Source organism: Sphingobium sp. SA916, assembly GCF_002894065.1.
Classification (GTDB): domain Bacteria; phylum Pseudomonadota; class Alphaproteobacteria; order Sphingomonadales; family Sphingomonadaceae; genus Sphingobium; species Sphingobium fuliginis.
Map to the genome: position 1 here is coordinate 1 of NZ_LXYF01000047.1, position 55617 is coordinate 55617.

Genomic DNA, 55617 nt, shown 5'->3' on the forward strand with positions numbered 1-55617 from the left:
CTCTCAAGTTTGATGTCCGATCTCGATCCAGGAGGAATAATCCCAAACCGAAACCGCTCATTCCTAGGAGCCATTCCTGCACAAATCTTACATGGTGTGTAAGGACATTGTGAGGATGGCTATTTTAACCGAGTACCCTGCGCCTAGAAGCCGCAAGAACCCGGAGCCGCCGCCCACATGTCCCTTCATCAATCAACAATGTCAAAGAGCTTCACCGAACATCAGAAGCGGACAACCAGCGATCCTCGAACTTTCATTCGAGGATTTGGCCATCCTTGATATTGGCGACCGTTCGCAGCGAAAACCGGAGGTCATCACCGCGTCGGTGGAGTGGCATCTAGGCGCGTCGAATGAGTCGGTCAACAGGAAAAATAGGATTTTGGAAAATTTCCTGCAAAACCAGAGGAGACGCGGGTTTGGGCTTGCCCGGGCCTCTCACGGACGCAAGCGCTGAACGCGGCTGTCAACCGAGATCGAGTATGACTGCCTGGTCCCTTGCGTCGCGCAGGCGGATGTAGAATTTGCCGTCCCTTGGCGCCGGGACGGACAGGCTGGAGCCGGTGAAGCCCTGCGTGACCATCGTCGGCTTTTCAAAGCCGGGCGCGCCGTCCACGGCCTCGATCAGGAACAGGTCGCGGCCCTTGATCGTGCAATCCTGCGCCTCGCAACTGACGCCATCGATATGCGGCAGGCGGGCGAGCGTCACGAGCGGCTGCCAGTCGCTGGAGCCATCGCCGCGCAACAGGCGGAAGCGCAGCGGACCCGACGCGGGCGCCAGCGCCGCCGGGTCCAGGGTCGCCACCATCACATCCGGGCCGGACAGCCGAAGTCCGCTGGCGCTTCCCAGCCTGACGGATTTCGCCCCATCCGCCGAAGCGACCTCCAGCGCATCGTCCGGTCGGAAAGCCGCCCCCTGTTCCGCCCGGACCGAGAAGACCAGCCTCCCGTCGTCGGGCAGCAGATCCTCCCCGGAAAGCTGGAGGCTGCGGCCCGCGCCCGTACCTTGCGAAACGCTCCTGCTGAGCAGGGCCAGCCGGGGGCGCGCTTCCTCGACAGTGGCGGCCAGATCGACGGAGCGGCCGTCCTTCAACCGTACCCGCGCCGTCGCCCGATCGCCGGCCTTCAGAGCAGCGCCCTCGCCCTTCGCCAAGAGGCTCAACCGGTCCACGGACCCGTCGCGCACCAGTTCACCGGGCGCCAGCACCATCCCGGACAGCTCAACCGCGGCGACCTGATCCAGCCGCTGGCCGGAAAGGACGGCGCTGTTGTCCCCGGCATGCAGGCTGAGCGCGTCCAGCCTGCTGGCCTGGGCATAGGCCTTGAGCGACAGGACGGAAGGCGTGGCGACGCCCTGATATTTGACCTCTATCCTGATGTCGCCGGGCTTGCGGTCGGCCAGTGGAAGGGTCAGGAGCAGGGCGTCCGTCCCCTGCACCTTCCACGGCAGGGACTGGGGCGCGCCGTCCCCCTGCCGCAAGGTCACGCCTTCGACACAGGCAGGCGCTTCGCCGGTCAGGGTCAGGCCATTGTCGCGACCGACCACCAGCGTCGGTTCCTCGCCCGCCACTTTCCACCGCGCGTCGCCGGGCAGTTGCAGCGAGAAGTCCGGTCCCTCGAACCGCTCGAAACCCCAATAGCCGGAAAGATGCCCCTTCACCGTACCCTTGAAGACGGCAGGAAGCGGATCATTGCCCTTGACGACATAGCCGCCCCGGTCCGCCCGCGCCTCCACGGGCAGTTCTATCGTCTCGCCGCTGGCGGCCGTCAGCTTCACCGTCAAGTTGCGCGCATAGGCGGTCGAATAGATGAGCGGCGCGCCCTCGACAGGAAGCACCACGCCGGGACGCGCCGCGCAGATCGGGCCGCTGGCCGCGCTGCGCAGGCGGGGCGGGCTGTCGGCCTCGATCGCGGGCATGCCGACGACCAGCACCGACTTGGGCTTCTGGAACGAGGGCGCCTTGTTGAGCAGCAGCGCGGCAGCATCGTCCCGCCGGACGCTGAGCGTCGGCAGATAGTCGAACTCCGGATTGCTGAACGCGCCGAAAATCTTCGCCAGATCGCGCACCACGCCGATATAGGGGCTGTAGAAGCCATAGCCCGCCTCCCGCGTGGAACTGAGTTGCAGCGCCAGATCGGTGGGCGCGCCGGTCAGAGTCTCTGCAATGGAACTGCTGTGCACGTCAGCCAGCACCAGTTGTTCGCGATTTTCCAGCAGGCAATTGGCCTGAAGCTCGACCACCTTGGACAGGCATTCGTCATTCAGCTTCATCGACAGGCTGCGCGCCAAGGCAGGGGCGACCGAACGCAGATATTCGGGATGGGTGTTTTCCTGCGCCCGGATCGCCGCCATGAAGGCATCCAGCCGCGACCGATCGAGCGAGGCCTGATTGAGTTCCTGCGTCGCGCGGATGAACTCCCCCGGCTTGCCGCGCACCGCATCTTCGATCGTGCCTTCCGCGCCGCCCGTATCCGGCACCAGGAACAGCGTCATCTGCCGCGCGCCCTTCGGCACGGTCAGGCTGAGGCTGTTGTCCTTCGCCTTCTTCTTCCAGGTTTCGGCGGACTTGATCCAATCCTTGGGCGGCGGATTGGTGGCGCCCCGCAGGAAGGTGGAGAGCAGCAGGAATCTTGCGCCCTGGTCCTCCGGCAGGTCGGCCCCGATCGACAGCCTGTCGCCTTCGGCCAGGCTGGGCACCTGCGCAATGGGCAGCACGTCCTTGCCCCGCATGACCGTGATGCGCAGGCCCGGCCCGCCAAGCTCGAACGGTGCGGGATCGGCCGCCCGCACCGATGCGGCCGACAGCGCGATGCCGGCGGCACCGCAAGCCCAGGGCAGGATCTTCCATCGGCTAGGCAGCGGCATAAGGTCCCGGTATCTTCCTGTCAGCGATCCAATTTCCGCTGTCCCACATCGGCTCCCCAATTCCAAGAGCGCGGGCGACGCAACCGGCTTTGCGACGAAGGGTCAGGATCGCGGGACGAGCAGGGTCAGCCCTTCGCTGCGGGCAGGATCATGGCGGCAAGGTCGTGCAGGCTGGGGAGCACCGCCGCGACCAATGCCCGTTCCGCGTCGGTCGGCGGGAGCAGGTCAGGCACCATCACGGTCGCGATGCCGGCCGCCGCCGCCGAACGCACCCCGGCATAGCTGTCCTCCACCGCCACCGCATCGGCAACCGCCACGCCCAGGCGCTTCGCCGCCAGCAGATAGGGTTCGGGATGCGGCTTGGGCCGTTCCACATCGTTGCGCGTCACAACCACGTCGAAATAGTCGAGCAAGCCCGCCTTTTCGAGGCGATGGCAGGCATGGGGCGCCTCGGTCGAAGTCGCGACGGCCAGGGGAATGCCTGCCGCGGCAAGCCCGGCCAAAGCCGGTTCGACGCCCGGCCGCTTCGGAATGGCGGCCTCCAACGCCGCCTCGAACAGCAGGTCGCTGTCGGCGTAGAACTGCTCCAGCGGAAAGTCCGCGCCGAAATGCTCCGCCAGCATCACCCGGTTCGCATCGCGGTGAATGCCGACCATGGCAAGCTGCAACGCCTCGGAAAAAGGCCAGCCCAGCGCGGCAGCCGCCTCCGCCATGGTGCGCCGATGCTCCGCCTCGGTATCGAGCAGCGTGCCGTCCATGTCGAAAATCACCGCCCGCACCGGATCGGGCAGGCGGCGGTTGAGGATGGCGGGTTCAGCGCTGGCGAAGGTCGACACTTTCATCGCGCCAATGTGGAGATCAAGCGGCTGTTTTGCGAGTGCATAAACCGCGCGGCCAGATGCAGATCATGCGCATGTGGCGGCGCGGCCTCACCCCCGTCCCGGTCAGGAGGGTTGCCGGGACGCCGAATGTCCACCCTGCTGGAGCGTCGAATCCGCTTTCTCGACAAGCTCGTCCTTCTTTTCGCGCAGCGTTTCGGCCAAAGCGTCCTTCTGTTCGGCCGCCATGCCGCGCGCCTTCTCGCCCAGCGGACCCAGCCTTTCCTGTTCCGTCCGGCTGAGCGGCAGCACCGATCCCAGCGCCGCGCCGACCGCAGCGGCAATCAGGCCGCCGACGAAGGGATTGTCGTCATAAAGGCTGCGGGCCCTTTCGGTGGCCTGCGTGGCCGCATGTCCGGCGGCGTCGCGCGCCTGCCCCGAACCCTGCGCCCAGGCATGGCGCTTTTCCCGGAATTTGTCGGTCAGGTCGTCGAGCCGCTGGCGGAAGCTGCTCTCATCCTCGTCGTGCCGGCGTTCGAGCATCAGATAGTTGGCGCGTGCCGCGTCGCGGCGGCGCTGATAGGCGATCGCATCTTCCCCATCGCGAATCTCAATGCCGGACATATGGGCCACATAATCGCGATGGTGCGGATCGACATGGCGGTTGCCCGTGCCGGAGCCGAAGCTGGGGAATGGGGAGTCCTTGTCGCTGATCAGCCAGATCGTGCCGGCGGCGATCAGCCCAAGCGCAATGGGGTTGCGCCGCGCGCCGTCCAGCAGCGTCCGGGCGTCGACATGATGTTCATCCGCCTTGTCCAGCAGGGCGTTGAACAGGTTGCGCGGCGTCAACCGGTCTCCGATCCTGTCGATCGTGCGGCTCATATCCTCCTGCGTGCGGCGGATGTCGCGCGCTATGGCGTCGGGATCTCGGTCAAGCGTGTCGGTCATGGTCTGTGCTCCGGATTGAGGTCGCCGCGCAGGGCGGAGGGTGTGCGTTCCAGCACGTGCTGCGTGCGTTCGGGCGCGAGTTCGGCGGCGCGAAGCTTGGCCAGCGCCCCGCGATAGAGGATGAAGGCGACGATCAGGGCGACGATGCCGACGATCAGCGTAGCAAAGCCCAGATGGTCGATGGCGTCGGCCAGCAGATAGGCAAGGCCCATCAGCAATACGCCAAGCCCGGCGATGCCGACCACGGCCGCGACCGCGACCGAGCCGACGGCCAGTTTCACGCTGGTGGCGGATTCCCGCACTTCGGCCTTCAACAAAGCGATCTGCTGTTCGGCCAGATGCGTCCCCTGCCCCATCAGCGCGCGGAGGAGCGAGGCTATGTCCTCGTCCCTGCCGCCGCCGGCTCCGGCGACGCTGGCGCGGTCCGGTTGCGGGTCGCTCATATCACCCCTCCCGTTCCGGAAGGCGGCACGGGCGTCGTGACGGTCGTATAGGGCTGCGGCTGGGGCGCCGGCGGTGCCATGGCGGCACCTGCGGCGCTGCCGTCCGCCTCCGCCCGGAAGATGCGGCTGGCGGCAAATCCCGCCGCCGCGCAGGCGGTCAGGAAGGTCACGGGATTGTCGCGGGCCAGGTGGCGGATGCTGCCCGCCAGTTCCCGGGAGTCCTTCTGCTCGATGGTTTCGGCAAGGCGCCGCATCTGCTGCGCGCCCTGTTCCAGCGTTGATCTGATCCAGGACGGCATCGCGCCCTCGCCCAGTTCGCCCGCTGCCCGGTCGAGCGCGGCGGAGACCGATTTGGCCTGATCGACCAGCGGGCTCTTGCGCGCGTCCACCTCTTCATGGAGGCGGTCGGTCGCGGCACTGGTCAGGTTTTCGGCATCGTTGCGCAGTTCGCTGCGCAAGTCGTTCCGATCATCGGATGGCGTCTGCATAAGTTCATCTCCTGGGCTGTACGGGATGAACAGTATGAAACCGGCGCGGTTCCGTGCCTTTTCCCTGATTTGCGGTGAATCGATATTTGGATGGACCGTCAAAAGATCATGAATATCGATGATCCTGCAACGAAGATTTGGACTAACCCAATTTGGTAACTTGGGTTGGTCCATCTTCGCCCGCCCGCGTTCCCTGCGCGACATGATCCGCCGCCCAGGCGTTCCTCTGCCCCAGCGGGCGTTCGTCGCCTTCGGTCGTGTCGCGCGCCGTCTGGTGCTCCAGTTCCGAATTGAGTTCCGCGCCGAAGATCAGGATGTAGCTGGACAGATAAAGCCAGGTCAGCAAAATGATGACGGTCGCCAGCGATCCATAGGTGGCCCCGTAATTGCCGAAATTCGCCACATATATTCCAAAGCCGAGCGTCAGCAGCACCCATGCCGCCGCGAAGAACAGGGAACCGGGGGTCAGCCACATCCAGCGAGCGCGGTCGCGCGACGGACCGAAGCGGTAGAGCGTCGCCGCCGCTCCCGCCGCCGCCAGCGCGAGGAGGAGGTAGGACATGAGCCTGGACAGCATGGCAAGGACCGGCGAGGACGGCAGCCAGGCCTCGACATAGGCAAGGACGGTCATGGACAGCAGGGCGAATACGGCCATCGCGACGGCCCCGGCCGTGATGAGAAGCGCCAGCAGGTTCACCTTTACCAGGCCTCGCTTCTCCTCCTCTTCATAGGCGATGTTGAGCGCCGTCACGATCGCCGCCGCGCCATTGCGCGCGCTGAACAGCGCCAGCGCCAGCGCCACCAGCACGCCCAGCCCCTTCTTCCCGCCGGAGGTCTGGACGACATACATCAATTGTTCGCCGATGAAGCGGGCGATGTCCGTGGGCATGACCCGCGTCATCGCCGCCATGTTTTGCGTCACCGTCTGCGGATCGGCAACCAGCCCATAGGTCAGCACGATGGCGCCGAGCAGGGGCAGCAACGCCAGGAAGGCATAGAATGACACGCCCGCAGCGACCAGCCCGACATTGTCCGCCGCGCTTTCCTTCCATGTGCGCATGAGCACGTCCTTCCACGCGCCTGCGGGCATCCGCCAGGGCGAGGTCGCGTCCCGTCCCCTGCTCATGATCCGGTTCCTGCCGATCCGGTCGCGGGCATGGCGGCGGCTTTGCTGATGATGTGCATGGATGTGGAATGGACCGCACCCGGCATTGGTTCCCTGTTCGGCCCGCCATCCCGCTGGGCCGGCAGACTGCGGATCGCAACGGGATGCGGCAGCGACCTCCATCCGCGCGCCGCGATCGCCATCGCCTGCAAGGCTTCGCCATCGTCGAGGCTGCCAACGATCTCCGCATGCGTCTGGCCGGGCAGAGGCTCACTGTGCCCGATGGCGGTGCGCCGCCGCTACAGGATCCGCTTGCCGCCGGTGACGGCAATCGTCGCCCGGCCCTTGCGCCACATAGGTCAGCCGCCCTTCCGGTTGCGCCGCCGGGCGATCAGGGCTGCTCCATCGCCTCGCCCGCCCGGGCGGTGACCGCCGTGCCGATGGACGCGCAGATGATGAGGCCGATCGCGAACCATTGGGACAGCGTCAGCACCTCGCCCAGCAGGATCAGCGCCATGACCGCGCCGACGGCCGGCTCCGCGCTCATCAGGATGCCGAATGTGTTGGACGGCAATCTGGGCAGGGCGACCATCTCCAGGGAATAGGGGATGGCGCTGGACACGATGCCCACCGCCACGCCAAGCAGCAGCGCCTGCGGCGTCAGCAGCGCGGCACCGGCATGGACCAATCCCACCGGCGCGATGAGCAGGGTGGCGACGATCATGCCGCCGGCGGACGCGGCCGCTCCGTGCATGCGGCCTGCATGCCGGCCGATCAGGATATAGCCCGCCCAGCACGCGCCGGCGAGGAGCGCCAGCGCAATGCCGCGCCAGTCGAGCTGGGACGCCGCGCCCCAGAGCGGCAGCAGGCTGGCCAGGCCCAGCACCGCAAGGCCGATCCAGAGAAAATCGAGCTTCCGCCGGGAGGTGAGCAGGGCGACCGTCAGGGGGCCGGTGAACTCTATCGCAATCGCCAGCCCCAGGGGAATATAGGCCAGCGCATTGTAGAAGGAGAGGTTCATGACGCCCAGCACCACGCCATAGGCCAGCAGCGGCCGCCAGCCCGCCCGCCAGTCCAGCCGCCACGGCCGGAACACCAGCGACAGGATCACGGCGCCGACGATGAGGCGCAGCGTCGTCGCTCCCTCCGGCCCGACGAGCGGGAACAGCCGCTTGGCCAGCGACGCGCCGGAAGTGACCGACAAAAGGGAGAGGGAGAGCGCTCCGAAGGCGACAGGATCCACGCGCGTGGAAAGGGGGCGGGGCGCGGCAACGCTGGACATGCAACACTCGAATATGGATGGACGGACGCGGCATAGCTAGCGCAACGCATGCGATAAGTGCGTTCGATTTTGTCGCTTTTCCGATAAAATTTATCGCCTATCCTTTGAGGGCGATGAAAAACGATCTCCTCGATTCCTTCGACCGGAAACTGGTCGAACTGTTGCAGGCCGATGCGCAGCGACCGGTCTCCGCCCTCGCCGAAACCGTCGGCCTGTCGCCGCCCGCCTGCTACCGCCGCATTCGGCGCCTGCGCGCGATCGGAGTGATCGAGCGCGAGATCGCCATCGTCAGGCCGAGGAATCTGGGCTGGCCCCTCTCCATGATCGTCCTCGTCTCGCTGGAACGCGAAAGCGCGCACACGATGAACGAGATGATGGAGATATTCCGCGACGAGCCCGAGATATTGGAGGCCTGGAACGTCACCGGGGATCATGACTTCGCGCTGCGCATCGTGGCGCGCGACATGGAGGGCTATGACGATCTGGCGCAGCGCCTGTTCGCCGCCAACGACCGCATCCGCACGTTCAAGACGCTGGTCGTCATTCGCGAGGTCAAGCCGCTCAGCCCGGTACCGGTCAACGGAGCGTGAGAAGGCCCGCCGCGTCCCTGATCAAGCCCTTTTCCGTGACATAGCCTGTGACCAGGCCGGCTGGCGTGATGTCGAAAGCCGGGTTGAAGGCGGGCGATGCGGTGATGCCGACGCGGGTCTGCGCGCCATGATCATCGGGACCGGGGATGAAGCGTATCTCGTCGGAGGCACGCTGCTCGATCGGCACGGCCGCGCCGTCCGGCGTCGCGGGATCGAAACTGCTGGAAGGAAGCGCGACGTGGAAGGCTATGCCATGCGCCTGCGCCGCCAGCGCCTTCAAATAGGTGCCGATCTTGTTGCAGACATCGCCATTGGCGGTCACCCGGTCGGTGCCGACGATGACCATGTCCACCCTGCCCTGCTGCATCAGCAAGCCGCCGGCATTGTCGACCACGACGCTGTGCGGGACGCCGTGGCCCGCCAGTTCGAAAGCGGTCAGCGCGCCCTGGTTCCGGGGTCGCGTCTCATCCACCCAGACATGGACGGGCAGGCCCTCGTCATGCGCGAGATAGATGGGCGCGGTCGCCGTGCCCCAGTCCACCGTCGCCAGCCAGCCGGCATTGCAATGGGTGAGGATATTGACCGGTTCCCCGTCCTTGCGCGCGGCGATTTCCCGGATGAGGGGCAGGCCGGCTTCGCCTATCGCCCGGTTCGCCGCGACATCCTCGTCGCAGAGGCGGGCGGCCTGTGCATAGGCCAGCGCCGCCCGTTCGTCGGCCGGGCGTTCCGCGACGGCGGCCCGCACCCTCTCCAGCGCCCAGCGCAGGTTGACCGCCGTCGGGCGCGCCGAGGCGAGATGGGCGAAGCTGCGCTCCAGCGACGCGGTGCTCGGGTCTTCGCGCAAGGCCAGCGCCAGCCCATAGGCGGCGACGGCGCCGATCAGCGGCGCGCCCCGCGTGGCCATGTCGGCTATGGCGTCGAACGCCTGTCCGGGCGTTTTCAGGACCAGCCGCTCCAACGCCCAGGGCAGGCGCCGCTGGTCGAAGATGCCGACGCTCCATCCATCCGGCTCCAGCCATATGGAGCGTGTGGCCCTGCCCTCCAGCCTCATGCGGGCGCCCTGTCCAGCCGGATTGCATGCGACACGGCGGCGATGCCGGGAAAGGCGGCGCGATCGACCAGCAGCCTGCGCGCGATCTGGAGCGCCCGGCGCTCGCAATCGGCGCGCAAGGCTTCATCCGCGATGCTTTCGAAATCAGCGACATGGGCAAGTCCAAGGATGCGCCGGATCATCTCGCAACCGGCAAAGCCCAGAGCGTCGGTCCAGATGCCGGCGAGCACATCCTCCATCGCCGCCGCGCGCAGATCGGCATCGCCCTTGGCAAGCGCATGCAGCGCGCCATGGTCCGCCTGGGGATCGAGGGCGTTCCCATGCCCGGTGAAGCGCTTTGCAAAGCCCTTCCACAATGTTTCGGACTGGTCCAGCAGCCAGGGGTCGGGCCGCTCCGCCGGACGTTGGCCGGGCTGGGCGAGATAGGCCATCCAGAGATTGGCGAGCACCATGCCGACATCGAAGCCGATCGGCCCGTAAAAGACGAATTCGGGATCGATCACCTGCGTATCGTCCGCCGTCACCATCACCGATCCGGTGTGGAGATCGCCATGCAGCAACGCCTCCGGCGCGGCGAGGAAACGCGCCTTCATCCGCTGCGCGGCAAGGCGGAGGGGCACGTCCGTCCGGAAGGCGGCGACGATGTCCTCCAGCCCCCGGGTATGACGGTTCATGGGCGCGTCGAAATAGGGTTCGTCGAAGATCAGGTCCTCTGTGATCCGGCACATGGCCGTATTGCCCAGATAGGCGGCGATGCGCGCCTTCTTGTCCACCACCGGCACGGCGAGGTCGGAGGTGAAGAACAGCGTATCGGCCAGGAATTCGGCCAGATGACTGGCAAGCAGCGGGTAGCGTTCCCCTTCGACTAGCGCGCCGCGCAAGGTGCGGTGGGGTTTGAGCAACGCCATCACCGTGAGCGCCATGGCATCGTCATGATGCAGCAGCGCGGGGACGCGCGCAGGCGCATGGGCGGCCTGATCGGCCAGGGCGAGACGCTCATAATAGGCGCGCGACAGCGGCAGCGGCCAGCTTTCGCCCACCATGCGCACATAGGGCAGCGCCTGCTTGGCGGCGACGCCCCCCGACGGCCCGGTCACCAGGAAGACGAGATTGAGATTGCCGTCCCCGACCTCCGCCACCGTCCAATCGCCTGGCCTGCCGCCCAGACGCTCGGCAATGGGGGCTATATCGGCCAGAAAGGGGCCGACGCTGCGTTCGTCCAGGGCGGTGTAGCTCATCGGCGATCCTCCTGCCATCCGATGGCGTCGAAGCTGTCGGCTATGGGAAAGCGGCTGTCGGCCGGTGCCCCGTCGCGCGCCAGCAGCGTCACGGCAAGGCCCGCCTCCGTCGCCGCCGCCAGTTCCTCCGGCGTGTCGGAGAGGAACAATATCTCGGCGGGCGGGCGGTCCAGCGCTTCGGCAATGGCGCGATAGGAGCGCGCTTCCCGCTTGCCGCCGACCGCCGTGTCGAAATAGCCCGCGAACAGCGGCGTCAGGTCGCCATGATCGCTATGCCCGAAGAGCAGCTTCTGCGCCGCCACGGACCCCGACGAATAGACATGCAGGGCAATGCCCGCGTCATGCCAGCGGCGCAGCCCTTCGGCCGCGTCGGGATAGACATGGCCGGTGAAATGCCCCTGCGCATAGCCGTCCGCCCAGATCATGCCCTGCAATTGCTTGAGCGGCCCGATCTTGCGGTCGGCATCATGCCATTGGCGCAGAAGGGCGATGCAGGCCTGCCGGTCCAGGTCCGTGCCCGCTTCCGCGCGCACGGCATCGAATATCGCCGCCGCCGCGTCCGGACGATCGGTGAGGAAGCGCTCAAGCCGCGCATCGGAATAGCGGAAAAGCACGTCATGGACGAAGGCGATGCTGGACGTGGTGCCCTCTATGTCGGTGACGATTGCGCCCGGCCTCATGCCGCCCCCTGATAGAGGGGGACGGCGCGGGCGATCTCATCGCCCGTGAACCGCGCGACCCAGCCTTCCGGCGTCGTGAACAGGCGGATGGCCGTGAAACGCGGCCGCTCCCCGGTGTCGAACCAGTGCGGCGTCCCTGCGGGCAGGACGATCAGGTCCCCCGCCGTGCATTCCAGCGCATGGACCGTGCCGCCGAAGCGAATGTAGAACAGGCCCGCTCCTTCGACGAAGAAGCGGACTTCATCATCGTCATGCACATGTTCCGCCAGGAATTTGGCACGCATGGCTTCGCGGTCAGGATGGTCCGGGGTCATCTTGACGATGTCGCAGGACCGGTAGCCGCCCCGCGCCTTCAGCCGCTCTATGTCCTCCGCATAGGCGGCCATGATCTCGGCATCCGCCGCGTCGGGCGAGAGCGTCGCGCCCGCCTCCCACCGCTCAAGCCGCACGCCCGTCGGCTCCAGAATGGCGGCGATCGCGCCGTGATCGTCCAACCGGCCCCGCGCTCCATGCGGCGGGCTGTCGTCATATTGGATCAGCCTGGTCATCGGCCCCCTCCCCTCAGCTTCATCTCTTCCCAGGCGCAGGCCAGCAGGAATTCGCACCCCTCCACCATCGCCTCGGCCGCGTCCAGCGTCGGCCCCCAGGCGTAAAGCCCGTGGCCGCGAATGTAGAAAGCCGGCACCAGCCGCTCCTGCGCCAGCAATATCGGCCGCAGCAGGGCGGCGAGCGCGGGCATGTCCTGGCTGTTGTCCACCAGTGGCAGGGTAACGCTCGCCTCATGGGTCGCGACGCCCGGAAAAATCTTGAGCAACTCATATCCGGCCAGCTCGATCCCGTCCCGGCCGGCCAGCGCGCGGCTGAGGACCGTGCCAGCGACGGAGTGGGTGTGGAGCACCGCCCCGGCGGCGGGATCGACGGCATATATCAGGCAGTGCAGCAACGTCTCGGCAGAGGACCGGCCCGCGTCGATGGCCGTGCCGTCCACCGCCACGCGCATGAACTGCGCTGCATCGAGGCGCCCCTTATGCGCCCCCGACCGGGTGATGAGGATCGTCCCGTCGGCCAGCCGGGCGGAATAATTGCCGGCGGTCGCGGGCGCCAGGCTGCGGGCATCCAGGCGGCGACCGACCTTGGCAAGCGCATCCGCTGGGTCAGGTAAATCAGGCACGGTGGCGGGCATATCCAGCTCTGGAGAAAAGCGCGGTTCGGCGCGGCGCCGGTCATCCCTGTCGGACGTCCCGGCTGGACAAGGGCGTTCGGTGATCCTTCGATGACAAAGAACCATAGGGACCTTAGCGGGCGGAACGGAGGGCCGCAATCGGTCCTTTCACGGCCCGGAGCGCGCACAGCGCGAAACGATCGGCGGCCGCGCGGCCATTCTCCCGTTCCGCCGGGCTCCGGCGACCGTGAAAACAGGCTTGTTCAACGCTTTATGAAATTATCTTGAGTGTCCTGCCGCCTCCAGCGTCTAAGGAGAATGGGCGGAGGCCAGCTTCTACAGGGATACGGAATGGAATATCGCACATTGGGACGCACCGGGATCGAGGTCAGCCTGATTTGCCTCGGCACCATGACAAACAAGGCAGTGACAAAGGCCCACACGTGACGCTTCACCTCGGGCTACGAACCTCAATGCGCCACAGGCGCAGCCACCTGAACGTTCCATGATTGCTGTTGTCATGCGCGAACAACACGCAGCCACGGGGAAAGACCCAGGCCGATCGAGTTGAAGACGACCTTGCGTCCATCGACGGCGGAGAAGAGCGAGAGTTCCCCGTCCGCTGTCGGGCAGATAAAATCATGCGCCATATGTCGTATCAGGGTCGCTTGCCGAATGACCGCTTCCAGCGCGCTAACCATTTTCCAGTTGAACAATCCTGAGCAAGTGGTGACTGTTGCAACACACAAAATCCACAAAAAACTGCGGATATCTGCTATTGGGGCGCAGCGTTTAGCTGCGGCCTGACCGATTTAGGTGAGAATCGGGATAACGGCTCCATGCACAGTGTTAAGAAAGCAGCCGTCAGTCGCCGCTAAACCTCGATCAAATAACTCGCCTCATCGAAATCCACCATTAGGAGCTGCGACAGAAGCTGTCCACAAATAACAAAGCCATCAAAATAGTCTTTTAGATAAAGATATTCATGGTGTGTCTAACCTGAAAGCAATATGCCGGATCAGTCTCTATACTTCAAGCCACTACGGCCACCGTATCCTTGACGCCGATGCTTCAGCGAGCGCATGCGAGAGCGGGACTCTTTTACGCTCCAGAAGGGTTGCTACAATCTGCAGCTTTTCGATCAACTCTTCATGACGATCATGAGCAAACGGGCGGCCTGTTCAATCGTAGAAAAGACGCGACGAACAGTTTGTTGCCAAGTAGCAACATATTACAAAAAACCGACATAGGTTGTGCGCCGCAACAGAAGTGCGATTGCCAGCCGGCAGCAGAGCAGCAACACTCCACTCCAGGGAACGACGATCAAGGGGTAAAATCATGCGATTGAAAAATACCTTGTACTGCGGCGTCATGCTTTCGGTTCTTGGAGCGACTGCGCCGGCATTAGCGCAGTCCGCTGTTCCGCAGGCCGATGACGGCAACGCCATTATCGTCACCGGATCGCGCATTCGCCGGGATCCCACCGAACAAGACAAACCTATCGTCACGGTGGATCAGGAATCCATCGCGCGGACCGGCCTGACCTCGATCGCCGACGTGCTGCAACGTATCCCAAGCGCCGCAGGCGGCCTCAATACCAAGACCAACAATGCGGGGAATATCGGTGGGCCGCCCGACGGCACCGGCGTGAGTTCGGGTTCAGCCGAAATTGACCTGCGCTATCTGGGGGCCAAGCGGACACTCGTGCTGGTCGACGGTATGCGCTACGTCAACGGATCGGCGGCTGGCGGCATTCCGGCCTCGGTTGATCTCAACACCATTCCGCAAAGCATGATTGAGCGGGTGGAAGTGCTGCAGTCGGGTGCTTCCCCGCTCTATGGCTCGGACGCGGTTGCGGGCGTGGTGAACATCATCACCCGCCAGTCGCAAAAGGGCCTCGACATGTCGGCCCAGTTCGGCACCTATCGTCAGGGCGACGGACACACCTACGACATCAACGCCAGCTACGGCATCCAGTCCGATCGCGTCTCGATCGTCTTTGGCGGCAATTATGTGAAGCAGGAAGGCGTCAGCACCGCCGACCGCTCGATCTCGCAATGGCCCGCCGCCGGCGGTAGCAGTTGCGCGGATGGCGGTTGTTCCAGCGCCACGCCCAACGGCCGCTACGACGTGCTGGGACAAAGCCTGACGTTGAGCAATCCGATCATAGGCCGCGCGCCGGTGCTGAGCGACTATCGCCCCTATGTGTCCGCAACGGACTCTTTCAACTTCGCGCCTTATAATTATCTGCTGACGCCCTCGAAGCGTTATGGCGCCTTTCTGAACGGCAAGTTTGAATTTTCCGACGCTGTCAGCCTGCGGACAAGGCTGGTCTATCAGCACCGCGAGTCGACCACGCAAGCAGCGTTCCTTCCGCTGTTCATCGGGCCCGATGCGGGTAACGGCAACCTGCTGGACACGATCTCGGTCGATGCCAGCAACCCCTATAATCCGTTTGGCGTCACGCTCTCGGCCGATCCGGGATCGGCTAACTATTCGACGATCCGTCGCCGCTTCGTGGAGGGCGGACCGCGCATCTTCAGCCAGGAAGTCGATACGCTCACAATGGCGGCCACGCTGGAAGGCACGTTCGATGTCGGCGACCATAAATGGTATTGGGACGTCAATGGCAGCTATGGCACCAATAATGCGCACCAAGTCTTCACCGGCAACCTCAACGCCGCCAGGCTCGCCCAGGCACTGGGGCCAGTCGGCGCCTGTACCGGCGCTTGCGTACCGTTCAATATCTTCGGCGGCGCCGGGTCGATAACTCAGGCAATGCTCGATTATGTGACCTTCGACGAGCGCGACCGCAGCGAACAGGAATTGTGGGACGTCACTGCCAACCTGTCGGGCGACCTGTTCGACCTGCCTGGTGGCGCGGTGGGCTTCGCTGTCGGCTATGAGCATCGCGATCAGCAGGCATCCTATACTCCCGACCCGATCATCACAGCGGGCCTGGGGGCGGACGTGCCGACCAGCCCTGCACGCGGCGGCTTCGATGTCGATGAATTCTATGGCGAACTGCGCATCCCCATCCTGTCCGACACGCCCTTTTTCCAGAAGTTGGAACTGGACGGCGCGGTGCGCCATTCCAACTATTCCAGCTTCGGCAGCAACACCACCTACACGGTTTCGGGCCTGTGGAAGCCGACCCGCGACCTGCTCCTGCGCGGCGGTTATGCCGAAAGCCTTCGCGCGCCCAGCATTGGTGAACTCTATGCCGGCCGTTCGCGCACTGACGCGACGATCAACGATCCCTGCACGAATGTGCCGGGCAGCCCATGGCAGACCAACGCGACCGTCCGGGCGAATTGCATTGCCAATGGCGTCCCTGCCGGCGGCAGCTATGCCGAACCGCAGGGCGGTCAGTTGGGCGTTTTCTCGCAGGGCTTTACGGGTCTGAAGCCGGAAACATCCAAGACTTGGACCGCAGGCGGCGTCTATAGCCCGGCCTGGGCACGCGACAGCTTCGCCAGCGCGTTCAGCATCGAGGTCAATTACTACACGATCAAGCTGAAGAATGCGATCGACTCGGTGCCCGCCACGCTCACGCTCCAGCGTTGCGCGTTCGAGGCCGATCCGATCAGCTGTGCCGCGATCACCCGTACCGGCAGCGGTGCGGTCGCGGGCATCGACGGCGTGCTCCAGAACCTCAACGCGATTGAAACCGACGGGATCGACGGCACTCTGAACTACCGCTCGAAGATGATCGGCAACGGCTCCATCGGTCTCAACATCAACGCCGCTTATTTGCTGAAGTACAACATCAAGCCCCCAGCGGATCTGGGCGCGCCGACGATCAAGTGCGCCGGTACGGAGCGGTGCGGGGCGAGCGATCAGGCCTATCCGCATTTCAAGGCGAACGCCACGCTGGACTACTCGACCGAAAGCTATGGATTGTCCTTCACTGGCCGCTATCTCAGCAAGGTCACTGAAAGCGACGGCCATGTCATGAAGGCGACCTTCTACGGGGACATCCAGGCCTATTTCTCGCCTGACTGGCTGGATCATCGCACCCGCCTGACAATCGGCGTCAACAATGTGTTCGATAAGGATCCGCCGCTTTGCGGAACATGCGACGGCGCGAATTTCGACACGACCAGCTACGACGTGCCGGGGCAGTTCGGCTATCTGCGCTTGTCCTACAAGATGTAACAATTCAAACGCTTGAAAACGAACGGGCGCGTCCGCCGGGCGCGCCCTCAGGCGCGATCAACCTACCATAGGTGTTCAATCCCGGCATCTGGTGGATCGGGTTGATTATGATTCGATCGGGCTGTGAAGTCCAGATTTTGGCGATATATTCGTAGGGTGTGAGGCCGCTGAGGGTCTTGAGCCAGCGACCGAAATGTAAGCAGCGATGAAATCGGCAAGGTGTGCGCGTAGCTGCTCGTGGCTGTCGTAGTGGAAGCGTTTGACGGTCGCGTCCTTGATGGTGCGGTTCATCCGCTCGACCTGGGTTAGTCCATGGATGGTTCGGCTTGGTGAGGCGATGCTCGATACCGTTCGCCTCGCAGATCATGTCAAAGCGCATTTGACGCGGGCAGGCGGTGTTCCGGTTGCAGGGCTGCTCAGCGAACTGGATGCCGTTATCGGATCTGATATGCTCGGGCGGCCCATGCTCGATGAACAGATCGCCCAGCACGTCAATCACGTCGTTCGACCGGAAGCGCCGCAGCGGCACCAACGCCGGGCATTCCCGGCTGAACTCGTCGATAATGTTAAGCATCCGGAACTTACGACCGTTGTGCATCTGATCCTCGACGAAGTCGTAGGACCACACATGCCCGCGATACTCCGGGCGCAGCCGGATGCACGATCCGTCGCCGAGCCAGAGCCGCCGCCGTTTCGGTTGCCGCTTCGGCGCTTTAAGACCCTCCCGCCGCCAGAGACGCTCGACCACCGACAGGCTGACCTGCAGCTCGCTTGGCCCAGCAAGGCATGGATGCGGCGATAGCCATACCGGCCATAGTCCTTGGCCAGCGCGATGATGTCGGCTGTCAGCCGCCGCTCGTCAGCATCATCCTTCGGTGGATGGCGCTGTGTCGAACGATGCTGGCCCAGAACACGGCAGGTCCGTCGCTCCGATACCGGCAACGCGCGACGGACCTGCTCGATCGCCTCACGGCGACGGAGGGACTCAAAAAATCAGCTTCGACGCCTCTTGCAGGATCGCCTTGTCGAGCGCGAGGTCGGCCACCAGCTTCTTCAGCCGCGCATTCTCGCGCTCCAGATCCTTCATTCGCCGCGCCTGGTCGACCTTCATCCCGCCATATTCCTTGCGCCATCGATATAGCGTCTGTTCCGCGATCCCGATCTGGCGACAAGCCTCCACCGCTGTGCCGCCTCGCCCCACAATTACCTCTACTTCACGCAGCTTCGCTATGATCTGCTCCGGCGTAAACCTCTGACGTCCCATACATTTCTCCAATTCTCATGCCCGAAACGGGCTCTCTCCAGAATTGGACCAGTTTTTCCAAGACAGACCAGTCGAATGCGAGAAATTAACACCTCCACTTTGTGGGCATCCATCATTCCAAGCCTATATGGAGCCCCTCTAAAAGGTGGCAGCAACAATAAAAGGAGGGGAAATTGCGCTACCGATTGCTCATTGCCATCTGCGGGTCATGCGTGTCGCACGCCGCGCTGGCTCAGGCCGACATGTCACCCGCGCAGCCAGCCAGCGAACCGGCGGCCACGACAGCGAGGCCCGCGCAGGATCTGTCTTCGCAAAGTCTCGGCGAAATCATCGTCACCGCGTCCCGGCGGAGCGACACGGTCCGGAAAACGCCCATCGCCGTGTCCGCCTATGCCGGACAGAAGCTCGAGGCCGCCCAGACGAAGAGCCTCAACGATCTCGTCGGGCCAAGCCCGAACATTCAGATCGGCAATAGCTATAATTCGTCGAACATCACAATTCGCGGCATTGGCAACCAGCAGATCAACGCAGGCCAGGACTCCGGCGTCGCCATCCATTCCGACGGAGTCTATATCGGCCAGCCATCGCTGACCCTTGCCACTTTCCTCGATCTCGCGCGCGTGGAAATCCTCCGCGGGCCGCAGGGCACCCTGTTCGGGCGCAACGCCACCGGCGGCGTCATCAACGTGGTTCCGAACGAGCCGACGGCAGAGACCCATTATGGCTTCGACCTGACGGCAGGCGTCGATCCCGCCCTATTCCAGCTTTCCGGCTTCATCAACGGCGCGCTCAACGAATCGGGAACGCTCAGCGGCCGCATCGCGGCGCAGCAGACATATAATCGCGGCTTTACGCGCAATCTCCTCCCCAATGGCCCCAACCGCCTCGACGATGCGAAGAACCAGTCCATTCGCGGCCAGATCAAATGGGAGCCGTCGGACTCGTTCAATGCGCGAGTTTTGCTGGAATATGCCAATGACGATTCCAACGGGCCAGCGAGCTTCCTGGAGGGAACGCCCGATCCGACCATTCCTCTGCCGGCAATCCTGGTCGGGCAATCGCGCGGCGATGTCGGCGATCGCGAAGTGTTCGCCAACATCAATTATCGCAAGGTTCACGCTTTCAACGCCAACCTGACCCTCAATTGGGCGCTTGGCGGCGGGAACCTGAAGGCGCTGCTGTCCTACGCCGACTCCAAGCTGCTGAACGTCTCGGACGGCGACGGCACAGCGGCGGAGGATACCTATGCATCCTTCAAGAACACGGCGCGCCAGACATATAACGAGCTTATCTATACCTCCGACAACGCCAAGCCGTTCACTTATCTGCTGGGCGTCAACTATTTCCGCGAGCGCCTCGAACAGGCGATCGAGGTGCCGATCGCTGAAGCGCCTCTGGGCGGCGGCGTCACGCTCTACGACATCACCGTGTTCGGCGGCGCGGTTCCGCTCATCACCACATCCTATGCCGCGTTCGGGCGGGCCCAATATGCGTTCACGCCTGATTTCAAGCTGTTCGCCGGTCTGCGCTACACTCGCGACAAGAAGTCGGTCGTTCAGTATAACAACTTCATCAATGGCGGCACGCTTCAGTCGTCCACATCGAAATGGGATCGGCTGACATACGAACTGGGCGCGTCCTATGCGTTCAACCCCACGCTTGACGGCTATCTCAAATATTCGACTGGCTTCAAGGGTGGCGGCTATTCGGCGGGCACGTTGGCGCCATCCTTTCGTCCGGAAACCAACGCGAACTACGAAGCGGGACTGAAGGGCAATTTCTTCAACCGCACCCTGCAAGCCAATCTTGCCGCCTTCTACATGAAATATGACGACTTACAGGTGAACCAGATCGTCGGCGTCTCCTCCTCCGTCACCAATGCGGCCAAGGCCACGGTCTATGGTGTCGAACTGGAAACGTCCCTGCGCCTGGCCGATGTCTTCCGCATCGACTGGTCAGCCGCCTATCTGAATGCGTCGTTCGACCAGTTCCAGACGGCCGACTCGTCGCGGCCTACGACTTGCGATCCGGGCACGGGCGTAGGCTCTGTTCCATGTTCGATCGACCTGTCGGGCAATGCCCTGCCGCAATCGCCCAAATATACGAACAGCCTGGGCGGCTATTATGATATTCCGACCTCAACGGGGAAGGTCACGCTCGGCGCCCGCTACGACTGGAAATCGCGCGTCTATTTCACTGAGTTCAACCTGCCCATTTCCTCACAGAAATCGGTGGGCAAGCTCAACCTGTTCCTGAACTATGAGAGCGACAATGGACGTCTGACGGGCAGTCTCTTCGTCAAGAATGTCACCAACGAGCAGGTGAAGGGCAACGTCATCGTCGTGTCTTCCATCATCGGTTCGCTTGCGCTTGGCCAATATCAGCCGGGACGCCAGGTGGGCATGTCGGTGGGCTATCATTTCTAGTCGACCCGACGGGCTCGACTGGAATTATGAACAGGAGATTCCGGCCGGCGAAGCGGACTTTGCCGGCCGGATTTGCCAAAAAAATGCAAAGCTTCTGGAGTGTCTGCAACCATGTCGTCCTTTGATCCGGCTGCCGCTCCGAAGGACGTGGTGATCCATTATGACGTTCCATGCACGCTGAGTGACGGAACGGTGCTCCGCGCCGACGTAGCGCGGCCGGCCGGCGAAGGTCGATGGCCGGTTATTCTCGCCCGCACGCCCTATGGCAAGGCGGTCGCGCCGGGCTTCACGACCGACCTGACGCACGGCGCGCGGCACGGCTATGTCACCATCATCCAGGATGTGCGCGGTCGCGGGACATCAGACGGTAAGGATGATTTCCAGCCATGGGTCGATGAGGGACGGGATGGCGCGGAAGCCGTCGAATGGGCCGCTGCCCTCCCCTACGCCAACGGCAAAGTCTATATGAGCGGGCCATCTTATCTGGGTTTCGTTCAATGGGCGGCAGCAGCTCAACAGCCTCCCGCACTTCAGGCTATCAACCCGATCGTGCCGGTGGGCCATTTCAACCGCTCCTTCATCTATTGTAGCGGCGTCTTCGAGCTGGAGCTGAACGGTTACTGGTGGACAATGCTCGGCGTGGAAGCATTGATGCGCCGCGACTGGGACTCTCCCGAGGCCAAGGCCGAAGCCGTCACGCGCGCTGCCGCGTGGCTCGAAGCGCTGGCGCGGGACGGCTATGACCATCTCCCGCTCGACCGGTTCACGCCTGTAGCGAACAGCATTCAGGGCGCTCAGCTTTTCGATCTGCTCAAAAATGGCGCGAACGATCCATCAATGAAGGCCAGCGTCCGGTCGAACGAATATGAGAACATCAGCGTGCCCGCGCTGATCGTAGCGGGTTGGTATGACATCTTCATCCGGGGATCGATCGACCAGTTCGTCGGCCTATGCTCCAAAGGCGGCAGCGAATCGGCGCGACAGAAAAGCCGCTTGATCGTCGGCCCATGGGCGCATCATCCCCAAAGCAAGATGACCGGGGAACAGATCTCGCCCGGCTCCGCCGCGATCCAGGCGCTCAATCCCTTCGGCCATATGGGTCTCGCCGCCCGTTATTTTTCCGAGCTGAACGTAGTGGGGAACACGGAAGCGCCGGTCAAGATCTGGATCATGGGCGCGAATAGGTGGCGCGACGAACAAGAATGGCCGATAGCGCGCACCGTCGTCACGCCCTGGTATCTGTCGAGCGGCGGCCAGGCCAATACGAGCGAGGGCGATGGCGTCCTGTCACCGCAACAGGGCAGCGGCGGACCACCCGACGCCTTCATCTACGACCCGGCAAATCCCGTGCCCACGCGCGGCGGCGCGGTGTTCGGCGTAAGCTGCGTTCCGGGCGGCAGCGACCAGAATGTGATCGAGAAGCGCGATGACATACTCGTCTATACATCCGATATTCTGGATGAGGACATCGAAGTCACCGGTACGCCCTTTGTCGAGCTGTGGGTGAAGACCGATGTGGTCGACACCGATTTCGTCGCCCGACTGGTGGACGTGCATCCGGACGGCACGGCACGCCTCATCACCGACGGCATCATCCGCGCCCGCTATCGCGACAATCCCGACAACCCCACTCGTCCGGCGACGCCGCTGGAACCCGGCAAGCCCTATCTTCTGCGTATAGAGCTCCTGCCGACCAGCAATCTGTTCAAGGCGGGGCATCGTTTGCAGCTTGATGTCACCAGCAGCTGCTTCCCTCGCTGGGCGCGCAACCTCAACATCTGGGACGAATGGGGCGGCACCCTGGCCGAGGCGAAAATCGCGCATCAGCAGGTGCTTCATGACGAAACGTACCCATCCCGCATCCTGCTGCCGGTCATTCCTGGGGCACGCTGAACGGCGCCCCCGATAGCGTCAGAAGACCGCCGCCAGCCGTTCCGCCACGATCGATTTCGCCTCGTCTACGATACGGTCGATGAGCTGCTTCACCGTCGGGATATCGTCGATCAGCCCTGCGACCATGCCGCAACTCCAGGCTCCCGCATCGACCTCGCCATCGACCATGATGCGGTAATAGACACCCGCCACCTGCTCGGCGATATCCTCGAATCGGATGCTGTGACCCAGCGCCCGTTCCTTCTCGATCACCTGATCCACGGCAGGGTTCCGCAGCACCCGCTCGGTGTTCCTGAGTGGGCGCATGATGAGGCGCGTGTCACGCTCCCCGGCCTGGACGATGGCTTGCTTGACGCGATCGTGCACCGGCGCTTCCTGCGTCGCCACGAAGCGCGTGCCCAGGTTCATCCCGTCAGCGCCCAACGCGAGCACGGCGACGAGCGACTTGCCGTCCGCCATCCCGCCCGACGCGATGAAGGGAACCGAAAGCGCCTTCGCTGCCAGCGGCAACAAAATGAGGCCCGGCACGTCATCCTCACCGGGATGCCCGCCACACTCGAAACCATCGACGCTGACGGCATCGCACCCGATGTCCTGCGCCTTCAGCGCATGGCGGATCGAGGTGCATTTGTGGATGATCTTGACACCCGCCGCCTTGAGCGCGGGCAGATGCTCGATGGGGTTGTTCCCCGCAGTTTCGACGACCGGAATGCCCTTCTCGCAGATCACCTTCACATAGCCCAGGTAGTCGGGCGCGTTCACGACCGGCAGGAAGGTGAGGTTAACGCCGAACGGCTTGTCGGTCATGGCGCGGCACTTGTCGATTTCCGCCGCCAGATCCGCAGGCGTCCGCTGCGTCAATGCGGTCAATATGCCAAGGCCACCAGCCTCCGAGACAGCCGCCGCCAGTTCAGCCTTGCCGACAAAATGCATGCCCCCCTGAACGATGGGATATTGGATGCCGAACAACTCAGTGATGCGTGTCTGCATGAGGATTTCCTGAAAACTGGTGAGCGGTGATAATCTAGCCTGCGCTACCCCGCCATGACTCAATCGCGCAATTTTATGGTCGCAATTCGGGCAAGGGCACGCGCCTGGCGGCGTCATTCCACTGCATTCTCCCGCTCGACCGCCATCGCTCGCTGATACACTGGGCGGGCTTCGAGCCTGCGGAAATACTCCACCCCGGCCGGAGGGAGATCATCGCCAAGGCCCAGCGCCTCCGCGAACTTGATGGCATAACCCACCGAGATATCGGCTGCGGTAAAACGACCGCCGCACGCATGGTCCCGCCCGTGCATCATGCCCATCGCAGCTTCGAGACGCTTTAGGACCCAGCGCCGATAATCCTCCGCCACTTGGGCATTGCGGCGCTCCGACGGCTCCAGCATCGTATATCGAAAATATAGCGTCTGCGGAACGGTGAGCGTCGCCTCCCCCATGTGCAGGAAGTTGGGATAGTCGGCATAGGCAGGGTCGGATGGCGCGACCGACAGCCCGGCTTCAGGATGCGTGTCCGCCAAATATTGCGTGATGGCGGAGGATTCGCTCATCGCCGCCCCATCAACGATTAGGAACGGAAGGTCCCCAGCGGGTTGATCTCCAGATAATCGGGCGCGCGAAACGAACGCGCGCCATCACAATGATAGAGTTGGATCACGGCCTCTCCCTTGTTCAAACCAAAGCGTCGACCGCCGCCAGAGCGCCCAGTCGATCCTCGCCATAGCCCAATATCCCGCGCAGCACGCGATCATTGTCCCGGCCATAAGGCGGAGTTCCCCCAGCGGTCGCCCGGTCGCGTCTCTAACCTAAGCGGGAGAAGGCGGCGACCGCCTCCCCGCGAGCCACTCGTCCCGACTTCCATGTCATGCTCGCCCAGCCGGGGGCGGGACGAGGCCACACAAATCCTTCAGGACAGTCACGGGCAAAAGCCCCCGGCATCTTGCAAGGACCGAAAGGACCAAAGGTCTCGATGAAGTCTCGCGCTGCAAATTGGGCGCTCTCGGCCAGATCGGCCACCGTCAGGATAGGCGCGATGCGGACCCCGCGCTCGATCGCGACGCCGACCAGCTCATCCTTGTGCCGCGTAGCGAGAATGGATTGCACCCAGGCCCGAACCGCATCGAGATCGGCTCCGCTCACCTCCCCGGCTATGATCTTCTCATGAAGCCTGCTCCAGTCCCAGTTGCCGAATAGGGGATGGAACCAGCCCTCGTCGCGCATCCATGTCATCAGCTTGTTGGACGCCGGACCGGCGGCTGGCCCGATGCCCAGGTGCATCTCCGCCAGACCGTCCGACACCGTCCATTTGGACTTGCGCGTGATCGACCCGCTGCCGCTCAAGTCCACGACATGCTCGTCCCCCGCCTTCCTGCGCGGTACGAAATCGGCATGCCCCACCCCTTCGGCGAGCACCGCCCCCAGCGTGCACTGAGGCAGCGTCTGCACGACCGCGAGATCGACATGCTGCCCTCGGCCCGTGCGGGCGCGGTCGGATCGAACCAGGCTGGCCGCCCTTCCGCAGGGGTGCGGGATTCGATCAATATATCCGCCGATTGCAGCAGACGATCCCACAACGCCTTGTCCCCACCGGGATCGGCGACGATGGAGTGCTTGCCCGCCGCATAGGTGGCCCAGAACAAGGACTCCTCGCCTTCGGCCCAGTCGGTGCGAAGGGCGCGAGCCGCCGGGCGGGGTTCCCCCCTTCGGACTCCACCTGCACCACGTCCGCGCCCATCTGCGCCAGCATATGCCCGGCCAGTAGCCCCCGGTGATCGCACAGATCGAGAACCCTTTAGAGCTTCAGAAACCTCTCCCCATATCCCCTCATGTCCGGCAACGGAATTACCGCACGAGTTCTTGCAGCCCGGCGACTTCCCTGCGGTGCTGCTCCGGTCCCGACGCCGGCACATGCTCGCCCGCCCGGTCGCCGATCCTGTCCATCTGCGACAAAATCGCCGCCGCCATATCCTCTTCCCCGATCAGATAAGCGCCGTTGGTCATCGTGACATGCGCCCGCGCGAAGCGCCCCGCTCCCGCTAGAACGATGGCCCGGCTCGGCGCTTCGCCGGCTGAAAGCGCCACGACTGCGGGAGCGACCATATCGCTGCCCAGCCGGGCAAGGTCGCCACTATCATAGAGGCCGCTGGTCATACCGGTTGCCGCGCTGGGGGCGAGGCAATTGACATGGATGCCGTATCGCTCTCCTTCGATCGCCAGCGTCTGCATCAGGCCGACCAGCGCCATCTTGGCCGCGCTGTAATTCGCCTGCCCGAAATTGCCGTAAAGTCCCGACGAGGATGTGGTGAACACGATCCGGCCATAGCCCTGCTCACGCATCAGGTTCCAGACGGCGTGCGTGCAGTGGACCGATCCCATCAGGTTGACGTCGATCACCGTTCGGAAATCCTCGATGGTCGACTTGGCGAAGGTGCGGTCGCGTAAGATGCCGGCATTGTTGACGAGTATGTCCACCCGTCCCCACTGCGCCACGATTCCGTCGATCATCGCGGTCACGCTTGCGGGATCGGCGACATTGGCCGCACAGGCCGTGGCCTGTCCGCCAGCGGCGATAATCTCCTGCGCGACCGCCTCGGCGTCTTTCTGCGACAGATCGTTCACCGCGACCATGGCGCCGTGCCGCGCCAGCGCAAGGGCATGGGCGCGCCCAAGACCCTGACCCGCGCCGGTCACCAGAGCGACACGCCCGGAAAGCGAAATGAGAGGGGCTGTCATGAAGTCATCCTTTCGATGGCTGGCTCCGCTGCCTGCGGAGGGCGAAGGGGCCACGCCGGTCAAGGCCGCGCGCCTTCGGTGTTGAGACGAATGAGCGGCTTCCCCGAGAAACCGCCGGTGAAAAGTTCCTCAACCGCTTGGGGGACGCTCTCCAGCCCGTCGCGGATTTCCTGCCACGGACGAACGGTTCCGTTCTCGATCCAGGCGGACATCTGTGCGCGAAACCCGCCCAGCAGGTCCGCGCGATCGGAATAGGGCAGATAGCCCTGGATATGGATCCGCTGCGTTACGATGCGGTTGAGGTGGTGCATCGTGTCGGATGCGCGCTCCTGATTGTAGCTGCCGATCATCCCGCTGATCGCGAACCGCGCATTCGGGTTCGCGCTGGCGAGCGCCGCGTCGAGATGCTCGCCCCCCACATTGTCGAGATAGATGTCGATACCCTGGGGCACTACCGCAGCCAGCTTTTCCTCCAGCGAGCCTGGAGTTTTATAATCGATCACGGCATCCGCGCCGATCTCTTTCAACCGCTCGCCCTTGGCGCTGCCGCCGGCGGAACCGATGACCGTGAGGCCGATGGCCTTGCCGATCTGCACCGCCGTGCTGCCGACCGCGCCCGCCGCAGCCGACACGAACAGCGTCTCTCCGGCCTTGGCTTTCGCTATTTCAAAGAGCCCGTAATAGGCGACGAAGCCGGTGGACCCCATTGCGTTCAGATAATGTTCGGGCGCGCCGGACGAAGGCAATTTTTCAAAGGCGGTCGCCGGTCCCTGCCCGTAATCGCGCATCCCGAACTGGTGCATGGCCCGGTCGCCGGGTTTGAAATCAGCGGATCGCGACTCGATCACTTCGCCGACCGCCCAGCCCGGAATGGGCTCGCCCAGCCCATAGGGCGCCAGATAGCCGCGCGTCTCCGCCGACATCCGCACCCGCATGGCCGGCCCGACCGTCAGCCAGACGTTCCGCACGCGCACCTCGCCCTCGGCGAGCGGCGCATCGTCAAAGTCGCGCAACGCGAAAAGGTCGCGGCTGGGCAGGCCCTGGGCGCGCTTGACGAGCGTCCATGCCCGGTATGTGCTTGTCATAACGAAGAAGTCTCCAGAGCTTTGGGGGCCGACCGCGATCCGCGCTCGGCATGTAGGATCAGGGCAGCGGCAATGCCGAAGCAGACAACCGAGCCGTAAAAGGGCAGATCGGCCGATGACAGCAGCAGGCCGGCGGCGATGATCGGCCCCGTGGCGAGGCCGGCAAACTGCATCGTGACCCACAGGACCGACAGGCGGCCGCTGGGATCGATCGTGGCGACCAGCCCGGCGCAATAGGGCAAGATCAGCACCCAGCAGAACATGAAGATGAAGGCCGCCGCCGCGAAGATCGTCTGTCCCCTGTCAAATATGAAGATCAGCACAGCGACGCACAGGCCCGCCGCGCCAGCCGATATGGGCAGCCGCCGCCCCGCTTTATCGCCGATACCGGATACAATCAGGCTCGCGACGATCCCGCCTATGGTCGCGAGCGACAGGGCGCTGGCGACCGCTTCGCCCGACATATTGCGATCCAGCCCCAGCACGCCCACTAGCGGCCAGGTGAGACCGACGCCGACCAGCAGAATGAACGTTCCCAGCAGCACCGCCGGGCCATACCCCCGGCTGGACCTTGTGCCCGCCGTCCCCTGGGGCTGCAGCGTGACCGGTTCCGAGGGCAACCACCGGAGCAGCAGGATCGCCAGCACCGCCAGCGCGACGACGGACAGGAACAGCCATTCCGGGTGCCCTGCCGCGCTGAAGCGGCTCAGCAGGCCGAGCATGATGGTGGTCATCGTCAGGTTCGCCGTCAGATAGATGGCGAAGATACGGTCCGGTATCGGCGTGGCTGCAATGCTGGCCGACAGCATTCCCTGAAGCGCGCCCGCCGCCAGACCCGCGACAAACCGGGCGCCAATGAGTAACAGGAATGTCGAAGCGAATGCCGAAACCAGATTGGCGAGAACGATCAGAACCAGCCCGACGAACGCCGCCTTGCGCCGGTCGAGGCGGCTCAGCCATGCCGCGATGATAAGGGTGGTCGCGGTCGTGCCGCCCATTTCCGATGCGTTGATGAGCGCGATCTGGCTGTCCGTCAGGCCAAGTTTCGTGGACATGCCGGCGAGCAGGCCCGGCATCGCCACGATGATGGCGGCGCTCGCCAGACCCGTGAGGACGATGGACGCGACCGGCAAAAGCCCGACCGATGGGGGCGTAGACATGCCAATGGTCGCTTCGCCGTTCATCACGCGCCGATCGTCACGATGACTTTGCCGACCGCTGACCGGCTTGCCAGACGGGCGATGGCCTCGCCGCCCCGTTCGAGAGGGAAAATCTGGTCGATCTTGGGCGTGATGCGCTCTGCCGTCCACCAGTCGATCAGTTGCAGGATGTTGCGCCGGTTATGGTCCGGCGCGCGCTTGGCGAAGCCGCCCCAGAAGATGCCGCGAACATCGCAGGATTTGAGCAGCGGCAGATTTAGCGGGATCTTGGGTATCCCGGCCGGGAAGCCGACGACCAGATAGCGCCCTTCCCACGCGATGCAGCGAAGCGCAGGTTCGGCATAGTCGCCACCCACAGGATCATAGATGACATGGGCGCCCTCCGGCCCCACCCGTTCCTTGAACGCCAGCCCGAGGGCGCGCGCCTGATCCTTGTCGAAGGGCGCCCGGCCATAGACCATGACGTCGTCGGCCCCGGCGGCAAGAACCACCTGCGCCTTTTCCTCGCTGGACACGGCGGCCACGACGCGCGCGCCCATGACCTTGCCGATCTCGATCGCCGCCAGCCCGACGCCGCCCGCAGCACCCAGCACCAGCAGCGTCTCGCCAGCGGCCAGGTCGCCGCGATCAGCGAGCGCATGGATTGTGGTGGCATAGGTGAGCAACAGCCCCGCAGCCGCGACGGGATCCTGTCCTTCGGGAATCTTGAACGCATCGGCCGCGTCGAACACAGCATATTCGGCCAGCCCGCCGCTCGATTGCGCCAGCGTCGCGATCAGGCTGTCGCCCGGCTCCCAGCCCGTCACGCCGTCGCCCACCGCGTCGACGATGCCCGAAACCTCGACACCCGGCGCGAAGGGCCGTTGCGGCTTGAACTGATATTTGTCCTCAATCACCAGAACGTCGGGATAGTTGATGCCGCAGGCCAGCACGCGCACGCGCAACTGGCCCGGCCTCGGATCGGGAATAGGGACATCCGCCAGGACCAGCGATTCTGGCCCGCCCGGATCAACCGAGAGCAAGGCTTTCATCACAGAACCTCGAACAGGCCGGCGGCACCCATGCCGCCCCCGACGCACATCGTCACCACGACATAGCGCGCGCCCCGGCGGCGTCCCTCGATCAGGGCGTGCGCGACCAGGCGCGCGCCCGACATGCCGTAGGGATGGCCGATGGAGATCGCACCGCCATTCACGTTCAGCCGGTCTTCGGGGATGCCCAGCTTGTCCTGACAGTAGATGACCTGCACGGCGAAGGCTTCGTTGAGTTCCCAAAGGCCGATGTCGTCTATGGTGAGGCCGAAGCGCTGGAGCAGCTTGGGAATGGCAAACACCGGGCCGATGCCCATCTCGTCCGGCTCGGTGCCCGCCACCGCCATGCCGACATAGCGGCCCAGCGGGTGCAAGCCGCGCTCGGCGGCGAGGCCCGCGTCCATGACGACCACAGCCGCCGCGCCGTCGGACAACTGGCTCGCATTGCCCGCGGTGACGGTGCCGCCGTCCACCACTGTCCTGAGCGCGGCCAGCCCTTCGGCGGTGGTTTCGGGACGGGCACCCTCGTCCCTGGTCAGCGTGACGAGCTGCGACGACACCGCGCCGGTGGCCTTGTCGCGCACCGTCATGGTCGCCTCGACAGGCACGATCTCGTCGTCGAACGCGCCATTCTGCTGCGCGGCGGCCGTGCGCTGCTGCGACCGCAGCGCGTAGGCGTCCTGCCGCTCGCGCCCGATGCCATAGCGATGCGCGACGGTTTCGGCGGTTTGCAGCATGGGCATGAACATGTCGGGCACTATCGCCACCAGTTCGGGGTCCTCGTCGATCCTGAGTTCCTCGGTCTGCACCAGAGAAATGGATTCGACGCCGCCCGCGACGATGACCTTCATCCGGTCGACCATGATCTGCTTGGCTGCGGTGGCGATCGTCATCAGGCCCGAAGCGCATTGCCGGTCGAGCGACATGCCCGCTACCGTGACCGGCAGTCCGGCGCGCATCGCCGCCGTCCGCCCGATTGTGGACTGATAGCCCTGCTGCAACGATGCGCCCAGCAGCACATCGTCGACTTCGGCCGGATCGATGCCGGCGCGGGCCACCGCCGCCCGGATCGCGTGCGCGGCGAGAGTCGGCGACGGCGTCGTATTGAACGCACCGCGATAGGCGCGCCCAATGGGGGTCCGCGCGGCTGACACGATAACGGCGTCCTGCATGTTCAATCTCCTAGGCAGACCCTGAAGGGTCACACAAAAAACTGGGTTACCCACGTCGCGACGACGGCGGGCTTTTCCTGCCCTTCGACTTCCACGCAGATGTCCTGCGTCTGCTCGAAATGGCCGGGGTTCTTCTCTTTCACGTTCCTAAGCGTCGAAACCGAGCGGATGCGGCTGCCTACCTTCACCGGCGACACGAAGCGCACACGGTCAAAGCCGTAGTTCACGCCCACCTTCATATCCGGCAGCCGCGCCGCGGTGGTCTTCTCCTCAAGGTAGGAAAGCAGCGACAGCACCAGAAAGCCGTGCGCGATTGTGCCGCCGAAGCGGGTCTCGCGCGCCCGCTCCGGATCGACATGGATATGCTGCCAATCCATCGTCGCATCGGCGAACCGGTCGATCATCGCCTGATCGACCGTCAACCAATCCGAATGGTGTGTGACCCCCTTGTCGGCCTGCAAACGCGCCAGCATGTCGCTCATCCGGCCCTGGCCTCGTCAAGCGACCGGCCATCGCGCGCCGCCTTAACCAGAAGGGGAGACAGCGAAAAGTCATCGCCGAGCCGATCGGCATAGCGCTCCAGATCTGCGACGATTTTGGCGAAGCCGACCTGCTCCGCCCAGAACATCGGTCCGCCCGTATGGCGCGGCCAGCCATAGCCGTAGATCCAGACGACATCGATGTCCGACGCACGCTGCGCGATCCCTTCGCTCAGGATCTTGGCCCCTTCATTGACCATGACGTGCATGGTTCGGACCATGATTTCCTCGTCGGAAATGGCACGCGGCGTCACCCCAGCCTTCGCGCGGTAATCGTCGATGATTCCGGTCGCGACCGGGGAGGGAAGAGGACGCCGCTTTTCGTCATAATCGTAGAAACCGCCGCCCGCCTTCTGGCCCCAGCGGCCCAAGGCGTTGAGCGCGTCGCGCAGGCTTTCGATGCGGGTGGGATCGCGGTGCCAGCCGATGTCGACGCCGGCGAGGTCGATCATCTGCAACGGCCCCATCGGCATGCCGAAGGCGACCGAGACGCGGTCGATCTGGTCGGGCGTCGCGCCCTCCAGCAGCATCTCCATCGCGCCCTCCAGCCGGGGGTCCAGCATCCGGTTGCCAATGAAGCCGAAGCAGACGCCCGACACGACCGGCACTTTGCCGATCTTGCGCGCGGTCGCCATGCCCGTCGCCAGCACATCCGGCGCGGTCTTGTCGCCGCGCACCACCTCGACCAGCTTCATGATGTTAGCGGGCGAGAAGAAGTGCAGGCCGACCACGTCTTCCGGCCGATTCGTCGCCTGCGCGATTTCATCGACTGAAAGGTAGGATGTGTTGGAGGCGAGGATCGCGCCCGGCTTGGCGATGCTGTCCAGCCGCGCGAAAATTTCCTTCTTCACGTCCATATTTTCGTAAACGGCCTCGATGATGAGGTCGCAGTCCGCCAAGGCGTTGAAATCCAGCGTCGGCGTCAGCAGCGCCAGCGCGCCTTCGACCTGCGCGCTGGTCATGCGCCCCTTGGCGGCGGTAGCCTCATAATTTTTCCGCATCAGGCCGGTGCCGCGTTCGAGCGCTTCCTGCGCCATCTCGACGATGGTGACCGGAATCCCGGCGGACAGGAAATTCATCGAAATGCCGCCGCCCATGGTGCCCGCGCCGATCACGCCGACCTTTTCGATAGACCGCAGCGCGACATCCTTGGGCAGGCCATCGATCTTGGCGGCGGCGCGCTCAGCGAAGAAGGCATGGCGCAATGCCTTCGACTGCGCGCCGTCCATGAGCGTGTGGAAAAGGCTGCGTTCCTTTTCCTGTCCCTCGGCCAGCGGCAGGGCGGTTGCTGCCCGGACCGCCTCGATGCAGGCTTGGGGCGCATCAAGCCCCTGGATCTTGCGCGCATTCTGCTCCGCGAACCGGTCGAACTCATCCCCCTCGAAGGAAACGGCGCGCGCGCCCGTCGGACGCGGCGCGTTGAGCGTGACGGCGTAGGCGATAGCGTCTTCAACCAGGCTCGCTTCCGGCACGATCTTGTCCACCAGACCGATGTCCAGCGCCTTCGCGCCCGAAATCGGACTGCCCGACACGATCATGTCGAGCGCGGCGGGAATGCCGACAAGGCGGGGCAGCCGCTGGGTGCCGCCGGCGCCGGGCAACAGGCCCAGCGCGACCTCGGGCAGCCCGAGCTTCGCGCTCGCGGTGGCGACGCGATAATGCGCGCCCAGCGCAACCTCCAGCCCGCCGCCGAGCGAGGAACCATGGATAGCGGCCACGACCGGCTTGGCGCTGGCTTCGATGGCGTCGATCACCACCGCAAGGCCCGGCTCGGCGAGCGGCTTGCCGAATTCGGTGATGTCCGCGCCCGCGCTGAACATCCGCCCCGCCCCGTGGATCACAATGGAGGACACGCCCTCATCGCTCTGCGCGGCGTCTATCGCCTGATAGATGCCGCGCCGCACATCTTCAGACAGGGCGTTGACGGGTGGATTGCCGATCCGGATTGTAAGGACGGTGCCGTGGCGTTGCGTTTCGATCATCTTATCTCTCTCAAAAAATGGTCTCGCCTAATGCGCTGGGCCGGGCGAAGGGGTGAGAAGTCGAAAGTCCTGCATCGACGACGAGGGCATGCCCGTTGACGTAGCTGGCCTCGTCCGATGCAAGGAAAGCGATGGCCTGCGCGATTTCGGCAGGACGTCCCCCGCGCCGCAGCGGGTTGAGCTTGCCGATGGAGCCTTCCCGACCCTTGGCGCGCGCCTTGTCGTAGAGGTCTCTAGTCATGCCGCTTTCGATGAGGCCAGGGCAGACCGCGTTGACGCGGATGCCCGATCCGGCAAGCTGCTGCGCCGCGATCTGGACGAGGTTCACGACACCCGCCTTCGACGCCGAATAGGCCGGGCCGCCCGCCCCCGCGCGCAGTGCCGCGACCGAGGCGGTGCAGACGATGGCGCCGGTCCTGCCGCCATCCAGCATGGTCCTCGCGCCATGCCGGACAGCCAGAAACGGACCGATCAGGTTGATACGCAGCACCTGTTCCCAGCTTTCAACGCTCTGGTCGAACAGCCCCGCCTCTCCGCCTGTCACCCCCGCATTGGCGCAGACGATATCGATGCCGCCGAAACGGCTCGTCGCCAGCGCGAACATCGCCAGCACATCCTCCTCCCGGCCCGCGTCGCCCTGCATGGTGATGATGGCGTCATTTCCGGCGAAGCTCTCCGCCAGTGTCGGGCTGGTATCGAACGCGATCACCTGCGCGCCCTCTTGAGCGAACAGGCGCGTGGTCGCCGCCCCTATGCCAGAGGCTGCGCCGGTGATCGCCACAACCTTATCCGTGAAGCGCGCCATTCTTACGCCACCGGAGCGATAGTCATGCCGCCGTCCACGACGATGGCTTGCCCTGTCACATAGGAAGAGGCATCGGACGCCAGGAACAGGGCCGCTCCCGCCATTTCTCCCGGCTCGCCGATACGCCGCAGCGGGATCTGCCGGCTGAACGCCTTCTCCTTGGCGGGATCTTCCCACAGCGCCTTGGCGAAATCGGTGCGCGTCACGCCGGGCGAGATGGCGTTGACCCGCACCTTGTGGGGTCCGAATTCGACGGCCAGATTGCGGACCATGGCGAGGTCAGCGGCTTTCGACAGATGATAGGTGCCGATCGTGTCCGAACCGATATAGGCGCCGATCGACGAAACGATGACGATCGATCCCGATTTGCGCTCGATCATGGACGGCGCGACCAGTTGCGCCAGCCAGTGGTTCGACAGGATGTTGTTTTCCAGGATCTTGCGGAACTGGTCGTCGTTGATGCCCAGCGTTGGCCCATAATAGGGGTTGGACGCCGCGTTGCAGACCAGAATGTCGATCGGGCCAAGCCGGTCCTGAGTGGTCTTAACCAATGCTTCCAACGCCGACTTGTTGGAAATGCTGGCTTCGATGGCCGTCGCGCGCGCCTCGCCATGACGCGCGCTGATGGCAGCGGCGACCTCATCGCAGGACGCCTGTTTGCGGCTGGAAATGACGACGCGGGCGCCCGCGTCAGCCAGCGCCTCCGCGATGGCGCGGCCGATGCCGCGCGACGATCCGGTCACGATGGCGGTCTTGCCGGAGAGGTCGAACAGGTTGCTCATGCTTCGTTCCTGACTGTGTTGGAAGCCGACCGCATCACAGCCTTGCCGGGCCGATCGCCATGCCACCGTCGATGAGCAGCGACTGACCCGTCATGAAGGCGCTGGCCTCTGCCGCCAGATAGACCGCCGCGCCCGCCATTTCGCCCGGCACGCCGATGCGGCAGAGCGGCGTGCGCTTCGTGACCTGCTCGACACCTGCCGGGTCTTCCCAGAGCCGCTTTGCGAAATCCGTCTTCGTGATGCCGGGCGAGATGGCGTTGACCCTGATGCTGTGCTTGCCCAGTTCCACGGCTAGGTTGCGAACCATCTGAAGGTCGGCGGCCTTGGACACATGATAGGTGCCGATCATACCGGAACCCAGATATGCGCCGAGCGATGCGACGATGATGATCGAACCGGCCTGCCGCTCGATCATGCCGGGCGCGACGAGCTGGACGAGCCACTGGTTGGACAGGATGTTGCCGTTGATGATCTTGTGGAATTCCTCGTCCGGAATTTCGAGCGTTGGCCCATAATGGGAGCTGACCGCCGCGTTGCAGACCAGAACGTCCACCGGCCCCAGCCGCCTTTCCGTTTCCGCGACCAGCGCCCGCAGATCGTCCTTCACCGAAATGTCCGCCGCGATCGCGGTGGCGCGCGTTTCGCCCATTTGCGCGTTTATCGCGGCAGCGGCCTCCTCGCACGCATCCAGATTGCGGCTGGATATGACCACCTGGGCCCCGGCGTCCGCCAGCGCCTCCGCGATAGCGCGGCCGATGCCACGCGACGACCCGGTAACGATAGCGACCTTGCCGCTGAGGTCAAAGAGCTTGTTCATATTTCTATCCAGTCTTCATGGTTCGAGGGCGCCGGCCAGCCGGGCCTGTTCCCAGCCGAGCCGCGCCATCGGCACGAGCTTGGCCGCGGCCTTTTCCGCCTCAAGGCTTGAAGCGGTGCCGTCGATGATGCGTTTGCGGATGCCTTGCACGATCCCGACGATGCGGAAGAGGTTGAAGGCGAAATACCAGTGCGGATTGGCGATGCGCGGCCGTCCGCTCATTTCGCAGTAGAGGTCGGTAATCTCGTCCAGCGAGGGAATGCCCGCCGCCTCCAGATCGAGGTTGCCGAGAGCAGCCAGACCATCCGCAGGCATCAGCCAGTGCGCCGCGAAATAGCTGAAATCCGCCATCGGATCGCCGATCGTGCTCAATTCCCAGTCGATCACCGCCAGCACCTTCGGCTGGGAAGGATCGAAGATCAGGTTGTCCAGCCGATAGTCGCCATGAATGATCGTCGATGCCGACTGCTCAGGCACGGTCCGGCCCAGCCACTCCATCAGCTTTTCGACTTCCGGCACGTCCTCGGTCTGCGAGTCGCGATATTGACGGCTCCAGCGCGCGACCTGCCGCCCGAAGTAATTGCCGGGGCGGCCATAATCCGAGAGGCCGACCTTCGCCGGATCGAACCGGTGCAGCCGCGCCAGCGTTTCCACCATCTCGACATAGATCGCCCGGCGCCCCGTCGGCGTTTCGTCGGGCAGCGCGCCGTCCCACAGCGTCCGCCCCTTGATCCGCTCCATGACGTAAAAGGCCGATCCAATCACCGCGTCATCCTCGCACAGGGCGATAGGACGCGGCACGGGAAAACCTTCCGGATAGAGCGCGCTCAGCAGCCGATATTCGCGATCGACGGCGTGGGCGGAGGCCAGCAATGCGCCCGCAGGCTTGCGGCGCAGCACAAAATGCCGCGTCGCCGTGTCGAGCGCGAACGTCGGGTTGGACTGGCCGCCCGCGAACTTGTCCAGGCTGATCGGCGCTTCGAAATCGGGGACATGCGTCTCCATCCACGCCGTCAATCTGCCGACGTCGAAGCCATTATCGACAACCGCAGCCTCAGCCATCGCGGTCATCCCAACTGCTCCGGGCGAAGAAAGGTGAAAGCCCCGGCATCAGCGCGTCGCTCCGACATCGCCGCTCGACAGGGTGTCACCCACCACATCCTGATATTTCTTGAACTCCGCTCGTGCGATGGCGCGCGCATGCACCTCGTCGGGCCCATCCGCCAGCCGCAGCGTGCGGGTATTGGCCCAGTCGAAAGCGAGGTCGAAATCGTCGCACACGCCCGCGCCGCCATGCGCCTGAATGGCGTCATCGAGGATCTGGCACGCCATCATCGGGGCCTGAACCTTCAGCATCGCGATCTCGACTTGCGCGCTCTTGTTGCCGGCCTGATCCATCATGTCCGCCGCCTTGAGGCAGAGCAGCCGCGTCATTTCGATGTCGATGCGCGCGCGCGCGATGCGCTGCTCCCACACCGACTGGCTCGCGATCGGCTTGCCGAAAGCCTGCCGCGACAACAGGCGGCTCGCCATCGCTTCCAGCGCGTTCTCGGCGACGCCGATGGTGCGCATGCAGTGGTGGATGCGTCCCGGCCCGAGCCGTCCCTGCGCGATCTCGAAACCGCGCCCCTCGCCCAGCAGCATGTTGCTCGCCGGAACGCGCACATTGTCCAGGACCACTTCGCCATGCCCGTGCGGCGCATGGTCATAGCCATAGACGTTGAGCATGCGCTTGATCGTCACGCCCGGCGCCTCCATCGGCACCAAGATCATGCTCTGCTGGCGATATTTGTCGGCGTCGGGATCGGTCTTGCCCATGACCACCGCCACCTTGCAGCGCGGATCGCCGGTGCCGGTCGACCACCATTTGCGGCCGTTGATGACATATTCGTCGCCCTCGCGACGGATCGACGTCTGGATATTGGTGGCGTCCGAGCTGGCGACATCGGGTTCGGTCATCAGGAAGGCGGACCGAATCTCGCCGTTCATCAGCGGGCGCAGCCATTGTTCCTTCTGCTCCAGCGTGCCGTAGCGATGAAACACTTCCATATTACCGGTGTCGGGCGCGGAGCAGTTGAAGATCTCCGAACCCCAGAACACCCGGCCCATCTCTTCGGCGCAGAGGGCATATTCGAGGTTGGTGAGTTGCTCGCCCTCGAACACGAAGCTGTTGTCGACATGCTCCTGGCCCGAATGCGGCGGCATGAAGAGGTTCCACAAGCCTTGCTCGCGCGCCAGCGGCTTCAATTCCTCGATGACCTGAATCACCTTCCAACGCGGTTCGGCTGCCACTTCGGCTTCGTAATCGGCCAGGCGCGGCTTGACGTTTGTCTGGATGAACGCGCGCACGCGGTCGCGAAAGGAAGTCTGGCGGGCGGTAAGGGCGAAATCCATCGTCTATTCCTCAGATAAAATCATGTCACGCTAGGATGTCAGTCCTGCATCGCGTCGGAGAGAAGCAGCGCCCGCACGTCATTTTTCATGACCTTGCCATTGGCGTTGCGCGGCAGAGGTTCGTGGTGAAAGCGGATCACCACCGGGATTTTGAACGCCGCCAGCCGCTCGCGCAGCCAGAGCTTCAGCTCGTCTTCGCTGATCGAATGGCCCTCGGCGATCAGGCACATCGCGCCGGGTTCCTCGCCCAACCTGTCATGCGGCAGGGCTACCACCGCCGCGTCCGTCACGGCGGGATGGCTGAACAGCGCGTTTTCGACCTCGACGGCATAGATATTCTCACCGCCGCGGATGATGACATCCTTGCTGCGGCCGACGATGGTGCAAAAGCCTTCCTCGTCCAGTCGGGCCAAATCGCCCGTCCGCAGCCAGCCATCGCCGAAGGTTGCTTGGGTCGCTTGCGGATTCTGCCAATATCCCATCACGATCTGCGGCCCTTGAACGCATAATTCGCCAATCTCGCCGACCGGGAGCGGTTCGCCCGCCTCGTTGACGACCCGCAGGTCGTCGACCGGCAGCGGCGGTCCGCAACTGTCGGGCCGGTTCAGATAGTCTTCCGCGCTGTGTCCGGTGATCGTGCCCGACGTTTCCGTCATGCCCCAGCCATTATAGGGCACGGCCGACAATTCCCGTTCGATCAGGAAGGGCAGGTCCGGCGCGGCCGGCGCGCCGCCATAAGGCACATAATTGAGCGAACTGAGATCGAACCGGTTTCTCTCCGGGGAATCGATCAACTGCCACGCGATGGTCGGGACGCCGCCTGCCGACGTGATCCGTTCCCGCTCGATCAGCCCCATCGCCTCGACCGCGTTCCACTTGTGCATCAGCACGACCTTGCCGCCGCAGGCGAAGGCGGACATCAGCAGCGCGGCGCAGCCAGTCACATGGAATAGCGGGATGGTCATCAAAGTGACCGATGGCGTGAGGTCGCTGATCGGCTCGCCGCGGCGCAACGCGCCGCGCTGGCCGATGAAATCCATCGCCACCAGGCCCGAAAGCATGTTCCTGTGCGTGCCCAGCGCGCCCTTGGGACGACCAGTAGTGCCGCTGGTATAGAAGATCGTCAGCGGATCGTCGGGTTTCATCGTGACGTCCGGCAGCGGCAGGTCGGGCAACCGGCCATAGTCCACGACCGCCCCAATGATGGATTCGAGCAAAACCACGCCGGGACGCGATGACCGCGAAACGATGATTTTCAAGCGATCGGCGGATATCGGACTGCCGCTCATGACGCGCTCGAACCGCTCGCCATCGCAGAAAAGGACAGTGGAGCCGGACTGCTCCAACGCATAGGCGAGTTCCTCGCCCGTCCACCATGCATTGAGCGGCACGGCGATGGCCCCGCACACCGTCGCCGCAAACAGCGCCACCGGCCATTCGGGCAGGTTCCGCATAGCGATCGCAACACGATCCCCCTGCTTCACACCCTCGCGGACGAGATGGTCCGCCAGTGTCGCAACCGCCCGGAACCAGCCCTCATAAGTGACGCGCTCGTCGTTAAGGACCAGAAACTCACGCGCGCCATGCGTCGCCCGCACTTGCTTCGCCAGTTCGGCGACATTGGCGGGCAGGCTCGCCCATGTCCGCAACTCGCGGCCGTTGATGACTTCCTTGCGGATTTCAAAGCGCGAGCCCGGAACGCAGAGCTGCGCTTCTGCTTCCTTGAGCGACATGGCCGGCCAGGATTTAGTCATTGTGCGCTCCCACTCTTGCAAGTTTATCGACCGGGGCCGCCTCGACACCTGCCAGAAACGCCGCAATTTCATCCACCGCGCGCGCCGCTTCCGGCAGTTCCTGCGGGAAGAGATGGAAGGCATGCGGCAAATGCGGCCAGATACTCAGATGTACCGTCACCCCCAGCCGCCAGAGCGCGGCAGCGAAGGCGACATCCTGATCGCGCAGATATTCGTCGGACGACGCCTGGATGATCGTCGGCGGAAATCGCTCAAGGACGTCCGAAGCGGCTGCGGCCGGCGAAACGAGGGGATTGTCCACTGTCGTGACGCCCTGAAGATACAGTTCAGCGATCTTGGTCTGCGTTGTCGGCTCGCATGTCGGGTCGTCGGAACCCGGCGGCATCTTGTCGGGCGGCCGGAAATCGACCACGCCTGACAATAGGGCCAGTGCATCGGGCAGCCGGGCGTTGCGCGACACAAGGTCGATCACGAGCGCGGCGGAGAGGTTGCCCCCCGCGCTATCGCCCATCAAAGCGAGGTAGGCGGCCTCCAGCGGCCCCGCCGGTCCGTTGGCAGATGCGTAGGCATAAGCGCGCCCGGCATCCTCAAGACCCGCCGGAAACGGATGTTCAGGAGCCAGACGGTAGTTCGGCGCAAACACCGCGCGCCCGGTCCTTCGCGCGATGAGATCAATCAGATGGCGGTGCGTGTCCACCGACCCGGCGAACCAGCCGCCGCCATGGATATAGACGATGTGGTGGCCCGGCTCCGCCTGCGGGGGCATGAACCATTCGCCCGAACAGGTGCCGAGATCGACCAGCACCGTAGAGCACCCGAATTCGCGCTCCGCACCTGTCAGGCAATAATTGTCCATGACGTAGCGCATCGCGACTTCGAGATCGTCCATCTCATCCGAGCGCGCGATCAGGCCCGCTATATGGTCTTTGACTCTTCGGGCCTGCGCCACGCTCAGATGTTCGGTCGGCATCGCTTTGCTGTCGTTTCTTTCTAGAAATGATATCCGAACGACGCGCCGATCTGGCGTGGCGGCTGATATTGGCTGAGCGCGAGCGATCCGATCAGCGCCGACACGACGATCACATTCGACTTCACCTGTTCATTGGTGACATTCTTGGCAAACAGGCTCGCCGTGATCCGCTTGTCGTCGCTCTCATAGTTGAGCGACAGGTTGAGCTTCCCCACCGCAGCCTGCGAGGAAACCGGGATGTTGAACTCGCTGAAATATAACCGCGACTTCCAGTCGTAGCGCGCGCCCAACGTGACCTTCCCCGATGAGATCGGCATCTCATAATAGCCGCCGGCGCTGACGCTGTATCGGGGCGCCTGCGGCAGGGTGTTGCCGTCGAGGTCGAACCGCCGTGTCCCGTCCGGATCGACCGTCCCCAGATTGGGGCGCGCCGGATCGCCGGTGTGGAAACGGTCGAAGGTCGCGTGGAGATAGGCGCCCGACACCTCGAACCGCAGCGCCTCGACTGGACGTATGACGGTTTCCGCCTCGATGCCGTAGATGGTCGCCTTTGCGGCGTTCACCACTTGCGTGGACGCGCCGTTGATCTGGTTCACCTGAAGATTGTCATACTTCATGTGGAACGCGGCGATATTGGCCTGCAATCCCCGGTCGAAGAACCAGCCTTTCAAGCCCGCCTCAAGGTTGGTGTTCTTTTCCGGATCGAAGGCGGGAGCCAGACCGCCGGCCGAAAAGCCGCCGCCCTTATACCCGGTGGCATATTTCAGATAGGCGTCGAGCGTATTGCTAAACGCATAGGAAGCGCCGACTTCATAGGTGAGCTGACTGGAAGACGTGCTCTGCCGCGGCAGTATGCCGACATAGCTGTTATAATCGTCCAGATCGACCTTCTTGTCGTGCGTGTATCGCACGCCGGCGAAGATTTTCGCCTCGGGCGTCAGCGGATATTGGGCATGGCCGAAAAAGGCATAGGAGGTCGTGTTGATCTTCGCGCCCAGATCGACCGGCATCGGCAGCAGGCTGATCGGAACCGAAATATCCTGCTTCAGCTTCTCGTGGAAATAATTGGTGCCGACGATGTAAGTGAATGGCTTGGACGCATCGGACGAGTAAAGCAGTTCCCCATAATATTGGTGGGTCTTATTGTTGAAGTCGGAATAGGTGTGCAGCGCGTCGGTGCCATCGCCGTCCTGGATGTTGTGGATCTTGGTATCCGCATAGGAACCGACCGCCTTGAGGTCGCCGCCCCCCAGCGCCCAGTTCAGCGTCAGGTTGACATTCTTGCCTTCGATCCGGCGCACAGCTTCGTTGTTATTGACTTCGCGCTTGCGGACGCTCCCCACCGACTGCCCCACCAGGATCGCTGGCAGGGGCTGGGTTGGATCAGGCGTGCCTTCGAGGAAGGTCGCCGGGCCATCGGAGTGATCGCGCTGGTACTCGACCAGCAGCCGGGCGTTGAAGCTATCGGACGGCTCCCACTTGATCTGGCCGCGAACCGATTGATTGTTCGCGTCGTCCAGCCGGCTAGGCGAGTTGGTGGTGACCAGATTGTTCGAGTAGCCGGGCGCGTAGGTCTGCTGGGTCGCCAGATTCTTCGTATAGCCGCGATTATATGTCTGCTGGGCGGAAAGACGGGCAGTCAGGGTGCCCGACGCATTGAGCGGCCCGCTGACATAGCCTGCCGTGTTGATCCGGCCGGGATCGATGCCCGCCGTGACGTCGAAGCCATAATGCACGTCCCGCGTCGGCTCGTTGGGGATGATGTTGACGGCGCCACCGGTGGCATTGCGGCCGAACAGCGTGCCTTGCGGGCCACGCAGAACCTCCACCCGCGCCACGTCGAGGAAGGTCGACAATGTCAGCAGCGGCTGCGCCATGTAGACGCCGTCCACCTGGATGGACACGCCCGAGTCGGAGCCCGCATTGATCGACGACCCGTTGCCGATGCCACGGATCGCGACGTTGGCCGAATTATAGCTGTTGCCGATCTGAATGTTCGGATTAGGTCCGACGAGATCGGTGAGCGCCACGGTCTGGGCGGCGCGCAGCTTGTCGCCGGAATAGGCAGACACCGCGATGGGCGTTTTCAGGATCGTCTCGCTGCGGCGGGATGCAGTAACCACAATATCCTCTATCTGGCCCAAGCCGGACGATTGAGCGCCCTGCGCGGGCGCATCGGACGTCTGCGCCAAGGCCGCCGGAACGACTGCAGCCCCGCAAAGCAGCGCAAGCACGTAATGGCCTTTCATCATGATAACCCCTCCATCAATTTTGTCTTTTTGTGCCGATTCGCGTTGTATCGATTTCGGCTGGGGGGAGAATGATGGTTGATCGCACCCGCGATGTCTCAATTTACCGCAAGGCGGAAATCGCATTTAGGGCAATCGGCTTACAACCAGAAGCGGCCGGAGGAGATCATCGCCAGATCATGGGCGAATTCCCGGCGCACATGCGCAAGATCCTCCGTCCGCGATCCGCTCGCCACCAGCCGGATCATCTTTCCGGTGAACAGGGCCTGGGACAGCAGCGGATCGAGCGGGCGCAGCGACGACGAGATCGGCGTCAAGAGACGCCGCCAGGCGCTGTGCTGATCCGCGATGTCGGCCCAGATCGCGGATTGCAGCGACGGCTGACGGCTCGCTTCGAGCCAGACCCGGTAGATTGCGAGACTTTCCAGCGCATACTCCGTCGCTTCGCGAAAGAAAATGACGCTCGTTCGATCGATCAGCCTTTCCAGGCTTTCTTCCCCACGCTCCATCGACGCGACGATGCGATAGCGATCCTTCGCATTTTCAAACAGGCGATGCTGGGCGGTTTCGATCAGGCTGGCGGTCGTAGGAAAGTGGTAAAAAGCCGCAGACGGGGAAAGCCCCGCCTTGCTCGCCATTGCTTTCAGCCCGATCGCCGTCTGGCCCTTGGAAACCAGTTCGTCCAGCGTCGCCCGCAATATCGCTTCGCGCGTCACCGCCGACTTGCCGCTCTGTCGGGCGGGTTTGGCGGGGACGACCTTCTGCCCATGGCCCCACCGGTCGAGAGGGTCTTCGCCGCCATCGAACACCGCCTTCAAATCCTCTTCGGTCGGGCGGAGAACCAGCACGAAAAGGAGAAGCCCGACCGTTATGTCACCATAAGATCGCGCGGCAAGATCGCTGTCGCCATCCCCGGAGGCGGCTGCCCATTCGCTCCAGACCTGGGTCGCAGCGGCGAACCAGCGGCGGGCCAGCGCGAGGGATTCGGGGTGGCGCGGCGCGTCCAGCATGATTTCGGTCCAGCACGCCCCACGCACGCGCTGCTCCCCGGCAACCTTGGCAAGAAAGGCGATAAGCCAGGATCGCGGGCATCCCGCCCCTCCCCGCTCGCTCGACCCGGCGGCATCATCGCTGGGAAGAAGCAGCGTGTCATGGTCCAGCATTTCCTGGGATGCGGCCGCCAATATGTCAAACTTGCTGGCGAAATGGTAGGTCGTCGATGCAAGCGAAACGCCTGCGGTGCGGGCGATTTCCCGGTGAGTCATGCCCGCGATTCCGCGCTCCGCCAGCACCAGGATCGCCCCTTCGATGATCCGTTTGCGGGTTTCGACGGACCGCGCCTGCGCCGGCGCGCGCTTCGACTCACGCGCCCCGACTGGCTTGTCCGGCAGGATCGAAAGGCGACGGGCGACGGCCAATGCGGAACTATCCTCTCCAAAGCCACAGGCGGCAGGCATTGCCTGGAACCATTTTTTGTCCTATAGTACAAATTATGTCAAGGACTGGCCTCGCAACGACGGGCCGACATGAGAGAGGCTGGATATGAAAGCGAACCTCTGCCGAGTTCAGGAATCAAGCGGCTATCCATCGATGTTCGGCTCCCAGGCATGGCCCAGCGCGATGCCTGATAACCGGTCCATTCTGTTCTCCACCGCAGCGCGCAATTTCGGCGCCGAACAGCTTTCCAGACATTATGTCGAAACATTTTTCGGGCCGGAACGGGCGCGCGCGCTGATGGTGGGAGCCGGACTGTGCGACGCTGCGGGCCAGTTGCCGGCGAGCATCTCCCGCGTCGATTTCTGGAATCTGTGCGTAGATGGCGTCTATAAATATGACGACGAGGGCCATGGCTGCACCCCCCGCCCCTTGCCGAAGGGCAGCTGGACGGTGATCTTCACCGCAGTGAACCATATGGACTCGGTCGGGGAAGGTCTGAAGCGCTTCTGCGAGTTCGTTCAGGTCATACCCTCTGGCATGACAGTGTCGGTCGGCTATGGCTCCGACGGGATCAACATCACCTATGCCATGAACGACCTGTCCGAGCGCGGGGAAATCTATGCCGAGCTGATCGCGATCGTGTTTCACTGCGTCCTGGTCTGGGGCACGGGGCAATGGATCGAGCCGGTCCGCACGCGGCTGTCGAGCCTGCTGGCCGATCGCAACGAGTCGCTACTGACCGGCCTCGCGACCAGTTGCTGGCGGCACGGGACGGGCGTCTCCATGGTCTATCCCAAGGAGATACTCGACATGCCGCTCGGAGTGCGTCGCTATAAGAGCTTCTCCTTCCACGAATCCTCCGTCTTCATGGAAATCGCACAGCGCTCACCGCGCTCGATTCATTCGGACGCATCCAACTCGATTGTTGAGGAATTGCGGGTGCTGATGCAGGATGAAATCCCCAGCCAGCGGGTCGCAGCGCGCAAGCTCGGGATGAGCGCGGCGACCTTGCAGCGCCGGCTCACGCAGGAAGGGACGAGCTTTCGCGAACTCTCACGGGAGGTCCGGATGCGGAAACTCTGCACCCTGCTCGCGACCGACGCCAATCTGGACGATATCGCTTTCGATCTTGGCTTTTCGGATCGCCGCAGCCTATGGCGCGCCTGCTTCGACTGGCTCGGCATGTCGCCTACGGCCTACCGCCTCCAACGCCGCCTGTGCGATAGCTAGCGCCTCACCTCGGCTTCAACTGCTGTCTTATCGATGACCGAGAAAACTTCTGCGATCTTCCCAGCTCGCAAAGTGTAAAAAGCATGTTCGTGGAATACGACGCGCCGTCCGTTGACTGGAACGCCAAGAAACTCTTGCACAGGCGTGCAGTCGAAACGAAGCCGTGAGGCGATATGACTGGCATTCGCCACAACGATGTCGGCGTTGAAATAAAGGTCCGGGATGTCTCGGACATTCTCTTCAAGCAGGGCTCGGTAGCCATAGACCCCGAGTGGGCGCTCATTGTGGACCACATCGGTAGCCACGAATTCGCCAAGCTCGTTCCAGGCACGGGCATTAAGGCATGCAATATATTGCTTATACATGCTGACTGCCGCTGTTTCTTGTGACGATCCATTCATTTTTAGACGCTCCTGTCTTCAATCCCGTCTACGGATCACGCGTATGGCGGCGGAAGGCGACCCAATCACTTCCTCCGCTTACACTATTTTGCCACCGCCTTGGGGTTGATCCGCAGTGCTCGGCCCAGCGTCGCGAGCAAAGCCTGGGGCTGCGTCCTTCCATTCCGACGAAGGGATCGCACCATCAAACCGTGGGGTCAAACATCCGAGGAACGGGCGCCCCCGTCAAGCGAGACTGTCAGCGCCCTGCCTTATATGGGCTAGGAGCAAGTTCGACACGGTGTCGGGGCATTGATCGACGATGAAATGTCCCGCCCCCTCGACGATCTCGAATCGGAACGGACCGGTCACATAGTCGGCCGTCAGTTCCGCCGCATAGCGCCCGACCGTCGCATCTTGCGTGCCCCAGACATAGAGGGTGGGCAGGTTGATGGCCGGCGTCTGCGCGCCCGTGAAGCCGCTCGCACGATACCAGTTGATCGCGCCTTCCACCCCACCCGGCTCAGCGAGCTTGGCGATGTGAACGGCTGCGATCTCCGGCGGCACATATTGGGTTTCCAACGCTTCCCGGAGGGGTCGAAGTCCGTCCACCCGCATCCGGTCATAGGCGTCCGCGTCCTTCAGAAAGCGGTGGTGACGCGAACGCTCCGGCTGTTCGGGGTCTTCCGTCAACGCCCGCGCAAACGCCGCCGGATGCGGCCGCGACAAGATGCTCAGCGTGCGGATCCGCTCCGGATGAGCCGCAGCGAGCAACCAAGCGATCTGCCCGCCCCAATCATGCCCCACCAGATGGAAGTCCGCGACGCCAACCGCGTCCATCAGATCAACGGCGTCCTGGACGATGAACTCCACCTGATAGGCATCTTCCTCCGCCGGACGCGCGCCCGTCGAATAGCCACGCTGATCGGGCGCGATGACGCGAAAGCCCGCAGCCGACAGCGCCTCGACCTGAGGATGCCACATATAGCGCGACTCCGGGAAGCCATGCAGCAGCAGAACGGTCTGACCATGGTCATGACCCACGATATCGACGGTGAATTCAAGGCCGTTCAGGCTCACGCAGCGCGTTTCGATCATGTCTGTCTGCTATGGCCCGGTTATTCTGCAGTCGGGCTTTTGTAGAAGGAATAGCGCATCGTCGAAAACAGCCGGTGAACCATCGGCTCGAACGCTTCGAGCGGCATGCTTTCATAATTGGCGTCGAACGCGGACTGATCGTAGAGGTGACAGAAATCCGCCGTATATTCAAAATGCGGATGCCCCCTGAACTTCTCCCGCATATGCTGGTCTTCGCCGATATGATGGAAGAAATAATAGCCTTGGAAGATGGCGTGCTTTTCCACCATCCAGTGGTTCTTTTCCGAGACATAGGGCTTCAGGATCGCCGCGGCGAGATCGGCATGATTGCCCGACCCCAGCGTGTCGCCGATGTCGTGAAGCAAAGCGCAGACGACATATTCCTCGTCCATCCCCGCCCGATAGGCGCGCGTGGCGCACTGGACGCTATGTTCCAGCCGATCGACCGGGTAACCGCCGAAGTCACCGTCAAGCAGCTTCAGATGCGTCAATATCCGGTTCGACAGTCCCGCATGGAAGGGCTTGTAATGGCTATCGATGATCGCCCAGTCCTCCTTGGTAGAATCCGCCATTTGCGTGAAATGGGTGGTGGGGCCTTCGATTTCCTTGGTGTCGGACATGGTCGGACTTTCTTGCATGAGCATCGATATTAGTCAGGCGTCGAAGCCCGGCAGTTGGCGGTGCAGGCGGCGCAGGCAGCCCGGCCAGATCAGTTCATAGGCGGACTGGCCGCCCTCCAGCCGCAGCGGACCGCGCGCCGCCATCTGGCGGGCGACGGTATGCTGCGCTTCTTCCGGCGCGATCAAGACACCCTCGCGCCCGGCTGTCAGCGCCATGACCTGAATCTTGCAGGCCCGCTCCAATATGAACATGGTCCGCCAGCAATCGCCCGCATCCAGCCCGACCGCCAGCGTCCCGTGATTGCGGAGCAGCATCGCCGCATTGTTGCCGAGGTCGGCGACCAGCCGCTCGCGCTCATCCAGATCGAGCGCGATGCCTTCATAATCGTGATAGGCAAGCTCGGGCAGGATCGCCAGCGCGGTCTGGCTGAGCGGCAGCAGCCCCTCCTTCTGCGCCGACACGGCGATGCCCTGATCGGTGTGCAGGTGCATCACGAACTTCACATCCTCCCGCGCGCCATGGATCGCGGAATGGATGGTGAAACCCGCCGCATTGACCTTGTAGGGGGTGTCCTGAACGACATTGCCGTCCATATCGATCTTCACCAGCGACGACGCCGTCATTTCCTCGAAGAAGATGCCATAGGGGTTGATGAGGAAATGCTCTTCCGGCCCCGGCACGCGCGCGGAGATATGGGTATAGACCATATCGTCCCAGCCATTCAGGGCGACGAGGCGGTAGAGTGCGGCGAGATCGACACGCATCTTCCACTCCGCCTCGCTGACCTGACTTCTCAATGAAGGTGTCGGCGCCCAGGAACCGTCAGCCATTTCAATCTCCTTTAGCTATTCCATCGAAGGGCGAGCCAGCGACATCGGCGGAAGGCAGAGCCATCCCTATTTGCCCGTACGGGCGAGATAGGCGATGTCGTTGGCGGTGTTTGCGCTGATGTCGGGCGCGCATCGCGGCAAAATCTCGACTGCGTGCACTGTCCCGATCAGCGAGCGGCACCGCGCGGGCACTCCGGCTGCCAGCAGCTTGCGGTAGAATACGACGCCTTCGTCATGCAGCGGGTCGCACTCGTTCACGCTGATGACCGTCTGCGGAAGCCCTTTAAGATCGTCTTCCGACGCGAAGATGGGCCATGCCAGCGGATCCTTGCGCTCGAACGCCTCGATACCATAGGCCAGCGTCAGGCGATTGTTGCCGATGCTGATGAAGATGCCTTCATTATTGTGGGATGACGGATGGTCCGGATGCGGCCACTGCCCTGCGATGAACGGGCACAGCGAATAGACGCCGTTGATAAGGCCGATGTCGCCGTCACGATTAAGCTTCAGCGCGGTCGCCAGCGCCAGATTGCCGCCGCCGCTCTCGCCGGCAAGCGTGATCCGGTCAGGATCGATCTGCAATTCCTCCGCATGCGCGTGGACCCATTTCAGCCCGGAAACACAGTCGTTGAGGCCGGCGGGAAAGGGCGCGATTTCAGGCGCGGAAGACGGTAGCAGGCTGTTGCGGAAATCGACCATGGCGACCGCTACGCCCTGCGCTGCGATGATGCTGCCCCATCCCCGATAATTGGGGTCGAAGGCGGACAAGGTCGCCATCCCGCCGCCATGCATATAGTAGACGCAGGGCAGGACGCCCGCGCCTTCGGGGCGGATATACTGGATCTTGATCTCATTCCCATCGGGCTGCGAAATGAAGGTCTTGGTTTCATAGATGATGCCGGAGGACGGCGCAGACGCTTCGCACACGGCTTCCGCAAAAAATTGCGCGTCGGCCGCTACGGCTGCTTGCGCTTCGGGCGTGTGCATGAATTCGATCAGCTCTTCGCGCGTAAGCAGATCGGAAGCGGCCGGCGCGCCATATTCGCCGAAAACAGCCTTGATCCTTGGATCGATCCGATGGTCATTCAACAGCTTTGTCATTCTGTGCCTCTCCGATTTTTATGCATTTCGCCCGCCGTGCGCACCGCTCCATCCATGTGCAGAAGGATAGGAACCGATGGAGTCATGTTGGGACCGGACCGTTTTTCAGCGCGAAATGGTGGCCCGATCATGCCATCGGTACGCGGCGGGGCAATGACCAGCCCTCGCAACCCTCCGGTCGCGATTTGCGGCACAGCGTCATGACGGCCCCGCGAAAGCTAGCAGGATTTCAGCAAAGCGCTCCGGTTGCTCCTGCTGCACCCAGTGCCCCGCCCTCTCGATGAAATGGAGGGCAACCGGCTGCGTCGCCAACCCGTCTCGCATCGATTCCAGCAGTCGCGGAGACTGATAGGGCCCCCAGTCGGCCTTGCCGGCAACGAATGCCACTGGCATGGCAAGACGCCGACCGTGGAAAGGTGCCAAATCCCGGCCTGTCATCCCCTCGGCCAGTGCGCTGCGATACCAATTGAGCGCGGGCTGGAACCCGGTCCGGTCGAATTCGGCGGCGGCGACCGCCAGGTCGGCATCGCTCAGCCATGTGCACGCCGCCACCTGCCCCGCATCGGGAATAATGGCGGCGGCAACCTCCGCCATGCCGCACTGCGCGGGCATGCAGTAATAATGCGGCAATCTGGCGATTTCCTCGCCGGTCCAGCCCTTGAGCGGACCAGGTCTGTTGCCGTCCCAATCGGCGCTTTTCTGATGATAATAGCCGCGCAGAAACTGGTGCATGCCCTGCGGCGCATGCCACATGTCCGCATTCGCCTCCGGACCGCAATAATAGGCTTGGTAATGTTTGCGCGGCGGCGACAGGCGCGCCAGCTCTTCATGGATCGGATGGTCGAGGAAAGGCGCTGTGGGCAACGCACCTGCGGGCGGAGCGCCGCCGAAGGGCGATGCGGATAGCACCAGCCGGCGAACCCTGTCGGGCTGCGCGAACGCGCAGAATCCCGCGACAATGGCCCCCGCGTCATGGCCGATCAGCATGTCCACGGACGACAGGCCCAACGCGTCGATCAGGTGGAAGATATCCGCCGCCAGATTGCCGGTGGCATATGGCCCCAGATCGGTGAGATAGGCATCCGGCTGCGGGGTCGTCCGCCCGAACCCCCGCTGGTCGGGCGCGACCACATGATAGCCCGCGTCCGCGAGCAGCGGCATCACCCTGCGCCAACACCACGCCAGTTCGGGAAAGCCGTGGAGAAGAAGGATGGCGGGTCGCCCCCTCCCCTCATATCCGGCTTCCAGAATGTGCATGTCGAGATCGCCGACACCGCTGACGATGCGGGACCGTATGCCATCGGGCAACAGGGCCGGGGGAAGTGGCCCCGGATGCGTGGCGGAGCGCCCGGCCACCCTAATCGCCGCTGAAGACAGGCGCGCGCTTCTCCGCGAAAGCCCTGACGCCCTCCACATGGTCCGCCGTTTGCGAACAGTCGATATGGCAGCGCACCTCATGGTCCATATAGGCGCCGAACTCGGTGGACAGCGCGCTGTTGAGATGCTCTTTCATATAAGCTAGCGCCTGTGGCGGCGCGGACGCGAGACGCCCGGCGATCAGTGCCGCCTGCGCCTCCAGTTCCTCGGCTTCGCACACCCAGTTGGTCAGCCCTAGATCGAGCGCGCGCTCGCTCGCCACGCGTTCGGGCAGGAACATCAACTCCTTGGCCCGCGCCATCCCGACCAGCCGGGCCAGTAGATATCCGATGCCGAAATCGCCCGAAAGCGCCACGTTCGCGAACGCCGTCAGCAGAAATGCCGGACGCGCCATGATCCGCAGGTCGCATGCCAGCGCCAGCGCAAGGCCCGCGCCCGCGGCGGGGCCGTGGATGACAGCCAGGCTCGGCTTGCCCATCGCGACTAGCCTGCCCGATGTCGCCCGCTGGATGACGCGTTGATACTCAATCCGGTCGTCCAGCGAGGACGGCGTGATCGGATTGTCCCCCATCGCCTTCACGTCGCCGCCCGCGCAGAAGGCGCGGCCGTTCCCCTGGAGGACGACACACCGCACCTCGCGGCTGCTTTGGGCAAATGCGAGTTCCCGGTCGATCGCCTCCAGCATCGGATCGCTCATCGCATTGCGCGCCTCCGGCCGGTTGAGCGTCAGCATCAAAACGCCCTCGTCCAGCGCCGATAGCAGATCGGGCGTTCCTGTATTCCGATGTCCCAAGCCATCCTCCTTTTGATTATCGCGCATGTCTGCCGAGTCTTGAATCGTCAAGCGACCCTCAACTGCCCGGGAGTCGTCGCAAGGCAGGTATCGTCCAGCGCCTTCACCAGCCCCAGGTCAATCTGCGCGCGCGGCAACTGGTAGCGGAAGAAATAGTCGCAGGCGGCGCGCTTGGCTTCGTAAAAGGCCCTGTTGGCAGCGCCGCCTTCTTGCCTGCGGACAGCGACCATCGCCTGCCACAGCCACAGCCAGCCGATCACCACCGTCCCCGTCGCGTCGAGGTATAGAGTCGCATTGGCGAGGCTGCGCTCCAGATCGGGTTCGGCCAGTGCGGCGCTGGTGGCGTCCGTGACCCAGCCGATCGCTTCGGCCAGCCGGGCCGCATGGCCCGACAGTGCGGGAATGGCCGCCGCTTCCGTGATCGTCGCATTGATCCGCTCGATCAAGAGGTCGAGACCACGCCCCTCTGCCAGCCGGACTTTCCGTCCCAGAAGATCGATGCCCTGAATGCCGTAAGTGCCTTCATAGATATGGTTCAGGCGATTGTCGCGATACAGGCGCTCAACGGGATGATCGCTGGTATATCCCGCCCCGCCCAATATCTGCATCGCCCATTTGTTGGCCTCAAGGCAATGTTCGGACGGCCATGACTTGACGATCGGCGTCAGCACCTCCAGCAGCAGGGCAAGGTCGGCCTGATCCTCCTTCTTCGCGCTCTTCTGCTCGTCGATCAGCAGCGCGCAATAGGTGCAGAGCGCAAGCGCACCTTCGACCGCCGCCTTCTGCGCCAGCAGCATCCGCCGGATGTCGACATGCTCGATCAGCGGAATCTGGGGCAATGCTGGATTTTTCTGACCGAGGCGGCGGCCCTGAAGCCGGTCGGTCGCATAGTGGAGCGAATAGAGATACCCCACCAGACCGGACATGGTCGCGACATGCCCCACGCCGATCCGCGCTTCATTCATCATGTGGAACATGGCGTGCAGCCCCTGATGGGGCTTGCCGACCAGATAGCCGACCGAAGGACCATCCTCGCCAAAGTTGAGCTGGCAATTGGTCGTTCCGCGCTGTCCCATCTTGTGCGCCAGACCGACCAGCGTGACATTATTGTCCTCCCCCGGTTCACCCGCTTCATTCAGGCGCTTTTGCGGGACAAGGAACAGCGAGATGCCCTTGACTCCGGCGGGCGCGTCGGGAAGCCGCGCGAGCACGAGATGCACGATATTCTCGCTCATGCGGTGGCCGCCGCTCGAAATCCAGATCTTCGTGCCGCGCAGATGATAGGAGCCGTCGCCCGCCGGATCGGCCCGCGTGGTAATGTCGGCGAGCGACGATCCCGCCTGCGGCTCGGACAGGCACATCGTGCCCATCCAGCGCCCCGCGATCATATGCGAGGCGTAGCGGGACTTCTGCTCCTCCGTCCCGAAAGCCAGCAACAGCCGCGCTGCGGCAGCCGTCAGCAGAAAATAGTTGGCGATCGCGACATTGGCCGCGCTGAACATGCCGTTCACCATCATGCTGACTGTGTGCGATATGCCCAGTCCGCCAGATTCGACCGGAAAGCTCTGCGCCGACAGACCTGCCTCGCTATAGGCGTTCAACGCACGGCCGACATAGGCCGGCATTACCGCCTCGCCATTCTCGAAGGTCGGCGGAACGGCGTCGAGCGGGGCGGCGGTCGGCAGATATTCGGCCTCGGCGATGCGCTGCGCCGTATCCAGAAGCTGGGAAACCAGCTCCCGGTCCTGCCCCTCGAAAGGGCCGGACGCATGCGCCTTTTCCAGATCGAACATGTCGAACAACAGAAAGTCGAGATTGTGACGATCAACGATGGTGCTCACGGTAACTCCTGAGGGCCAAGCGGTGCGCCAACGCGCCCGATTGTGCATTGGGAGCTTTCCGCCGCGGCGGCTAGGACGGTTTGATGCAGCCCAAACATCGCAATCTCGCTCAACCCGCAGCCCCCGCATGCGTGCGGCCAAGACGGCTTAAGCGCAGGAGAGAGTAGCGAATATTTGTCGGTGAGCCCGCCGCCACGTGCGGGCGTGAGCCCATATGTCACCCGCTTCATGAGGCGATTGGTCATGGCTCCGGATAGATCGGTAGCATATTGCGACGCATAACATTGGGCATTCGCCTGATCGGCTCCTCTCCACATGCTAAAGGAAACTGATTTGTCTGGGAATCTTGGCACCGCGATCGTCACCGGGGCTTCTTCGGGTATCGGCAAGCTGTTCGCCGATCGTCTCGCCGCGCGCGGCTACGACGTCGTGCTCGTCGCGCGGCGTGAAGACCGGCTTCGCGCCATCGCGGCCGATCTGGAAAGCCGCTTCTCGGTGCGCGCCGACGTTCTGGTCGCCGACTTGTCCGATCCTGCCGGCGTCGCCGCCGTCTCGGAGCGTATTTCCGGCGATCCGTCGGTGTCGTTCCTGGTGAACAACGCCGGCTACTCCACGATCAAGACGCTGGTCGAAACGCCTGACGACGTGATCGCCAACATGGTCGCGCTCAACGTCACTGCTTTGACCACCCTGTCCAAAGCCGCTCTCGTCCGCTTTACGGAAAAAGGCGCGGGCACGCTCATCAATATCGGCTCCGGAGCGGGTTTCGCGCCCTTCCCCGGCATCGGCATTCCGGTCTACGCCTCCACCAAGGCTTATGTCTATCTCCTGACCAAATATCTCCAGAACGAAGTCGAAGGCACTGGCGTCAACGTGCGGCTGGTCCTGCCCGGCGCGGTGGTTTCCGAAGGATGGGACGTGGCGGGCGGCGCCGATCTGGACCCGCTGCCCGACGCGATCGTCATGTCGACCGAGGATTGCGTCGATGCCGTCATGGCGGGCCTGGAGCAGGGCGAACGCGTCATCGCACCGTCACTGGCGGACACATCCCTTCTAGCAGCCTATGACAATGCGAGCGGCACGCTGCTGCAATCGATGTTCAATGCCGAGCCTGCCGCGCGCTACGGCCTACGGAAATAAGCTCCCCCTCCGCTATCGTCCCCGGAAGCGCAGCCGATACTCGCCGGGGGTCAGCCCGACGATGCGCGTAACAGCCTTCGGAACGACGACGTGTCGGCATAGCCCACCTCCCACGCGATCGGGTCGATCGGTAGCACGCTCGACCGCAGCAATTCCTGCGCGCTCGCCACCCGCAGCCGCTGGCAATAGTCGGTGGTGATAAGGCCCGTCGCCTTCAGAAAACGGCGCAACAAGATCCGCTTCTCAAGCCCACCTATAGCGGCCAGGCTCGACAGACGGGCGTCGGTTGCGCCGGTCGCCCGGAGCTAGTGCTGAACCTTCAGCACCGCCCAGTCGCCATGGTCGTGAGGTGAGATGGGCAAAGTGGTCCACACGTAACGTTAGCTTTTCGACGGATTTTCCTTGTTGAGGAGGTACGTCGATGAAGAAGCAGCGGTTTTCGGTGGGGCAGATCGCAGCGGCGCTGAAGCAGGCTGAGCTGGGTCTGCCGGGGCAGCAACGTCTCGGCAGAGGATCGTCCCGTCGGCCAGCCGGGCGGAATAATTGCTGGCGGTCGCGGGCGCCAGGCCGCGGGCATCCAGGCGGCGACCGACCTTGGCAAGCGCATCCGCTGGATCAGGTAAATCGGACACGGTGGCGGGCATATCCAGATCTGAATAAAAGCGCGGTTCGGCGCGGCGCCGGTCATCCCTGTCGGACGTCCCGGCTGGACAAGGGCGTTCGATGATCCTTCAATGACAAAGAACCATGGCGACCTTAGCGGGCGGAACGGAGGGCCGCAATCGGTCCTTTCGCGGCCCGGAGCGCACGCAGCACGAAACGATCGGCGGCCGCGCGGCCATTCTCCCGTTCCGCCGGGCTCCGGCGACCGTGAAAACAGGCTTG

General features: G+C 63.6%; 51 protein-coding genes and 1 pseudogene. 8 read left to right on the forward strand and 44 right to left on the reverse strand.

Features of this window, described 5'->3' with window-relative positions; all coding sequences use genetic code 11:
- The first annotated feature begins 115 nt into the window (after positions 1 to 115).
- Positions 116 to 454: a hypothetical protein gene (locus A8G00_RS24815; protein WP_146001655.1), complete on the forward strand. Its 339-nt coding sequence runs from the start codon at positions 116 to 118 to the stop codon at positions 452 to 454.
- Positions 455 to 463: 9 nt separating this feature from the next.
- On the opposite strand, the gene A8G00_RS14835 is transcribed toward A8G00_RS24815, so the two are convergent.
- The 7 genes from A8G00_RS14835 to A8G00_RS14870 all read right to left on the reverse strand — a co-directional run bounded on the left by A8G00_RS14835 (position 464) and on the right by A8G00_RS14870 (position 7947).
- Positions 464 to 2863, reverse strand: coding sequence for a hypothetical protein (locus A8G00_RS14835; protein WP_103001033.1), 2400 nt, complete (start codon positions 2861 to 2863; stop codon positions 464 to 466).
- A gap of 125 nt (positions 2864 to 2988) precedes the next feature.
- Positions 2989 to 3705 (reverse strand): HAD family phosphatase, encoded by a 717-nt coding sequence (locus tag A8G00_RS14840; protein WP_103001034.1) that lies wholly within the window; start codon positions 3703 to 3705, stop codon positions 2989 to 2991.
- 102 nt (positions 3706 to 3807) lie between these two features.
- The gene (locus tag A8G00_RS14845) at positions 3808 to 4629 is read right to left on the reverse strand and encodes a DUF3618 domain-containing protein (RefSeq protein ID WP_099186708.1); all 822 of its coding nucleotides are present in this window, start codon (positions 4627 to 4629) and stop codon (positions 3808 to 3810) included.
- Positions 4626 to 5072 carry a phage holin family protein gene (locus tag A8G00_RS14850; protein WP_099186707.1) on the reverse strand — a complete coding sequence of 149 codons (447 nt, stop codon included), beginning with the start codon at positions 5070 to 5072 and terminating at the stop codon, positions 4626 to 4628. The genes A8G00_RS14845 and A8G00_RS14850 overlap by 4 nt, the downstream gene beginning before the upstream one ends.
- A complete protein-coding gene (locus A8G00_RS14855; RefSeq protein WP_099186706.1) occupies positions 5069 to 5560 on the reverse strand; it encodes a hypothetical protein in 492 nt (163 codons plus the stop codon). The genes A8G00_RS14850 and A8G00_RS14855 overlap by 4 nt, the downstream gene beginning before the upstream one ends.
- A 142-nt stretch (positions 5561 to 5702) precedes the next feature.
- Entirely contained in the window at positions 5703 to 6686 is a 984-nt protein-coding gene (locus tag A8G00_RS14860) for a YihY/virulence factor BrkB family protein (protein ID WP_099187064.1), read from the reverse strand.
- Positions 6687 to 7056: 370 nt separating this feature from the next.
- Positions 7057 to 7947: an EamA family transporter gene (locus A8G00_RS14870; RefSeq protein ID WP_044660884.1), complete on the reverse strand. Its 891-nt coding sequence runs from the start codon at positions 7945 to 7947 to the stop codon at positions 7057 to 7059.
- Between the two features lie 113 nt (positions 7948 to 8060).
- On the opposite strand from A8G00_RS14870, the gene A8G00_RS14875 reads away from it, so the two are divergent.
- Positions 8061 to 8537: an Lrp/AsnC family transcriptional regulator gene (locus tag A8G00_RS14875; RefSeq protein WP_044662929.1), complete on the forward strand. Its 477-nt coding sequence runs from the start codon at positions 8061 to 8063 to the stop codon at positions 8535 to 8537.
- Here the strand turns inward: A8G00_RS14875 and mtnA are convergent.
- From mtnA to A8G00_RS25790, 6 genes are all read right to left on the reverse strand, one after another.
- Complete coding sequence (gene mtnA, locus A8G00_RS14880; protein WP_099186705.1) at positions 8524 to 9588, reverse strand: S-methyl-5-thioribose-1-phosphate isomerase; 1065 nt, start codon at positions 9586 to 9588, stop codon at positions 8524 to 8526. The genes A8G00_RS14875 and mtnA overlap by 14 nt on opposite strands.
- Positions 9585 to 10826, reverse strand: coding sequence for an S-methyl-5-thioribose kinase (gene mtnK, locus A8G00_RS14885; RefSeq protein ID WP_103001036.1), 1242 nt, complete (start codon positions 10824 to 10826; stop codon positions 9585 to 9587). The genes mtnA and mtnK overlap by 4 nt, the downstream gene beginning before the upstream one ends.
- Positions 10823 to 11506: an acireductone synthase gene (gene mtnC / locus A8G00_RS14890; RefSeq protein ID WP_103001037.1), complete on the reverse strand. Its 684-nt coding sequence runs from the start codon at positions 11504 to 11506 to the stop codon at positions 10823 to 10825. Before mtnC ends, mtnK begins: the two co-directional genes overlap by 4 nt.
- Positions 11503 to 12054 (reverse strand): acireductone dioxygenase, encoded by a 552-nt coding sequence (locus A8G00_RS14895; RefSeq protein ID WP_025546830.1) that lies wholly within the window; start codon positions 12052 to 12054, stop codon positions 11503 to 11505. The genes mtnC and A8G00_RS14895 overlap by 4 nt, the downstream gene beginning before the upstream one ends.
- Positions 12051 to 12689: a methylthioribulose 1-phosphate dehydratase gene (mtnB, locus tag A8G00_RS14900; protein ID WP_099186701.1), complete on the reverse strand. Its 639-nt coding sequence runs from the start codon at positions 12687 to 12689 to the stop codon at positions 12051 to 12053. The genes A8G00_RS14895 and mtnB overlap by 4 nt, the downstream gene beginning before the upstream one ends.
- Before the next feature lie 497 nt (positions 12690 to 13186).
- Positions 13187 to 13318, reverse strand: coding sequence for a hypothetical protein (locus tag A8G00_RS25790; protein WP_280117230.1), 132 nt, complete (start codon positions 13316 to 13318; stop codon positions 13187 to 13189).
- 25 nt (positions 13319 to 13343) lie between these two features.
- Between A8G00_RS25790 and A8G00_RS25795 the strand changes: the two genes are divergently transcribed.
- Together A8G00_RS25795 and A8G00_RS14915 are read left to right on the forward strand one after the other, a co-directional pair.
- Positions 13344 to 13475, forward strand: a complete 132-nt coding sequence (locus tag A8G00_RS25795; RefSeq protein WP_280117229.1) for a hypothetical protein — start codon at positions 13344 to 13346, stop codon at positions 13473 to 13475.
- Between the two features lie 531 nt (positions 13476 to 14006).
- Complete coding sequence (locus tag A8G00_RS14915) at positions 14007 to 16826, forward strand: TonB-dependent receptor (RefSeq protein ID WP_103001039.1); 2820 nt, start codon at positions 14007 to 14009, stop codon at positions 16824 to 16826.
- A gap of 4 nt (positions 16827 to 16830) precedes the next feature.
- On the opposite strand, the pseudogene A8G00_RS25665 reads toward A8G00_RS14915, so the two are convergent.
- Positions 16831 to 18090: pseudogene (locus A8G00_RS25665) on the reverse strand (IS3 family transposase).
- A gap of 173 nt (positions 18091 to 18263) precedes the next feature.
- Between A8G00_RS25665 and A8G00_RS14930 the strand changes: the two are divergent.
- Together A8G00_RS14930 and A8G00_RS14935 are read left to right on the forward strand one after the other, a co-directional pair.
- A complete protein-coding gene (locus A8G00_RS14930; RefSeq protein WP_146001654.1) occupies positions 18264 to 20516 on the forward strand; it encodes a TonB-dependent receptor in 2253 nt (750 codons plus the stop codon).
- 111 nt (positions 20517 to 20627) lie between these two features.
- Entirely contained in the window at positions 20628 to 22409 is a 1782-nt protein-coding gene (locus tag A8G00_RS14935; protein WP_099186697.1) for a CocE/NonD family hydrolase, read from the forward strand.
- A gap of 18 nt (positions 22410 to 22427) precedes the next feature.
- Here A8G00_RS14935 and A8G00_RS14940 read toward each other — a convergent pair whose 3' ends face one another.
- From A8G00_RS14940 to A8G00_RS15030, 20 genes are all read right to left on the reverse strand, one after another.
- A complete protein-coding gene (locus tag A8G00_RS14940; protein WP_099186696.1) occupies positions 22428 to 23399 on the reverse strand; it encodes a nitronate monooxygenase family protein in 972 nt (323 codons plus the stop codon).
- 113 nt (positions 23400 to 23512) lie between these two features.
- A complete protein-coding gene (locus tag A8G00_RS14945) occupies positions 23513 to 23962 on the reverse strand; it encodes a glutathione S-transferase family protein (RefSeq protein ID WP_253258007.1) in 450 nt (149 codons plus the stop codon).
- Between the two features lie 250 nt (positions 23963 to 24212).
- Positions 24213 to 24983 carry a CoA transferase gene (locus A8G00_RS25225; protein ID WP_158230080.1) on the reverse strand — a complete coding sequence of 257 codons (771 nt, stop codon included), beginning with the start codon at positions 24981 to 24983 and terminating at the stop codon, positions 24213 to 24215.
- On the reverse strand, positions 24949 to 25191 hold the full coding sequence (locus A8G00_RS25910; RefSeq protein WP_367379457.1) for a CoA transferase: 243 nt from the start codon (positions 25189 to 25191) through the stop codon (positions 24949 to 24951). The genes A8G00_RS25225 and A8G00_RS25910 overlap by 35 nt, the downstream gene beginning before the upstream one ends.
- Positions 25192 to 25253: 62 nt before the next feature.
- Positions 25254 to 26144 carry an SDR family NAD(P)-dependent oxidoreductase gene (locus A8G00_RS14955; RefSeq protein ID WP_044660896.1) on the reverse strand — a complete coding sequence of 297 codons (891 nt, stop codon included), beginning with the start codon at positions 26142 to 26144 and terminating at the stop codon, positions 25254 to 25256.
- Positions 26145 to 26203: 59 nt separating this feature from the next.
- A complete protein-coding gene (locus A8G00_RS14960; RefSeq protein ID WP_099186694.1) occupies positions 26204 to 27229 on the reverse strand; it encodes an NADP-dependent oxidoreductase in 1026 nt (341 codons plus the stop codon).
- Positions 27226 to 28413 carry an MFS transporter gene (locus tag A8G00_RS14965; RefSeq protein ID WP_099186693.1) on the reverse strand — a complete coding sequence of 396 codons (1188 nt, stop codon included), beginning with the start codon at positions 28411 to 28413 and terminating at the stop codon, positions 27226 to 27228. Before A8G00_RS14965 ends, A8G00_RS14960 begins: the two co-directional genes overlap by 4 nt.
- Positions 28413 to 29420: an NADPH:quinone oxidoreductase family protein gene (locus A8G00_RS14970; protein WP_103001041.1), complete on the reverse strand. Its 1008-nt coding sequence runs from the start codon at positions 29418 to 29420 to the stop codon at positions 28413 to 28415. Before A8G00_RS14970 ends, A8G00_RS14965 begins: the two co-directional genes overlap by 1 nt.
- A complete protein-coding gene (locus A8G00_RS14975) occupies positions 29420 to 30592 on the reverse strand; it encodes an acetyl-CoA C-acyltransferase (protein WP_099186691.1) in 1173 nt (390 codons plus the stop codon). Before A8G00_RS14975 ends, A8G00_RS14970 begins: the two co-directional genes overlap by 1 nt.
- A 29-nt stretch (positions 30593 to 30621) precedes the next feature.
- Complete coding sequence (locus A8G00_RS14980) at positions 30622 to 31074, reverse strand: MaoC family dehydratase (protein WP_044660900.1); 453 nt, start codon at positions 31072 to 31074, stop codon at positions 30622 to 30624.
- Entirely contained in the window at positions 31071 to 33113 is a 2043-nt protein-coding gene (locus tag A8G00_RS14985) for a 3-hydroxyacyl-CoA dehydrogenase NAD-binding domain-containing protein (protein ID WP_103001042.1), read from the reverse strand. Before A8G00_RS14985 ends, A8G00_RS14980 begins: the two co-directional genes overlap by 4 nt.
- Positions 33114 to 33123: 10 nt before the next feature.
- A complete protein-coding gene (locus tag A8G00_RS14990) occupies positions 33124 to 33918 on the reverse strand; it encodes an SDR family NAD(P)-dependent oxidoreductase (protein WP_061937470.1) in 795 nt (264 codons plus the stop codon).
- Between the two features lie 2 nt (positions 33919 to 33920).
- Positions 33921 to 34700, reverse strand: a complete 780-nt coding sequence (locus tag A8G00_RS14995; protein ID WP_099186688.1) for an SDR family NAD(P)-dependent oxidoreductase — start codon at positions 34698 to 34700, stop codon at positions 33921 to 33923.
- 34 nt (positions 34701 to 34734) lie between these two features.
- Complete coding sequence (locus A8G00_RS15000; RefSeq protein WP_099186687.1) at positions 34735 to 35517, reverse strand: SDR family NAD(P)-dependent oxidoreductase; 783 nt, start codon at positions 35515 to 35517, stop codon at positions 34735 to 34737.
- Between the two features lie 15 nt (positions 35518 to 35532).
- Positions 35533 to 36588 carry a phosphotransferase family protein gene (locus tag A8G00_RS15005; protein ID WP_084694347.1) on the reverse strand — a complete coding sequence of 352 codons (1056 nt, stop codon included), beginning with the start codon at positions 36586 to 36588 and terminating at the stop codon, positions 35533 to 35535.
- A 39-nt stretch (positions 36589 to 36627) separates the two neighbouring features.
- Positions 36628 to 37911 carry an acyl-CoA dehydrogenase family protein gene (locus A8G00_RS15010; protein ID WP_099186686.1) on the reverse strand — a complete coding sequence of 428 codons (1284 nt, stop codon included), beginning with the start codon at positions 37909 to 37911 and terminating at the stop codon, positions 36628 to 36630.
- A gap of 38 nt (positions 37912 to 37949) precedes the next feature.
- On the reverse strand, positions 37950 to 39665 hold the full coding sequence (locus tag A8G00_RS15015) for a class I adenylate-forming enzyme family protein (RefSeq protein WP_099186685.1): 1716 nt from the start codon (positions 39663 to 39665) through the stop codon (positions 37950 to 37952).
- The gene (locus tag A8G00_RS15020; RefSeq protein ID WP_172451865.1) at positions 39658 to 40614 is read right to left on the reverse strand and encodes an alpha/beta hydrolase; all 957 of its coding nucleotides are present in this window, start codon (positions 40612 to 40614) and stop codon (positions 39658 to 39660) included. Before A8G00_RS15020 ends, A8G00_RS15015 begins: the two co-directional genes overlap by 8 nt.
- 41 nt (positions 40615 to 40655) lie before the next feature.
- Positions 40656 to 42887 (reverse strand): TonB-dependent receptor, encoded by a 2232-nt coding sequence (locus A8G00_RS15025; protein WP_172451866.1) that lies wholly within the window; start codon positions 42885 to 42887, stop codon positions 40656 to 40658.
- Between the two features lie 137 nt (positions 42888 to 43024).
- Positions 43025 to 44302, reverse strand: coding sequence for a TetR family transcriptional regulator (locus tag A8G00_RS15030; RefSeq protein WP_158230077.1), 1278 nt, complete (start codon positions 44300 to 44302; stop codon positions 43025 to 43027).
- A 202-nt stretch (positions 44303 to 44504) separates the two neighbouring features.
- Between A8G00_RS15030 and A8G00_RS15035 the strand changes: the two genes are divergently transcribed.
- Positions 44505 to 45551 (forward strand): helix-turn-helix domain-containing protein, encoded by a 1047-nt coding sequence (locus A8G00_RS15035; RefSeq protein ID WP_172451867.1) that lies wholly within the window; start codon positions 44505 to 44507, stop codon positions 45549 to 45551.
- Here the strand turns inward: A8G00_RS15035 and A8G00_RS15040 are convergent.
- The 8 genes from A8G00_RS15040 to A8G00_RS15075 form a co-directional block, all read right to left on the reverse strand.
- Complete coding sequence (locus A8G00_RS15040; RefSeq protein WP_103001045.1) at positions 45548 to 45952, reverse strand: ester cyclase; 405 nt, start codon at positions 45950 to 45952, stop codon at positions 45548 to 45550. The genes A8G00_RS15035 and A8G00_RS15040 overlap by 4 nt on opposite strands.
- Positions 45953 to 46177: 225 nt before the next feature.
- Positions 46178 to 47029 carry an alpha/beta fold hydrolase gene (locus A8G00_RS15045; RefSeq protein ID WP_103001046.1) on the reverse strand — a complete coding sequence of 284 codons (852 nt, stop codon included), beginning with the start codon at positions 47027 to 47029 and terminating at the stop codon, positions 46178 to 46180.
- A 20-nt stretch (positions 47030 to 47049) separates the two neighbouring features.
- Positions 47050 to 47649 carry an HD domain-containing protein gene (locus A8G00_RS15050; RefSeq protein ID WP_061937441.1) on the reverse strand — a complete coding sequence of 200 codons (600 nt, stop codon included), beginning with the start codon at positions 47647 to 47649 and terminating at the stop codon, positions 47050 to 47052.
- A gap of 33 nt (positions 47650 to 47682) precedes the next feature.
- On the reverse strand, positions 47683 to 48480 hold the full coding sequence (locus tag A8G00_RS15055; RefSeq protein WP_099186682.1) for a class II aldolase/adducin family protein: 798 nt from the start codon (positions 48478 to 48480) through the stop codon (positions 47683 to 47685).
- A 66-nt stretch (positions 48481 to 48546) separates the two neighbouring features.
- Positions 48547 to 49581, reverse strand: a complete 1035-nt coding sequence (locus A8G00_RS15060; RefSeq protein ID WP_044660912.1) for an alpha/beta hydrolase — start codon at positions 49579 to 49581, stop codon at positions 48547 to 48549.
- A gap of 198 nt (positions 49582 to 49779) precedes the next feature.
- Positions 49780 to 50889 carry an alpha/beta hydrolase gene (locus A8G00_RS15065; RefSeq protein WP_216365619.1) on the reverse strand — a complete coding sequence of 370 codons (1110 nt, stop codon included), beginning with the start codon at positions 50887 to 50889 and terminating at the stop codon, positions 49780 to 49782.
- Positions 50890 to 50938: 49 nt separating this feature from the next.
- A complete protein-coding gene (locus A8G00_RS15070) occupies positions 50939 to 51751 on the reverse strand; it encodes an enoyl-CoA hydratase-related protein (protein ID WP_253258008.1) in 813 nt (270 codons plus the stop codon).
- 47 nt (positions 51752 to 51798) lie between these two features.
- Complete coding sequence (locus tag A8G00_RS15075) at positions 51799 to 53592, reverse strand: acyl-CoA dehydrogenase (protein WP_216365620.1); 1794 nt, start codon at positions 53590 to 53592, stop codon at positions 51799 to 51801.
- Between the two features lie 333 nt (positions 53593 to 53925).
- On the opposite strand from A8G00_RS15075, the gene A8G00_RS15080 reads away from it, so the two are divergent.
- Positions 53926 to 54732, forward strand: coding sequence for an SDR family oxidoreductase (locus tag A8G00_RS15080; RefSeq protein WP_158230075.1), 807 nt, complete (start codon positions 53926 to 53928; stop codon positions 54730 to 54732).
- Between the two features lie 50 nt (positions 54733 to 54782).
- Here the strand turns inward: A8G00_RS15080 and A8G00_RS25485 are convergent, their stop codons facing one another.
- Positions 54783 to 55007 carry a helix-turn-helix domain-containing protein gene (locus A8G00_RS25485; RefSeq protein ID WP_367379458.1) on the reverse strand — a complete coding sequence of 75 codons (225 nt, stop codon included), beginning with the start codon at positions 55005 to 55007 and terminating at the stop codon, positions 54783 to 54785.
- 105 nt (positions 55008 to 55112) lie between these two features.
- Positions 55113 to 55376 (reverse strand): hypothetical protein, encoded by a 264-nt coding sequence (locus A8G00_RS25490; protein WP_216365622.1) that lies wholly within the window; start codon positions 55374 to 55376, stop codon positions 55113 to 55115.
- Positions 55377 to 55617 lie beyond the last annotated feature (241 nt).

Bases quoted from the DNA above. Each gene is read 5' to 3' on its own strand.
- A8G00_RS14945 (WP_253258007.1), bottom strand. From the start codon at position 23,962: ATGAGCGAATCCTCCGCCATCACGCAATATTTGGCGGACACGCATCCT.
- A8G00_RS14870 (WP_044660884.1), bottom strand. From the start codon at position 7,947: ATGTCCAGCGTTGCCGCGCCCCGCCCCCTTTCCACGCGCGTGGATCCT.
- A8G00_RS15050 (WP_061937441.1), bottom strand. From the start codon at position 47,649: ATGTCCGACACCAAGGAAATCGAAGGCCCCACCACCCATTTCACGCAA.
- A8G00_RS15025 (WP_172451866.1), bottom strand. From the start codon at position 42,887: ATGATGAAAGGCCATTACGTGCTTGCGCTGCTTTGCGGGGCTGCAGTC.
- A8G00_RS25790 (WP_280117230.1), bottom strand. From the start codon at position 13,318: ATGGCGCATGATTTTATCTGCCCGACAGCGGACGGGGAACTCTCGCTC.
- A8G00_RS14970 (WP_103001041.1), bottom strand. From the start codon at position 29,420: ATGAAAGCCTTGCTCTCGGTTGATCCGGGCGGGCCAGAATCGCTGGTC.
- A8G00_RS15000 (WP_099186687.1), bottom strand. From the start codon at position 35,517: ATGAACAAGCTCTTTGACCTCAGCGGCAAGGTCGCTATCGTTACCGGG.
- A8G00_RS14850 (WP_099186707.1), bottom strand. From the start codon at position 5,072: ATGAGCGACCCGCAACCGGACCGCGCCAGCGTCGCCGGAGCCGGCGGC.
- mtnC (WP_103001037.1), bottom strand. From the start codon at position 11,506: ATGAGGCCGGGCGCAATCGTCACCGACATAGAGGGCACCACGTCCAGC.
- A8G00_RS25795 (WP_280117229.1), top strand. From the start codon at position 13,344: ATGACCGCTTCCAGCGCGCTAACCATTTTCCAGTTGAACAATCCTGAG.
- A8G00_RS14940 (WP_099186696.1), bottom strand. From the start codon at position 23,399: ATGCAGACACGCATCACTGAGTTGTTCGGCATCCAATATCCCATCGTT.
- A8G00_RS14935 (WP_099186697.1), top strand. From the start codon at position 20,628: ATGTCGTCCTTTGATCCGGCTGCCGCTCCGAAGGACGTGGTGATCCAT.
- A8G00_RS14965 (WP_099186693.1), bottom strand. From the start codon at position 28,413: ATGAACGGCGAAGCGACCATTGGCATGTCTACGCCCCCATCGGTCGGG.
- A8G00_RS15010 (WP_099186686.1), bottom strand. From the start codon at position 37,911: ATGGATTTCGCCCTTACCGCCCGCCAGACTTCCTTTCGCGACCGCGTG.
- A8G00_RS15040 (WP_103001045.1), bottom strand. From the start codon at position 45,952: ATGAATGGATCGTCACAAGAAACAGCGGCAGTCAGCATGTATAAGCAA.
- A8G00_RS15005 (WP_084694347.1), bottom strand. From the start codon at position 36,588: ATGACCGCGATGGCTGAGGCTGCGGTTGTCGATAATGGCTTCGACGTC.
- A8G00_RS14855 (WP_099186706.1), bottom strand. From the start codon at position 5,560: ATGCAGACGCCATCCGATGATCGGAACGACTTGCGCAGCGAACTGCGC.
- A8G00_RS14995 (WP_099186688.1), bottom strand. From the start codon at position 34,700: ATGAGCAACCTGTTCGACCTCTCCGGCAAGACCGCCATCGTGACCGGA.
- mtnB (WP_099186701.1), bottom strand. From the start codon at position 12,689: ATGCCCGCCACCGTGCCTGATTTACCTGACCCAGCGGATGCGCTTGCC.
- A8G00_RS14840 (WP_103001034.1), bottom strand. From the start codon at position 3,705: ATGAAAGTGTCGACCTTCGCCAGCGCTGAACCCGCCATCCTCAACCGC.
- A8G00_RS15055 (WP_099186682.1), bottom strand. From the start codon at position 48,480: ATGGCTGACGGTTCCTGGGCGCCGACACCTTCATTGAGAAGTCAGGTC.
- A8G00_RS25490 (WP_216365622.1), bottom strand. From the start codon at position 55,376: ATGCCCGCCACCGTGTCCGATTTACCTGATCCAGCGGATGCGCTTGCC.
- A8G00_RS14980 (WP_044660900.1), bottom strand. From the start codon at position 31,074: ATGAGCGACATGCTGGCGCGTTTGCAGGCCGACAAGGGGGTCACACAC.
- A8G00_RS15045 (WP_103001046.1), bottom strand. From the start codon at position 47,029: ATGATCGAAACGCGCTGCGTGAGCCTGAACGGCCTTGAATTCACCGTC.
- A8G00_RS14895 (WP_025546830.1), bottom strand. From the start codon at position 12,054: ATGACCAGGCTGATCCAATATGACGACAGCCCGCCGCATGGAGCGCGG.
- A8G00_RS14875 (WP_044662929.1), top strand. From the start codon at position 8,061: ATGAAAAACGATCTCCTCGATTCCTTCGACCGGAAACTGGTCGAACTG.
- A8G00_RS14960 (WP_099186694.1), bottom strand. From the start codon at position 27,229: ATGACAAGCACATACCGGGCATGGACGCTCGTCAAGCGCGCCCAGGGC.
- A8G00_RS14860 (WP_099187064.1), bottom strand. From the start codon at position 6,686: ATGAGCAGGGGACGGGACGCGACCTCGCCCTGGCGGATGCCCGCAGGC.
- A8G00_RS15035 (WP_172451867.1), top strand. From the start codon at position 44,505: ATGCCTGATAACCGGTCCATTCTGTTCTCCACCGCAGCGCGCAATTTC.
- mtnA (WP_099186705.1), bottom strand. From the start codon at position 9,588: ATGAGGCTGGAGGGCAGGGCCACACGCTCCATATGGCTGGAGCCGGAT.
- A8G00_RS14975 (WP_099186691.1), bottom strand. From the start codon at position 30,592: ATGCAGGACGCCGTTATCGTGTCAGCCGCGCGGACCCCCATTGGGCGC.
- A8G00_RS14955 (WP_044660896.1), bottom strand. From the start codon at position 26,144: ATGACAGCCCCTCTCATTTCGCTTTCCGGGCGTGTCGCTCTGGTGACC.
- A8G00_RS14845 (WP_099186708.1), bottom strand. From the start codon at position 4,629: ATGACCGACACGCTTGACCGAGATCCCGACGCCATAGCGCGCGACATC.
- A8G00_RS14990 (WP_061937470.1), bottom strand. From the start codon at position 33,918: ATGGCGCGCTTCACGGATAAGGTTGTGGCGATCACCGGCGCAGCCTCT.
- A8G00_RS15015 (WP_099186685.1), bottom strand. From the start codon at position 39,665: ATGACTAAATCCTGGCCGGCCATGTCGCTCAAGGAAGCAGAAGCGCAG.
- A8G00_RS14835 (WP_103001033.1), bottom strand. From the start codon at position 2,863: ATGCCGCTGCCTAGCCGATGGAAGATCCTGCCCTGGGCTTGCGGTGCC.
- A8G00_RS15060 (WP_044660912.1), bottom strand. From the start codon at position 49,581: ATGACAAAGCTGTTGAATGACCATCGGATCGATCCAAGGATCAAGGCT.
- A8G00_RS14985 (WP_103001042.1), bottom strand. From the start codon at position 33,113: ATGATCGAAACGCAACGCCACGGCACCGTCCTTACAATCCGGATCGGC.
- mtnK (WP_103001036.1), bottom strand. From the start codon at position 10,826: ATGAGCTACACCGCCCTGGACGAACGCAGCGTCGGCCCCTTTCTGGCC.
- A8G00_RS14915 (WP_103001039.1), top strand. From the start codon at position 14,007: ATGCGATTGAAAAATACCTTGTACTGCGGCGTCATGCTTTCGGTTCTT.
- A8G00_RS24815 (WP_146001655.1), top strand. From the start codon at position 116: ATGGCTATTTTAACCGAGTACCCTGCGCCTAGAAGCCGCAAGAACCCG.